The sequence below is a fragment of the Streptomyces aureus genome (assembly GCF_000725495.1).
Lineage (GTDB): Bacteria > Actinomycetota > Actinomycetes > Streptomycetales > Streptomycetaceae > Streptomyces > Streptomyces aureus_B.
The window spans coordinates 287,078-344,748 of the sequence record NZ_JNZD01000013.1; the positions used below are offsets into that span (position 1 = coordinate 287,078).

The 57,671-nt window shown below is 72.0% G+C and carries 43 protein-coding genes and 1 pseudogene (1 of these 44 cut by a window edge); 26 read left to right on the plus strand and 18 right to left on the minus strand.

Translation table 11 applies throughout. The features are described from left to right. Positions 1–506: the 3' portion of a response regulator gene (locus IO36_RS19755; RefSeq protein WP_037621606.1), read on the plus strand. It extends 127 nt beyond the left edge of the window; only the last 506 of its 633 coding nucleotides appear in the window; its start codon lies beyond the left edge, outside the window; the stop codon is at positions 504–506. Positions 507–1,002: 496 nt separating this feature from the next. Here IO36_RS19755 and IO36_RS19760 read toward each other — a convergent pair whose 3' ends face one another. Further along, the gene (locus tag IO36_RS19760) at positions 1,003–1,326 is read right to left on the minus strand and encodes a DUF5955 family protein (protein ID WP_063764883.1); all 324 of its coding nucleotides are present in this window, start codon (positions 1,324–1,326) and stop codon (positions 1,003–1,005) included. A 211-nt stretch (positions 1,327–1,537) separates the two neighbouring features. On the opposite strand from IO36_RS19760, the gene IO36_RS19765 reads away from it, so the two are divergent. Then, on the plus strand, positions 1,538–2,143 hold the full coding sequence (locus IO36_RS19765) for a nucleotidyltransferase family protein (RefSeq protein ID WP_037621609.1): 606 nt from the start codon (positions 1,538–1,540) through the stop codon (positions 2,141–2,143). 300 nt (positions 2,144–2,443) lie between these two features. Then, on the plus strand, positions 2,444–4,078 hold the full coding sequence (gene aceB, locus IO36_RS19770) for a malate synthase A (protein WP_037621611.1): 1,635 nt from the start codon (positions 2,444–2,446) through the stop codon (positions 4,076–4,078). Positions 4,079–4,120: 42 nt separating this feature from the next. Here the strand turns inward: aceB and IO36_RS19775 are convergent, their stop codons facing one another. The 3 genes from IO36_RS19775 to IO36_RS19785 are packed head-to-tail and all read right to left on the minus strand — an operon-like array spanning position 4,121 to position 6,917. Further along, a complete protein-coding gene (locus IO36_RS19775) occupies positions 4,121–4,435 on the minus strand; it encodes an Rdx family protein (RefSeq protein WP_037621612.1) in 315 nt (104 codons plus the stop codon). Next, complete coding sequence (locus IO36_RS19780; protein WP_037621614.1) at positions 4,432–5,346, minus strand: HipA family kinase; 915 nt, start codon at positions 5,344–5,346, stop codon at positions 4,432–4,434. The genes IO36_RS19775 and IO36_RS19780 overlap by 4 nt, the downstream gene beginning before the upstream one ends. 41 nt (positions 5,347–5,387) lie before the next feature. After that, on the minus strand, positions 5,388–6,917 hold the full coding sequence (locus IO36_RS19785) for an IucA/IucC family protein (RefSeq protein ID WP_037621616.1): 1,530 nt from the start codon (positions 6,915–6,917) through the stop codon (positions 5,388–5,390). 93 nt (positions 6,918–7,010) lie between these two features. Here IO36_RS19785 and IO36_RS19790 point away from each other — a divergent pair, with 93 nt between their 5' ends. Genes IO36_RS19790 through IO36_RS19800 form a run of 3 tightly spaced genes read left to right on the plus strand, consistent with a single transcriptional unit; the run spans position 7,011 to position 10,693 of the window. Then, a complete protein-coding gene (locus tag IO36_RS19790; protein ID WP_037621618.1) occupies positions 7,011–8,522 on the plus strand; it encodes an IucA/IucC family protein in 1,512 nt (503 codons plus the stop codon). A 54-nt stretch (positions 8,523–8,576) separates the two neighbouring features. After that, positions 8,577–9,839 carry a VWA domain-containing protein gene (locus tag IO36_RS19795; RefSeq protein WP_037621620.1) on the plus strand — a complete coding sequence of 421 codons (1,263 nt, stop codon included), beginning with the start codon at positions 8,577–8,579 and terminating at the stop codon, positions 9,837–9,839. Continuing rightward, positions 9,839–10,693, plus strand: coding sequence for a hypothetical protein (locus IO36_RS19800; protein ID WP_037621622.1), 855 nt, complete (start codon positions 9,839–9,841; stop codon positions 10,691–10,693). The genes IO36_RS19795 and IO36_RS19800 overlap by 1 nt, the downstream gene beginning before the upstream one ends. A gap of 254 nt (positions 10,694–10,947) precedes the next feature. Here IO36_RS19800 and IO36_RS19805 read toward each other — a convergent pair whose 3' ends face one another. Further along, positions 10,948–11,589, minus strand: a complete 642-nt coding sequence (locus IO36_RS19805; protein ID WP_037621624.1) for a winged helix-turn-helix transcriptional regulator — start codon at positions 11,587–11,589, stop codon at positions 10,948–10,950. Between the two features lie 84 nt (positions 11,590–11,673). Between IO36_RS19805 and IO36_RS19810 the strand changes: the two genes are divergently transcribed. From IO36_RS19810 to IO36_RS19825, 4 genes are all read left to right on the plus strand, one after another. Next, positions 11,674–12,885, plus strand: coding sequence for a pyridoxal phosphate-dependent aminotransferase (locus IO36_RS19810; RefSeq protein ID WP_037621626.1), 1,212 nt, complete (start codon positions 11,674–11,676; stop codon positions 12,883–12,885). A gap of 186 nt (positions 12,886–13,071) precedes the next feature. Then, positions 13,072–13,722 carry a histidine phosphatase family protein gene (locus IO36_RS19815; RefSeq protein ID WP_051900683.1) on the plus strand — a complete coding sequence of 217 codons (651 nt, stop codon included), beginning with the start codon at positions 13,072–13,074 and terminating at the stop codon, positions 13,720–13,722. A 54-nt stretch (positions 13,723–13,776) separates the two neighbouring features. Next, entirely contained in the window at positions 13,777–14,466 is a 690-nt protein-coding gene (locus IO36_RS19820) for a hypothetical protein (RefSeq protein WP_037621628.1), read from the plus strand. Positions 14,467–14,635: 169 nt separating this feature from the next. Further along, positions 14,636–15,058 (plus strand): acyl-CoA thioesterase, encoded by a 423-nt coding sequence (locus tag IO36_RS19825; protein ID WP_037621631.1) that lies wholly within the window; start codon positions 14,636–14,638, stop codon positions 15,056–15,058. Between the two features lie 103 nt (positions 15,059–15,161). Here IO36_RS19825 and IO36_RS19830 read toward each other — a convergent pair whose 3' ends face one another. Then, on the minus strand, positions 15,162–15,563 hold the full coding sequence (locus tag IO36_RS19830) for a winged helix-turn-helix transcriptional regulator (RefSeq protein ID WP_037621633.1): 402 nt from the start codon (positions 15,561–15,563) through the stop codon (positions 15,162–15,164). A 122-nt stretch (positions 15,564–15,685) separates the two neighbouring features. Between IO36_RS19830 and IO36_RS19835 the strand changes: the two genes are divergently transcribed. Both IO36_RS19835 and IO36_RS19840 read left to right on the plus strand, forming a co-directional pair. Next, positions 15,686–17,248, plus strand: a complete 1,563-nt coding sequence (locus IO36_RS19835; protein ID WP_078943335.1) for an MFS transporter — start codon at positions 15,686–15,688, stop codon at positions 17,246–17,248. Positions 17,249–17,444: 196 nt separating this feature from the next. Next, positions 17,445–18,260, plus strand: coding sequence for a chitosanase (locus IO36_RS19840; protein WP_051900686.1), 816 nt, complete (start codon positions 17,445–17,447; stop codon positions 18,258–18,260). Positions 18,261–18,436: 176 nt separating this feature from the next. Here IO36_RS19840 and IO36_RS19845 read toward each other — a convergent pair whose 3' ends face one another. From IO36_RS19845 to uraD, 5 genes are all read right to left on the minus strand, one after another. Further along, positions 18,437–19,771: a nucleobase:cation symporter-2 family protein gene (locus IO36_RS19845; protein ID WP_051900742.1), complete on the minus strand. Its 1,335-nt coding sequence runs from the start codon at positions 19,769–19,771 to the stop codon at positions 18,437–18,439. 604 nt (positions 19,772–20,375) lie between these two features. Beyond that, positions 20,376–21,752 (minus strand): 8-oxoguanine deaminase, encoded by a 1,377-nt coding sequence (locus IO36_RS19850; protein WP_037621638.1) that lies wholly within the window; start codon positions 21,750–21,752, stop codon positions 20,376–20,378. A gap of 179 nt (positions 21,753–21,931) precedes the next feature. Beyond that, positions 21,932–22,879: a factor-independent urate hydroxylase gene (gene pucL / locus IO36_RS19855; RefSeq protein ID WP_037621640.1), complete on the minus strand. Its 948-nt coding sequence runs from the start codon at positions 22,877–22,879 to the stop codon at positions 21,932–21,934. A gap of 5 nt (positions 22,880–22,884) precedes the next feature. Next, positions 22,885–23,292 (minus strand): hydroxyisourate hydrolase, encoded by a 408-nt coding sequence (uraH, locus tag IO36_RS19860; protein WP_037621642.1) that lies wholly within the window; start codon positions 23,290–23,292, stop codon positions 22,885–22,887. A gap of 52 nt (positions 23,293–23,344) precedes the next feature. Next, on the minus strand, positions 23,345–23,875 hold the full coding sequence (gene uraD, locus IO36_RS19865) for a 2-oxo-4-hydroxy-4-carboxy-5-ureidoimidazoline decarboxylase (RefSeq protein ID WP_037621644.1): 531 nt from the start codon (positions 23,873–23,875) through the stop codon (positions 23,345–23,347). Between the two features lie 535 nt (positions 23,876–24,410). On the opposite strand from uraD, the gene IO36_RS19870 reads away from it, so the two are divergent. From IO36_RS19870 to IO36_RS43175, 4 genes are all read left to right on the plus strand, one after another. Next, entirely contained in the window at positions 24,411–24,971 is a 561-nt protein-coding gene (locus IO36_RS19870) for a type 1 periplasmic-binding domain-containing protein (RefSeq protein ID WP_158997408.1), read from the plus strand. 248 nt (positions 24,972–25,219) lie between these two features. Next, complete coding sequence (locus IO36_RS19875; protein ID WP_051900690.1) at positions 25,220–35,410, plus strand: LamG-like jellyroll fold domain-containing protein; 10,191 nt, start codon at positions 25,220–25,222, stop codon at positions 35,408–35,410. 14 nt (positions 35,411–35,424) lie between these two features. After that, positions 35,425–35,910: a hypothetical protein gene (locus IO36_RS19880; protein ID WP_158997410.1), complete on the plus strand. Its 486-nt coding sequence runs from the start codon at positions 35,425–35,427 to the stop codon at positions 35,908–35,910. A gap of 113 nt (positions 35,911–36,023) precedes the next feature. After that, positions 36,024–36,650 (plus strand): hypothetical protein, encoded by a 627-nt coding sequence (locus IO36_RS43175; RefSeq protein ID WP_051900693.1) that lies wholly within the window; start codon positions 36,024–36,026, stop codon positions 36,648–36,650. A gap of 135 nt (positions 36,651–36,785) precedes the next feature. Here IO36_RS43175 and IO36_RS19890 read toward each other — a convergent pair whose 3' ends face one another. Then, entirely contained in the window at positions 36,786–37,187 is a 402-nt protein-coding gene (locus IO36_RS19890; RefSeq protein WP_037621648.1) for a helix-turn-helix domain-containing protein, read from the minus strand. Then, positions 37,184–37,444 carry a YkoF family thiamine-binding protein gene (locus tag IO36_RS19895; RefSeq protein WP_078943307.1) on the minus strand — a complete coding sequence of 87 codons (261 nt, stop codon included), beginning with the start codon at positions 37,442–37,444 and terminating at the stop codon, positions 37,184–37,186. Before IO36_RS19895 ends, IO36_RS19890 begins: the two co-directional genes overlap by 4 nt. A gap of 226 nt (positions 37,445–37,670) precedes the next feature. Here IO36_RS19895 and IO36_RS19900 point away from each other — a divergent pair, with 226 nt between their 5' ends. The 4 genes from IO36_RS19900 (at position 37,671) to IO36_RS19915 (ending at position 41,164) form a co-directional block, all read left to right on the plus strand. After that, positions 37,671–38,510, plus strand: coding sequence for a TIM barrel protein (locus tag IO36_RS19900; protein WP_037621652.1), 840 nt, complete (start codon positions 37,671–37,673; stop codon positions 38,508–38,510). Positions 38,511–38,563: 53 nt separating this feature from the next. Next, positions 38,564–39,490 carry a 2-hydroxy-3-oxopropionate reductase gene (locus IO36_RS19905; protein WP_051900694.1) on the plus strand — a complete coding sequence of 309 codons (927 nt, stop codon included), beginning with the start codon at positions 38,564–38,566 and terminating at the stop codon, positions 39,488–39,490. 573 nt (positions 39,491–40,063) lie between these two features. After that, on the plus strand, positions 40,064–40,294 hold the full coding sequence (locus IO36_RS19910; RefSeq protein ID WP_245173354.1) for a hypothetical protein: 231 nt from the start codon (positions 40,064–40,066) through the stop codon (positions 40,292–40,294). A gap of 285 nt (positions 40,295–40,579) precedes the next feature. Continuing rightward, positions 40,580–41,164 carry a TIGR04222 domain-containing membrane protein gene (locus IO36_RS19915; protein ID WP_037621656.1) on the plus strand — a complete coding sequence of 195 codons (585 nt, stop codon included), beginning with the start codon at positions 40,580–40,582 and terminating at the stop codon, positions 41,162–41,164. Here IO36_RS19915 and IO36_RS19920 read toward each other — a convergent pair. Continuing rightward, positions 41,133–42,041, minus strand: coding sequence for an alpha/beta fold hydrolase (locus tag IO36_RS19920; protein ID WP_037621658.1), 909 nt, complete (start codon positions 42,039–42,041; stop codon positions 41,133–41,135). The genes IO36_RS19915 and IO36_RS19920 overlap by 32 nt on opposite strands. A 97-nt stretch (positions 42,042–42,138) precedes the next feature. Then, complete coding sequence (gcl, locus tag IO36_RS19925) at positions 42,139–43,923, minus strand: glyoxylate carboligase (RefSeq protein ID WP_037621660.1); 1,785 nt, start codon at positions 43,921–43,923, stop codon at positions 42,139–42,141. 998 nt (positions 43,924–44,921) lie between these two features. Here gcl and IO36_RS19935 point away from each other — a divergent pair. Beyond that, positions 44,922–45,302: pseudogene (locus tag IO36_RS19935) on the plus strand (hypothetical protein); the annotation flags it as partial. A gap of 60 nt (positions 45,303–45,362) precedes the next feature. Here the strand turns inward: IO36_RS19935 and IO36_RS19940 are convergent. Both IO36_RS19940 and IO36_RS19945 read right to left on the minus strand, forming a co-directional pair. Beyond that, positions 45,363–46,970 (minus strand): AMP-binding protein, encoded by a 1,608-nt coding sequence (locus IO36_RS19940; RefSeq protein WP_037621662.1) that lies wholly within the window; start codon positions 46,968–46,970, stop codon positions 45,363–45,365. Continuing rightward, on the minus strand, positions 46,967–48,646 hold the full coding sequence (locus IO36_RS19945) for an AMP-binding protein (protein WP_037621663.1): 1,680 nt from the start codon (positions 48,644–48,646) through the stop codon (positions 46,967–46,969). The genes IO36_RS19940 and IO36_RS19945 overlap by 4 nt, the downstream gene beginning before the upstream one ends. A 102-nt stretch (positions 48,647–48,748) precedes the next feature. Between IO36_RS19945 and IO36_RS19950 the strand changes: the two genes are divergently transcribed. From IO36_RS19950 to IO36_RS19960, 3 genes are all read left to right on the plus strand, one after another. Beyond that, the gene (locus IO36_RS19950) at positions 48,749–49,600 is read left to right on the plus strand and encodes a helix-turn-helix transcriptional regulator (RefSeq protein ID WP_037621665.1); all 852 of its coding nucleotides are present in this window, start codon (positions 48,749–48,751) and stop codon (positions 49,598–49,600) included. A 151-nt stretch (positions 49,601–49,751) separates the two neighbouring features. Then, positions 49,752–52,592, plus strand: coding sequence for a helix-turn-helix transcriptional regulator (locus tag IO36_RS19955; RefSeq protein WP_209441231.1), 2,841 nt, complete (start codon positions 49,752–49,754; stop codon positions 52,590–52,592). Between the two features lie 437 nt (positions 52,593–53,029). Further along, complete coding sequence (locus IO36_RS19960; protein ID WP_037621667.1) at positions 53,030–53,821, plus strand: S1 family peptidase; 792 nt, start codon at positions 53,030–53,032, stop codon at positions 53,819–53,821. A 154-nt stretch (positions 53,822–53,975) separates the two neighbouring features. Here IO36_RS19960 and IO36_RS19965 read toward each other — a convergent pair whose 3' ends face one another. Then, positions 53,976–55,082, minus strand: coding sequence for a winged helix DNA-binding domain-containing protein (locus IO36_RS19965; RefSeq protein WP_037621669.1), 1,107 nt, complete (start codon positions 55,080–55,082; stop codon positions 53,976–53,978). Positions 55,083–55,228: 146 nt separating this feature from the next. Here IO36_RS19965 and IO36_RS19970 point away from each other — a divergent pair, with 146 nt between their 5' ends. Continuing rightward, positions 55,229–56,386, plus strand: a complete 1,158-nt coding sequence (locus IO36_RS19970; protein ID WP_037621671.1) for a magnesium and cobalt transport protein CorA — start codon at positions 55,229–55,231, stop codon at positions 56,384–56,386. A gap of 68 nt (positions 56,387–56,454) precedes the next feature. Then, positions 56,455–56,874: a contact-dependent growth inhibition system immunity protein gene (locus IO36_RS19975; RefSeq protein ID WP_037621673.1), complete on the plus strand. Its 420-nt coding sequence runs from the start codon at positions 56,455–56,457 to the stop codon at positions 56,872–56,874. Positions 56,875–57,671 lie beyond the last annotated feature (797 nt).

The window sequence follows — 57,671 nt, forward strand, 5'->3', positions numbered from 1 at the left end:
GGGCCGGGGCCGGCGACGTGGACGTCGTCCTCATGGACCTCCAGTTCGGCGCCGGGATGCACGGATCGGACGCCACCGCGGCCATCGCGGCCCGCCCGAAAGCGCCGCGGGTCCTGGTCCTGACGACGTACGACACCGACGCGGACATCCTCGCCGCGGTCGAGGCGGGCGCCTGCGGCTACCTCCTCAAGGACGCCCCGCCCGAGGAGCTCTCCGCGGCCGTGCGGACGGCCGCGTCGGGCCACTCGGCGCTCGCCCCGAAGGTCGCCGACCGGCTCATGGACCGGATGCGGACGCCGGCCGCGGCCCTGAGCCGCCGGGAGCTGGAGGTTTTGGAACTGGTCAGGGACGGACTCTCCAACCAGCAGATCAGCAAGAAGCTGTTCCTGAGCCAGGCGACCGTGAAGTCCCATCTGGTGCACATCTACGCGAAGCTGGGCGTGGACTCCCGCACCTCGGCGGTGGCGGCAGCCACCGAGCGGGGCGTCATCCGCAGGGGACGCTGAGCGGCGACGCCGGCCGGGCGGGCGTCACAGGTGGCGGCAACACGGGCCGGGACGCTGAGCCGGCGCGGGCCGGGACGGTGAATGTCAGTTCGAGCCGGGCGTGCCTCGCAGGAGACGCCGAGCGGCGGCGCCGGGCGTCACCGGTGGCCGTGGTGGGGGCCGGGACGCTGAGCCGCGGCGCGGGCCGGGACGGTGAGCGTCAACACGGGCCGGGCGGGCGTCGCGGGAGTCGCTGAGCGGCGGCGCGGGGCGTCACGGGTGGCGGCGACACGGGCCGGGACGCTGAGCCGGCGCGGGCCGGGACGGTGAACGTCAGCACGAGCCGGGCGGGCGTCGCGGGAGTCGCTGAGCGGCGGCGCGGGGCGTCACGGGTGGCGGCGACACGGGCCGGGACGCTGGGCGACGGCGCGAGCCGGGCGTCACGGGTGGCCGTGGTGCGGGCCGAGACGCTGAGCCGGCGCGGGCCGGGACGGTGAGCGTCAGCGCCGGCCCAGCGTCACGGATGCCGGTAGTGCGGGGGCTCCCCGAACAGTTCGACCGCGCTGCGGACATCCGCGAGACGGCCCGCGAGAGAGCTCACCGAGCCGATCGCGCCCGCGACCAGGAGGAGCGAGCGGCGCAGCCGGGGAATCTCCGGGGTGCCGGCGGCGGCCATCGCGGCGAGTGACGCCAGTTCGTCCTCGGCGATGCCCCGGTCGGGGAACTCGACCGGATGCACGGCGAGTTCACGGCGCAGCCGGGCGACGGCGGTCCGCAGTTCCGCCACCCTCGGGTCCTCGTCCCTGCCCGTCACCGGTCTCTGCCCCAAGCTCCGCAGCACAGCTCTCCCCCTCGCGCGCCGACGTGCGTCAGTCCCGCTCATGTCAACTCCGGCTCCCCTTGGCGGTGGTCGGGCGCCGGGGGATGCGGGTCAGTAAACGCCACGCGGTGCGCCGGGCGCCACTGCGCGGACCGAAATTTCAGCGGCGGGACACCGCGGTGTCGGCCCGGGTTCCGGAGCGGGCTCCGATCCGGTCGGGTATGCAGGGGACATGACGGAACACGGGGACGGGGACGAGGTCGTGGGGCTGGTGCTGGCGGCCGGAGGCGGACGGCGGCTCGGGGGCCGCCCCAAGGCACTGCTGCCGCACCGGGGGCGCCCGCTGGTCGAGCACGCGGTGGGGGTGCTGCGCGCCGGCGGCTGCGCCCGCGTCCATGTCGTCCTCGGGGCGGGGGCCGACGCCGTACGGGAGCGGGCGTCGCTGCCCGGGTGCGTCCTCGTGGACAACCCCGGCTGGGAGGAGGGCATGGGCTCCTCGCTGCGGGCCGGGCTCGGCTCGCTGGCGGGTTCGGGGGCGCGGGCCGCGCTGGTGTCGCTGGTGGACCAGCCGGGGATCGGCCCGGAGGCCGTGGCCCGGGTGCTGGCCGCGTACGCCTCCCCGTCGACGCTCGCCGCGGCGGCCTACGCCGGTGAGCGCGGCCATCCGGTGCTCTTCGGGGCCGCTCACTGGGCGGGGATCACGGCGAGCGCCACCGGCGACCGGGGTGCGCGCGCCTATCTGAAGGCCCATGCGGACGCCGTCGCGCTCGTCGAGTGCGGGGACGTGGCGCGGGCCTACGACATCGACACGGAGGCCGATCTGGTCCACCTCGAATGACCGGGCCGGCACCGATGGCACCGCGCGCCACCTTCCGCCGACGCAGGAACCTCGACATCAACAAACCATTGAACTTCCACCATGAGGAAATTAGTATCCACTGATCAGAAGCGCCTCGCCGGACCGGAGCGCGCCGAAGACGCCCGCCGCCCTCCCCGTGTGCCGCGGCACCGGGTGCCAGGCGCGGTGACGCCGACCGTGGTTCGCTCGTTCGACCGGCAGGGGGCTCGCCCTCAGGGCCTCCGCCGCTCGTACCCAGCAGATCGCCCGCACGCAGCCCGCTGAAGGAAGTGACAGCTCATGTCCGCACCAGCGCCGTCCCCGCTGGCCATCGTCGACGCCGAGCCCCTGCCCCGGCAGGAGGAGGTCCTCACCGAGGGGGCCCTCGCCTTCGTGGGCGAGCTGCACCGGCTGTTCACGCCCCGCCGTGACGAGCTCCTCGCCCGGCGCGCGGAGCGGCGCGCCGAGATCGCCCGCACCTCCACCCTGGACTTTCTCCCCGGGACCGCCGCGATCCGCGCGGACGACTCCTGGAGGGTGGCCCCCGCCCCGGCCGCGCTCGACGACCGCCGGGTCGAGATCACCGGCCCGACCGACCGCAAGATGACGATCAACGCCCTCAACTCCGGCGCCCGGGTCTGGCTCGCGGACTTCGAGGACGCCTCGGCTCCCACCTGGGAGAACGTCGTCACCGGCCAGCTGAACCTGATCGACGCGTACACCCGGAACATCGACTTCACCGACCCGGGCTCGGGCAAGTCGTACGCCCTGCGGCCCGATGCCGAGCTCGCGACCGTCGTGATGCGGCCGCGGGGCTGGCATCTGGCCGAGCGTCACCTCGTCGCCGCCGACGGGACGCCCGTGCCCGGCGCGCTGGTCGACTTCGGTCTGTACTTCTTCCACAACGCGCGGCGGCTGCTGGACCTCGGCAAGGGCCCCTACTTCTACCTGCCCAAGACCGAGTCGCACCTCGAGGCCCGCCTGTGGAACGACGTGTTCGTCTTCGCGCAGGACCAACTCGGCATCCCGCAGGGGACGGTGCGCGCCACCGTCCTGATCGAGACGATCACCGCGGCCTACGAGATGGAGGAGATCCTCTACGAACTCCGCGACCACGCCTCCGGGTTGAACGCGGGCCGCTGGGACTACCTCTTCTCCATCGTCAAGAACTTCCGTGACGGCGGCAGCAAGTTCGTCCTGCCGGACCGCAACGCGGTCACGATGACCGCCCCGTTCATGCGGGCGTACACCGAACTCCTCGTCCGCACCTGCCACAAGCGGGGTGCCCACGCGATCGGCGGCATGGCCGCGTTCATCCCCTCGCGGCGCGACGAGGAGGTCAACAAGGTCGCCTTCGAGAAGGTCAAGGCGGACAAGGACCGTGAGGCGGCCGACGGTTTCGACGGCTCCTGGGTGGCCCACCCCGACCTCGTCCCGATCGCGATGGCCTCCTTCGACGCCGTCCTCGGCGACCGGCCGAACCAGAAGGAGCGGCTGCGCGAGGACGTGTCGGTCGCGGCCGGCGACCTCATCGCGGTCGACTCGCTGGACGCGCGGCCGACGTACGACGGACTGGTCAACGCCGTGCAGGTGGGCATCCGTTACATCGAGGCCTGGCTGCGCGGGCTGGGCGCGGTCGCCATCTTCAACCTCATGGAGGACGCGGCCACCGCCGAGATCTCGCGCTCGCAGATCTGGCAGTGGATCAACGCGGGTGTCGTCTTCGAGCACGACGGCCGGACCGTGGCGGCCACCCCGGAGCTGACCCGTGAGATCGCCGCGCGCGAACTCGCCGACATCCGCGCCGGGATCGGCGAGGAGGCCTTCGCGGCCGGGCGCTGGCAGCAGGCGCACGACCTGCTCCTGCAGGTCGCGCTGGACGAGCACTACGTGGACTTCCTGACCCTGCCCGCGTACGAGCAGCTGAGGGGCTGAAGATCTGGGGGCTGACCGGCCTGAGGAGGCCGACCGGCCGACCTACTCCTGCTCCTGCTCCTGCTCCTGCTCCTGCTCCGCCGTACGGTCCGAGTGGCCCAGGGATCTCCCCGGGGCCACTCGGTCGCGGACCAGCCGCTTGACCTCGGTCGGCTCGGGGAAGCCCTGCTCACGGCGGTCCCAGACCACCTCGTCGTCGACCCGGACGACGAAGACGCCGCCGGTGCCGGGCTTCAGGGACAGTTCGTCGAGCTCCGCCTCGAAGGTGGTGAGCAGTTCCTGGGCCAGCCAGGCCGCGCGGGGCAGCCAGCGGCACCGGGTGCAGTACTCGATCTGGACCCGATGGGCGTCCGTCATCCCAGATGCACCGACCAATCCTGTTCCGCCGCCGGTTTGCCGTGCAGGTCGGGGACGCGTTTGAGCCAGTCCGGGCGGCCCCGCTGGGTCCGCTCGGCACGGTCGGCGTCCTCGGCCGCGAGCTGCTCGCGGCTGGGGAAGTCCGTGGGGAGCCAGGCCGCCGAGGCCTGGACGCGGGCCAGCAGATAGGCGACGTACGCCTCGCGGACCGCGTCCGGGCCGGCGAAGCCGGGTTCCTCCGCGAGCCAGGCGTCGGGCACCTGGGCCAGGACCGAGCGCAGGAGTTCCTCGGTGACCCGGGGAGCCAGTTCGGCGTCGGCCGCGCGGGTGTCGGGGCCGTGGCCGCCGAGCGCATGGTTCCTGAAGTCGTACGCCTTCTCCGGGGCCGAGGCGTCCCAGCGGTGGTGGAAGACGAGGGCGGCGCCGTGGTCGATCAGCCACAGGCGCGGCGGCGCGATCCCGAGGGTGGGCCAGACCATCAGGTTCGAGCTGTGCACCGTACGGTCCACGTTGACGGTGAGGGCGTCCAGCCACACCACCTTGCCCGCCTCCAGCGGGTCGACCGGGAACGTCCGCGCGATCTCGGGGGTGAAGTCCCTGGCGCCCGGCAGATAGTCCATGCCGAGGTTGAGCCCGGCGCTGGCCCGCAGCAGGTCCTGGACCTCCTGATGGGGCTCGTGCCCGCCGACGGCCGGGTCGAAGTGGACGAGGACCAGCTCGGGGAAACGCAGCCCGAGGGCGCGGGCCAGCTCCCCGACGATGATCTCGGCGACCAGCGCCTTGTGCCCCTGGGCGGACCCCGTGAACTTCACGACATAGGTCCCCAGGTCGTCGGCCTCGACGACTCCGGGCACGGAGCCGCCCGCCGTCAGCGGGGTCACGTATCGAACTGCGGTCACGTCGCGGAGCACAGGTCACACTGTAGGACAGCCGGTCCGCCGGCTCATCGGCGTCATGTCCCGGCCAACGGGTTCGGCAGGGGTACGTAGCGGGCGTCGGCGCCGTCGGCGTCGGTCCAGCGGAGCAGCAGGTTGGTCTTGCCCGGGAGCGTGGGCGAGGAGAGCAGCGCGGCGGCCTCGGGGAGGCCGAGCTCCTCGCCCGTGCGGCGCAGCTCCCCTCGTACGGCGGGCCAGGGGTCCGTCCCGGGGAAGCGTTCGGCGAGGAGGGCCGCCAGCTCGGACAGGTGGTTGACCACCAGGCAGTAGACGAGCCGTTCCCAGCCGGCCGCGCGGGTCACCCCCGGCAGGAGCTTCACGCCCTCCGCGTCCCGGAAGAGGGCCTGGACCGGGGTGCCGTCGGCGTCCACGGCCACCAGTGTGTTCTGCAGATGGGCCTCGACGACGACCCCGTGGCGGGCGAACGCCTCCAGCACCGGCGGCACCACCTGGCGCAGGTAGGCGGCCCACCAGTCGGCCGGGTCGGTGAGCCGGTCGAGCGGACTGCCGTCGAAGCCCTCGACGAGGGCGGCGGCGAGCAGCGGGGTGGCGCCGGGGACGAGATGGCCGCGCAGTCCGTCGCGGACCAGGACGGCGAGCTCCTCGAAGGCGAAGCCGGCGGTGCGGTAGCCGCGGTCGCTGAGCCAGGCGGCGGGCCCGTCCTGCGCGGCGAACGCGGCGGCGGTGGCCGCGTCGGTGGCCACCGCCTTCAGCAGGTCGTGCCGCCACAGCCGGCGGATGTCGTTGGTGATGCGGACGTCGAGGCTGAACTTGAGGAAGAGGTCGTCCTCGGGGGCGTACAGGGTGCGGACGGCGGCCGTCGGCCACAGGGGGCGGCCGGTGGAGCCGAGGCGCAGGAGGCGGCCGTCCGCGAAGGCGTCCCGGATCGCCTCGCTCGTGGCGGTGAGGGCCAGCTGCCAGGGGTGCGCGGGCAGCAGCCGGTATCCGGCGGGGGCCCGGCCCAGGGCGTCGAGCGCCCGGGTGTCGCCCTCCTCGACGACGGCGTCCTCGCGCACGGCGAGCAGTTCCAGCGGGAAGCGGGTGTACGCCTCGGGGGCGTAGGGCAGCCATGCGGCGGCCGGGCCGCCGCCGCGGGTCTTGGGCGCGGGGTGGTACGGGTGTCCCATGATCAGCGACTGCTCGGAGCGCAGATAGGGGTCCTCGGGGGGTGCCGTGCCGGCGCGGACGCGCAGCAGCGCCGCGACGACGTCCCGGCTGTCGGTCATCTCACGGGGCAGCCGGGTGTTGTCCACGCCGGTGGAGCGGCGCAGCTCGTCCGCGGCGAGGGCGACCAGTTCCGGATGCGTGAGCCGATGCCAGGCCCCGTCGGCGTACACCTCGGGCGCGTAGGGGCGCCGGGTCCCGTGTGTGCGCAGCTCACGGCCGCTCGCGCGCAGCCGGTGGACGTCCGGTCGCCCCGTCGGCTCCGCCAGTTCGCGAAGGAGACAATTGAGCAACGGCGCGGCGGCGTACGCGTCGGCGGCCTCGTCCATGTCGCCCGTGGTGAGCTGGGGGAACACGGTCGGCTTGAAGTCCACGCGATCCATCCGGTCCAGTCGATTCATACGGTGCACTGGTGATCAGTATCTCCGCCGCGGCGGAGGATCACGACGCAGTCCCCGTACGCAAGGAGCCCGCCCGTGTCCCGTCCCTCAACGCCCGACGCCGAGGCCGTGTTCGCCGAGGAGCTGAGCGTCGTACGCCCCGGGCTGTCGGCGCCGTACGCGCGGGCGCTGCCCGGTGCCCGGGCCGCCGTGCTGACCCGGCTGTGGCGTGCGCTGGCGTACGAGCCGCTGCCGTGGATCGCGGGGCGCGAGGCGGACCGGGAGGGGCTCACGGTCCGTCTGGCGGACGGCCGCCGGCTGCACGGGCCGCGCCCCGACCCGTACGTCACCTCGGACCACGTCACCGAACTGCGCCTCGGTGAGCGGGTGTACGAGCGTCCCGAGGCGCTCGTCGGCGCGCTCGACGTGCCGCACGGTGATGCGTTCTCGGCCGAACTCGGCGACAGTGTGGCCTCGTTGGCGCTGTCGCGGGCGGACCGGACGTCGGCCGCCGTTCCGGGACCGTCCGCGGCGAGCTGGGCGTGGGAGCAGCGGATCGTCGACGGGCATCCGTATCACCCCAACTGCCGGGCGCGGCCGGGGTTCTCGGTGGCCGAGCAGCTGGCGTACGGGCCGGAGCACCGGACGTCGGTGCGGCTGGACCTGGTGGCGGTGGACGACGCCCTGGTCACCGGGGAGTGGCCGAAGTGGCTGCGCGACGGGGAGCGGGTGCTGGTCCCGGTGCACCCCTGGCAGGTCGCCCATGTGCTGGACACGCCGGTCCAGGAGGGCTTCGCCGGGCGGCCGTTGATGTCGCTGCGTACGCTGGCGGTGCCGGACGGGCCGCATGTGAAGACGGCGCTGAGCGCCCGGCTGACCTCGTCGGTGCGGGACATCTCGGTGTACTCGGTGCGGACGGCGGACACGGTCTCGGCGTTCATGGAGGCGATGACGTCGCGTCTGGACGCGCCGCTGCACATCACCCGCACCCTCGGGGCGGCCGGCGCCGGGTTCCCCGATCTCGCGGCGGTGGTGCGGGAGTCGCCGGACGGGTACGCGGGCGAGGGCGAGCGGTGCGTCCCGGTGGCCGCCCTTCCGCTGACCGGACTGCCCGAAAAGGCCTCCTGGCTGGCCGAGTTCACCCGGCTCGTACTCACCGTCGGGCTGCGGCTGCTGGAGCTGGGGGTGGCGCTGGAGGCGCACGGACAGAACCTGCTCGTGATCCTCGACCGGGCGGGCTCCCCGGTGCGGCTCGTCTACCGCGATCTGGCCGACATCCGGGTGAGCCCGGCGCGGCTGGCCCGCCACGGGGTCCCGGTCCCGGAGCTGTCCGGGCGGATCGTGACCGACGACGAGAGGGCCCTGCGCCGCAAGCTGTTCGGCTCGCTCGTCGGCGGCACGCTGGGGGCGACGGCGGGTTCGGCGGCGGCGCTCGGCGAGGCCCTGGAGCGGGTCGCTCCGGATCTCCCGCGCACGGCGGACCTCCCCGCGCTCCTCGGCGATCCGCTCCCCGTCAAAGCGCTGACGCTGATGCGGCTTTCGCCCGAGACCCCCGGTGACCTGTGGACACTGCTTCCGCGGCTGCTCGGCGGACCCGGCTCGTCCTGACACGGGACACCTCTCGTTTTTACGATCGGCACCTTTGATCAATAGGATCCGCCGATGATCACAAGACAACGGCTGGCGGCGGGCCTCTGCGCCCTGCTCGCCGCCCTGGCCGCCGGGCTCGCCTTCCCGGCCGGGGCGGTCGCCGACGAAACCACGGCGACCGCGCCCAAGGTCGAACTGCTGCTGGACGTCAGCGGATCGATGCGGGCCCGGGACATCGACGGCGAGTCGCGGATGGCCGCGGCGAAGCAGGCGTTCAACGAAGTGCTCGATGCGACGCCGCAGGAGGTGCAGCTCGGCATCCGCACCCTCGGCGCCAACTACGCGGGGGACGACCGCAAGACGGGCTGCAAGGACACGGCCCAGCTGTACCCCGTGGGGACGCTGGACCGCACCGAGGCCAAGACGGCCGTCGCGACCCTGAACCCGACCGGCTGGACCCCGATAGGCCCCGCGCTGCTCAAGGCGGCCGACGACCTCCAGGGCGGTGAGGGCACCCGTCGCATCGTGCTGATCAGCGACGGCGAGGACACCTGCCAGCCGCTGGACCCGTGCCAGGTGGCCCGCGAACTCGCGGCCAAGGGCATCGACCTGACCATCGACACCCTGGGTCTGGTCCCCAACGTCAAGGTGAGCAGGCAGCTGAGCTGCATCGCCGAGGCCACGGGCGGCACGTACACCTCGGTGGAGCACAAGGAGCAGCTCAGCGACCGCGTCAACCAGTTGGTGGACCGGGCGGCCGATCCGGTCGTGAAGCCGGTGGCCGTGAAGGGCGCCGACTCGTGCTCCGCGGCCCCGGTCGTCAAGTCGGGCTTCTACACCGACCGCGAGGAGTTCTCCCAGCACCGCTACTACCGGGTGGAGGTCGCGCCCGGCAAGGAGCTGCGCGCCTCGGTGAGCATCGCGGCGGACCGTCAGGTCAACCCGGACTACGGGGTGCTGATGCGCGCCGTGACCGTGCACGGCCGGGAGATCGTGCGCGGTGAGTCGGCCGGCAACGGCCGCACCGACGTCGTCTCGACCGGTCTGCGCTACCCGAAGGCCGAGAGCGACGACGACAACGCCCCGGCCGAGGTCGTGTGTCTCCAGGTGTCCAACTCCTTCTCGGCCGCCTCCGGCGTGAAGACCACGCCCGGGCTGCCGCTGGAGCTGACGGTCGACGTCGTCGACGGCCCCGACCAGGCGAGCGACGTGGCCTCCTTCGGTCTCGGACGCGGCTGGTGGCTGCTCGGCGCCCTGGTGCTGACCGGCTTCCTCGCGGGTCTGCTGTGGGGCTGGATCTCTCGCTGGCGGTTCTCGGTCTGGAGGACCAACTGATGCGTATCCGACGTGTACTGAGCACGGCCGCCCTCCTCGCGGGTGCCGTCGTGGCGCCCGCGCTGCTCGGTGCGACCGCCTCCCCCGCCCTCGCCGACGCCTCGCCGTCCGCGAGCCCCTCGGGGGACGACTCCGCTCCCACCGAGGCCGGTACGTCGTTCCGCACGGCGACCGAGGTCGACCAGGGCGTCCAGGCCACCGCCGGCGCCTCCGCCGGTGACTACCTGTACTGGCAGTTCGCCGCGGACGCGGGCCAGCGGCCCACCGTGAAGGCGACGGTGAAGCTGCCGGAGGCCTCCAAGCGCTCCTCCGCCGAGACCTGGCAGATCGACGTCTACGACGGGCTGCGGCGCCGTCAGGCCTGCCAGTACGGGGCGCAGACCCGCACGGCGGCGACGGACGCGTCCTCCGTGGAGCTGTCCTGCACCCTGCGCACGGTCCGCGCCTGGTCGGAGACCTGGGCCAACGACCCGCTGCCGGGCACCTATTACGTCCGGCTGACCGCGACCGGTCTCGGCGCGGCCGACCTGGGCCTGCCCATGAGCGCGCAGCTCCAGGTGGACTCCAAGGACATCGGCGGTTCGGCGGCGGTCGACGGCTCGCTCGCCAAGCCGCTGGTCCCCGGCATCGCCGTGACCTCGGAGCAGTCCGACGACGCCTCCGACGAGGGTTCCGACGGTTCGGAGTCCAAGACGGCGACGCTGTCCTCGCTCCGGCCCGACACCTCCGCCTGGTGGTCCGACCGCTGGGTGTGGACGGCGATCGGCGGTGTCCTCGCGGCGCTCGCCGGCATCTGGGGCTACTCGCTGACGCGGGGCAGGGGCCGTCCGTCCCGGATCCCGCCGGGCGCCTGATCCCCAGCCGTACACCGGGGCCCGCGCCGCTCTCCGTCAGGGAGCGTCGCGGGCCTCTCGTGTTCCGAGGGACGGGCCCGCGGGCGGGCGGAGTCCAGGGCGTCCGCGCCGGGCTCGGTCAGGCCTCGCGGAGCGCCCTGGCGAGCGGCCCGTTCCCCGTCACCGTGACGTCCGCGCCGGGCTCGGTCAGGCCTCGCGAAGCGCCCTGGCGAGCGGCCCGTTCCTCGTCACCGCGATGTCCGAGCCGTGACCCGTCAGACCTCGCGGAGCGCCTTGGCGAGCGGTCCCTCGCCCGTCACCGCGACGCGTCCCTCCCGCAGTTCCTCCAGCAGCGTCGACGTGCCCCGGTTCAGGGCCCCGGACGTCCGCGCGTCCGGCGCGAGGCGGGCGTCCGGCTCGCGCGGGGCGGGCCCGTCGCCGTAGAGCGGCCCTTCCTCGGCGCCGCCCAGCCAGACATGGAACAGGCCCTCCTCCAGGCGGACTTCGACCAGTCCTTCGCCGGCCCCGACCGCCTCCAGGCTCCGCAGCAGCGGCAGCGCGAACCAGTGGGCCCGTACGGCGTCGGTGGGCCGCAGCTCGCCGAGGGCGGGAGCGCCCCACTCGCCGAGCGCGTGCAGGACGGGCAGCAGCTCCCGTCCGCGGGCGGTGAGTTCGTACACGTAGGCCGCGCCCGGAGGCGGCAGACGGCGCCGGGTGCTCAGTCCGTCGCGCTCCATGTCCTTCAGCCGGGAGGCGAGGACGTCGGTGCTGACCCCGGGCAGGTCGGCGTGCAGATCGGTGTAACGGCGCGGTCCGCCCAGCAGTTCACGGACGATCAGGAGGGTCCACCGGTCCCCGACGGCGTCCAGGGCACGGGCTGCGGAACAGTACTGGTCGTAGCTTCGGCGCGGTGACATGCGACGCAGTCTAGCTATCTTGTTGGACTTTCCAAGCTCCTACTTGGTAAAACCAAGCAACACCACAACCGGAGGGCGCAGCGCATGGAGTTCCGGCAGTCGAGCAAGCTCAGCGAGGTCTGTTACGAGATCCGAGGCCCGGTGATCGAGCACGCCGACGCACTGGAGGCGGCGGGCCACAGCGTGCTGCGGCTGAACACGGGCAACCCCGCGCTCTTCGGCTTCGAGGCGCCGGAGGAGATCCTCCAGGACATGATCCGGATGCTCCCCCAGGCGCACGGCTACACCGACTCGCGCGGCATCCTGTCGGCCCGCCGCGCCGTGGCCCAGCGCTACCAGGACCGGGGCCTGGACGTCGGCGTGGACGACGTCTTCCTCGGCAACGGCGTCTCGGAGCTGGTCTCCATGGCCGTACAGGCGCTCGTCGAGGACGGCGACGAAGTCCTCATCCCGGCACCGGACTTCCCGCTCTGGACGGCGGTGACCACCCTCGCCGGCGGCAAGGCCGTGCACTACCTGTGCGACGAGCAGTCGGACTGGTACCCGGACCTGGAGGACATGGCGGCGAAGATCACCGACCGGACCCGGGCCGTCGTCATCATCAACCCCAACAACCCGACGGGCGCGGTCTATCCGAAGGAGATCGTCGAGGGCATCCTCGATCTCGCCCGCCGGCACGGCCTGATGGTGTTCGCCGACGAGATCTACGACCAGATCCTCTACGACGACGCGGTGCACCACTCCGCCGCGGCCCTCGCCCCCGACCTGGTGGTCCTCACCTTCTGCGGGCTGTCCAAGACCTACCGCGTGGCCGGCTTCCGTTCCGGCTGGCTGGTCGTCACCGGCCCCCGGCAGCACGCGCGCAGCTATCTGGAGGGGCTGACGATGCTGGCCTCGATGCGGCTGTGCGCCAACGCCCCGGCCCAGTACGCCATCCAGGCCGCGCTCGGCGGCCGTCAGTCGATCCATGAACTGACCGCGCCCGGTGGCAGGCTGCGGGAACAGCGCGACCGCGCCTGGGAGAAGCTCAACGAGATCCCCGGTGTCTCCTGCGTCAAGCCCAAGGGCGCGCTGTACGCGTTCCCCCGCATCGACCCCACCGTGCATCCCATCCACGACGACGAGCGGTTCGTGCTGGACCTGCTGCGGCGCGAGAAGATCCAGGTCGTCCAGGGCACCGGTTTCAACTGGCCGCGCCCCGACCACTTCCGCATCCTGACGCTCCCGCACGCCGACGACCTGGACGCGGCGATCAGCCGGATCGGGCGGTTCCTGAGCGGGTACCGGCAGGAGTAGGGCAAGCGGGAGCGGGTCCGCGGTCGGGCGGGGCGGGTCCGGGACCGGCGGGAGCGAGGCCGGGTCCGGCGGGAGCGGGCCGCGGTTGCCGGGTGGGCCGTCCGGAGGATCCGGTGCTGCGGCCGCGCCCACCGGGTGACACCGTACGAGGGACGGAAGCGGACGGGGGACGGAAAGGGCGCGGCGATGGGTGACCTGCTCCTCGTACGGCACGGTGAGACGGAATGGTCGATGTCGGGCCGGCACACGGGGTCGACCGACGTCCCGCTGACCGACAACGGCCGGGAGCAGGCGCGGCGGCTGCGGCCGCTGATCGCCCGGCACCACATCGCGGCGGCCTTCGTCAGCCCGATGCACCGGGCCCGGGAGACGGCGGAGCTCGCCGGGATCGGGCATGCCCGCGTCGACGCGGACCTGCGCGAGTGGGACTACGGCGGGTACGAGGGCGTCACGACCGTGGAGATCCACCGGGAGCGGCCCGACTGGTTCCTGTTCACCGACGGCGTCGCGCCCGGGCCGCCCGAGCACCCCGGTGAGAGCCCGGAGGAGGTCGGGGTGCGGGCGGAGCGGGCGCTGGCCCGGATCGACGCGGCCCTCGCCGAGTCGGAGGGCAGCGTGGTGGTCGTCTCGCACGGGCACTTCCTACGGGTGCTGACCGCGCGGCGGCTCGGTCTGGACGCTCGGTCCGGCGCCATCTTCCAGCTCGGCACCGGGACGATGAGCCGGCTGAGCACGGAGCACCGCCGGCATGTGGTGGCCGGCTGGAATGTCAGACCCGACGCGTACTGTTCCCATGACCCCCTTCCCCTGCCGGGAGAGGGGCCGCAGGAACACTGAGCCGCGGCCGGTCCGGAGCGCCGCGGCACCGCCGGACGGTGGAGGGAGCGCGCCGTGACACGACCGCCGACCGCCGCGCAGCGGCGCATCCTGGACGCGGCCGACCCCGTGACCGGGCGGCTCAGCGGTACCGAGGCCCAGCTCGCCGCGCTGGTGCGGCAGGGGCTCGCGTTCCGTCATCCGCGGCCGCCGCGCGAGCACTTCCTGACGCCCGCCGGGCACCGGCTGCGCGAGGAACCCGGGCTCCCCGGGGCGAGCGGACCGGGCGAGGCGGGAGATCCGAGAGGTCCTGCCCGGGATGCGAAGGCGCCGGCGCCGACAGCGACTCCGGCACCGGCGGTGTCCGGGGTGTTCGCGGCGCGCGTCGGCGGCGAGGAGGGGGCCGAGGCGGGGCCCGCGCGCCGCAGAGAGGTGCACAGCGCCTGGCAGGGGCTCCTGGAGCTGCGCCGCATGACCCGTCCGGACGGCGCGACCGACCTTCCCTGCGCCTGGGAACGGACGCATCTGGTGCAGGCCGCCGCGCTCGCCCTGGAGGCGGCGGGTCACCGGCCGGCCGCCGCGGAGGGCGGCGGATATCGGGTACGGACGACACCGCAGCCGGAGGCCGTCGCCGTGCACGAACCGGATCCCGAGGCGCTGGGGGCCTGTGCGGCCACCCTGGAGGGGGCGGGCTGGCAGGCCGGCGAGTACACCGAGCCGCGCACCGGGGTCCGGTTCGTTCTCGCCTCGCCCCGGCGGGCATGATCCCGGGAGTGCCGGGCGTCGCGGCCGTCGGTCCCGGCCTCCCCGGCGGGAACGGGTCGGCCGTCGCACCGTCAGCCGTCAGCCGTCAGCCGTCAGCCGTCAGCCGTCAGCCGTCAGCCGTCAGCCGTCACAGCCTCGCGCAGTCGGAGTCGTCGTCGAAGGGAAAGCCGTGGCAGAGCCGTTCTTCGTCCCCGTGACCGTTCGCGGATACGAGACCGATGTTCAGGGCCATCTCAACCAGAGCGTCTACCTCCAGTACGCCGAGCACGCCCGCTGGTCGATGCTCCGGGCGGCCGGGATCACCCAGGCGGAGCTGATGGCCCGCAAGGTCGGCCCGGTCGCGCTGGAGACGACCATCCGCTATCTGCGCGAGCTGCGGGCCGGCGACGAGGTCGAGGTGACCTGCGCCTTCCTCTGGGGCGAGGGCAAGAGCTTCCGCATCGAGCAGACCATCAGGAAGACCGACGGCACGGTGGCCGCCGAGATCACCGCGGTCGGCGGGCTGATGGACCTCACCGAACGCCGGCTGCTGCCCGGCGCCCGGGACGCCTTCAAGTCCCTGGCCACCGACCCGGGTCCGCTGGGGCTGTGACCCGGCGGGGCCGTCCGTCGGCCCGCCGCACGGCGCAGGGCGCCTCCGCACGGTTCCGCCCTCCCGGCGGCGTCCCCCTCTGCCCGGCGACGCGCGGCACGGCCTACGCGTCGACCAGCTCCGGCCGGTGCTCGGCGTCGTAGGCCGCGCGGGATTCGGCGATCGTGACCCGGTGCCGCTCCGCCCAGTCGGTCAGGGAGAGCAGCGTCGCATGCAACTCGCGGGCCACCGGCGTCAGTTCGTACTCGACCTTGGGCGGCACCGTCGGATGCACGGTGCGCGTCACCAGTCCGTCGCGCTCCAGGTTGCGCAGGGTCAGGGTCAGCATGCGGCGGCTGATCCCCTCGATGCTGCGCTCCAGTTCGGTGAAACGGATCGGGCCGTGCGCGGCGGCCACGATGATCAGCACGCTCCACTTCCCGGCGACCCTGTCAAGAACCTCGCGGACCGGGCACGCCTGCGCGAGCACTGCCTGCGACGTAACACCGGTGTTCCCCTGGGACATCGAAGTGCCTCCTTATGCCGGTCTCCCATGGTCACTCACGATGAACCCCGTTACAAGTCGTGCACCAAGGGAGAACGCCCGTGGAACCGCAGCGGTCCACGGAGGACACGGAGGTCACCGTCATGCTGTCCCGGACCGGACCGGCGAGGCCGTCGGCACCACGAACGTACTCCCGGTGGGCCTCGCTGGCCGTGCTCTGCGCGGGGACCCTGATGACGATCCTGGACGGGAACATCGTCACCGTGGCCATGCCCGCCGTCCAGCGCGACCTCGGCTTCTCCGCCGCCGGTCTCGCCTGGGTCGTCAACGCCTATCTGATCCCGTTCGGGGGGCTGTTGCTGCTCGCGGGCAGGCTCGGCGACCTGCTGGGCCGCCGGCGGATGTTCACGGCCGGGCTCGCCGTGTTCACCGCCGCGTCCGTGCTGTGCGGGGTCGCCGACGGACCGGGCGCGCTGGTCGCGGCCCGCGCCCTGCAGGGCGTCGGCGGGGCGATGACCTCGGCCGTGGTCCTCGGGATGCTGGTGGCCCTGTTCCCCGAACCCCGTGAACAGGGGCGCGCCATCGCGGTGTTCAGCGCGGTGGGCGCCGCGGGCGGGGCCCTCGGCACCTTCCTGGGGGGCGCGCTGACACAGACGCTCGGCTGGCACTCGATCTTCCTGATCAATCTGCCGATCGGCGTCCTGGCCCTGGTCGCGGCGCTGCGGATCCTCGCCCCGGACCGGGGTGCCGGACTCGGCGCGGGTGCGGACTACCCCGGCTCGGTGCTCGTCACCGGCGCCCTGATGCTGACGGTGTACGCGATCGTCGGGGCCGGGGAGCGCGCCCTCGGCGGCACGCTCGCCCTCGGGGCGCTCGCACTGGCCCTGTTCGCCGGTTTCACGCTGCGCCAGACCCGCACCGCCCGCCCGCTGCTGCGGCTCCGGCTCTTCCGTTCACGGGCCCTGACGAGCGCGAACGGCGTGCAGATCCTGATGATCGCCGGGATGTACGGCTTCCAGTACATCGGCGCGCTCTACCTGCAACGCGTCCTCGGCTTCAGCGAGTTGCGCACCGGAACGGCGTTCCTGCCGGCGCCGGTCACCATCGGCGTGCTGATGCTGACCCTGTCGGCGCGCACGGTCGCCCGCTTCGGCCCGTACCGCGTGCTGCTCGCGGGACTGGCCCTCGTCACGGCGGGCCTGGCCCTGCTCGGCCGCGTCCCGGCCGAGGGGACGTACCTCACCGACGTGCTGCCCGCGCTCCTGCTGCTCTCCATCGGTTTCGCGGCGGCGATGCCCGCGGTCACGGGCCTGGCCATGTCGGGGGCGCGGGCGGAGGACGCCGGTCTGGCCTCGGGACTGTTCAACACCACGCAGGTGGTGGGCGGTTCGCTCGGGCTCGCGGTGCTGACGACTCTGGCGGCGAGCCGCACGGAGCGGCTGACCGGGGTGGGCGCGGATGCCGTCGCGGCGACGGCGGACGGATACCGGCTGGCGTTCACGGTGGCCACGGCCGTCGTGGCCACGGCCCTGGTCCTGGCCGCCGCGCTGCTGCGGCCGGGGCGCGAACTCCCGCTGCCAGTGCGGGAGTCCGCACCGGGGGACACGTCCGAAGCCGTGATGGAGGCGGGGGCCGGGGCGGGGGCCGGGGCGGGGGCCGGGCAAGAGCGTGAAGCTGAGCCCAGCGGCAGCCCCGCTGACCGCTGACCGCTGACCGCCGACCGCTGACCGCTGACCGCTGACCGCTGACCGCAGGGACATCCCACACCTCTCCGGTCGGAACAGACACCGGATCGTCGAAGCGTCAACTCCCTTTACCGCAACGGGTGTACGTCGCCTTCGAACTCTGGTAGGAAACTTTCCTAACAGTACGCGGCAACACCGCTCCCCCATCGGAGGTACCGTGCACACCCCCCACATACGCACCACACGTCGCACCCTGCTCACCCTGATCGGCGCCTCACTGGTGGCAGGGCCCCTGATCGCCTCCCAGACCGCCACCGCCTCGGCGGTCGGTCTGGACGACCCGGCGAAGAAGGAGATCGCCATGAAGCTCGTCTCCAGCGCGGAGAACTCCTCGCTGGACTGGAAGGCGCAGTACAAGTACATCGAGGACATCGGCGACGGGCGCGGCTACACCGCCGGGATCATCGGTTTCTGTTCCGGCACCGGTGACATGCTCGACCTCGTCGAGCTCTACAACCGGCGCAAGCCCGGCAACGTCCTGGCCAAGTACCTGCCGGCGCTGCGCCGGGTGAACGGCGGCGACTCGCACGAGGGCCTGGACCCGGGCTTCCCGGCCGACTGGCGCCGGGCCGCCCAGGACACCGCGTTCCAGCAGGCCCAGAACGATGAGCGGGACCGCGTCTACTTCAACCCCGCCGTCCAGCAGGGCAAGTCGGACGGCATCGGCACCCTCGGGCAGTTCACGTACTACGACGCCATCGTGATGCACGGCAACGGTGACGACAGCACCAGCTTCGGCAGCATCAGGAAGCGGGCCCTGGCCAAGGCCAAGCCGCCGGCCCAGGGCGGCGACGAGGTGACGTACCTGAACGCGTTCCTCGACGCCCGGGTGTGGGCCATGAAGCAGGAGGAGGCCCACTCCGACACCAGCAGGGTCGACACCGCGCAGCGGGTCTTCGTCCGCAAGCGGAACCTGAACCTGGACACCCCGCTGGACTGGAAGGTCTACGGCGACAGCTACCACATCGGCTGACACGCGCGGCACGGGGCGGGGCGCGGCGGGTTCCTCCCGCCGCGCCCCGTGTGCGTCGCTCCCCCGTGTGCGTCGCTCCCCCGTGTGCGTCGCTCCCCCGTGTGTGTCGCGCCCCGCGTACGTCGCACCCCGTGCGGGTCGCGCACCTTGCGGGTGGCTCCCCGGTCCGGCCGGTGTCAGCGGGTGGGAGCCGCCGTGAGGTCCTCTCCCGCCTCCATGGGGTGGGTCACCTCTCCCGTGTCCTCGCGTCCTCCGCCCAGGTGGTTGAAGAGGAGGTTGAGGACGACGGCCGTGACACAGCCGGTCGAGATGCCGGAGTCGAGGACGATCCGGGCCGTCTGCGGGAACGCGTGGTAGAAGTCCGGCGCGGTGATCGGGATGATGCCGACCGCGAGGGAGACGGCGACGATCAGGACGTTGTTGTCCTTGTCCAGGCCGGCCCTGACGAGCGTCTGGATGCCGCTGGCGGCGACCGATCCGAACAGGACGACTCCGGCCCCGCCGAGCACCGGGCGCGGTACGACGGCGATCAGCGAGGCGGCCGCCGGGCACAGGCCCATCAGCACCAGGAATCCGCCACCGGTGGCGACGACGTACCGGCTGCGGATGCGGGTCATCGCGACGAGCCCGATGTTCTGGGCGAAGGCACTGCACATGAAGCCGTTGAACAGCGGGCTGAGCGCGGAGCCGAGGGTGTCGGCGCGCAGTCCGGCCGCGATGGTGCGCTCGTCGGCGGGACGCTCCACGATCTCGCCCAGCGCCAGCATGTCCGCGGTGGACTCGGTCATCGAGACGACCATGACGACGCAGAGCGAGAGGATCGCGGCGAGCCGGAACTGCGGTGCTCCGAAGTGGAACGGCGACGGGAAGCCGACCAGGTCCGCGGCGGCCACCGGGGAGAAGTCGGTCAGGCCGAAGGGGATCGCCACGAGCGTGCCGACGACGAGGCCGAGCAGCACCGCGATCTGTTTGACGAAGCCCCGGGTGAAGCGGCGCAGCAGCAGGACCACGACGAGGGTGGCCGCCGCGAGTCCCAGGCTGGTGCCCGAGCCGTAGTCGGCGGCCGAGGGGTCCGGGCCCTGTGCCCAGCCGAAGGCGACGGGGAGCAGGGACACGCCGATGAGCGTGATCACGCTGCCGGTGACCACGGGCGGGAAGAAGCGGACGGCCTTGCCGAAGTAGGGGGCGGCGAGGAAGCCGAGGATTCCGGCGACGAAGACCGCTCCGAAGATGACCGGGAGGGCGTCCCGCTTGTCGTGGACGGAGGCGACGACCGCGGTCATGGGGGCGACACCGGCGAAGGTGACGCCGTTGACGAAGGGCAGCCGGGCGCCGATCTTCCAGACGCCGAGGGTCTGCAGGAAGGTGGCGAGACCCGCGGTGAACAGGCAGGCGCCGGTGAGGAAGGTGAGTTCGGCGGCGGACAGACCGATCGCGGCGCCGACGATGAGGGGCGGGGCGACGACTCCGGCGTACATGGCGGCCACGTGCTGAAGGCCGGCGGCGGCCATCTCCAGGGCGGGCAGGCGCTCGTCCACCGGGTGGACGGACGGTTCCGCGGGCCGGGACGGGCCGGCCTCGGCGGCGGCCGGCGCCGGCCCGGGAACCCGGGGTGATCCGGGGACTTGGGGTGATCCGGCGGCCCCCGCGGGTCCGGGGACCCGGGTTGATCCGGCGGTCTGCGCCGGTCCGTCGGCCTCGGACGGACCGGGGACCTGGAGTGCTCCCGGTATCTGAGGTGATCCGGGGGTTCGTGCATCGGTGCTGGGCTCGGGCTGGGCGGCCACGGCGGCTCCTCCGGTCGGGTACACGTCGCCGTCGACGTGGGTGTCAGGGAGGTGATGCGCGGTCGTGCGGGACCGGGACGAAGCCGTCGCGCGGACGAGGTCCGCGCGGCGGGGACCGGGCCGGGGCGCGCACGTCCATGCGCGCCCCGGCGGCGGCCGCCGCGGACCCCGCTCGGGTCCACGGCCACCGGCCGAGGGCCGTCCCCCTCGGCCGGAGTTCTGCGGCGCCCGGGCCCGCCCGGAGATCCGGGGCGGGGCGGGCTGTCGTGCGGCGGCGGTCGCGCCCCTCCGGCGAACGGGGCGCGGCCTGGCCGGGGCGGTGCGGCGGTCAGTCCTGTCCGGCGATCCCGGCCAGGCGGCGGGCCTCGTCCCGGGTGGAACGGGCGATCGCGTCCTCGTCCACGTGCAGCAGGTGGCCGTCCTCGACGACCGGGCGGCCGTTGACGAGCGAGAGGGTGACCGGGGCGGCGGCGCCGAAGACCAGCGCCGTCACCGGGTCGGCGATCGAGGCGTGGGCCAGGGTGTCCAGCCGCCACAGCACGAGGTCGGCGAGCTTGCCGGCTTCGAGCGAGCCGATCTGGCTCGCCCGGCCGAGGACCTGGGCGCCTCCGTACGTGCCCAGGCGCAGCGCCTGACGGGCGTTCAGGGCCGCCTCGCGGTGGGCGCCGAGCCGGTTGATGAGCAGGGCGTTGCGCAGTTCGGTGTGGAGCTCACCGGACTCGTTGGAGGCGGTGCCGTCGACGCCGAGGCCGACCGGGACGCCGGCCGCGAGCATGTCCGGGACCCGGGCGATGCCCGCGGCGAGCCGGGCGTTGGAGGACGGGCAGTGCGCCACCCCGGTCCGGGTGCGGGCGAAGGCGGCGATGTCGGAGTCGTTCATGTGGACGCAGTGGGCCATCCACACGTCCTCGCCGAGCCAGCCGGTCGACTCGAAGTAGTCGGTCGGGCCCATGCCGAACAGTTCCTTGCAGAACTGCTCCTCCTCGACGGTCTCCGAACCGTGCGTGTGCAGCCGTACCCCCTTGCGGCGGGCCAGCTCGGCGCCCTGCCGCATGAGTTCGGTGGAGACGGAGAAGGGCGAGCAGGGCGCGACGGCGATCTGGGTCATGCTGGCGAAGGAGGCGTCGTGGTGCTCGTCGACGGTCGCCTCGGTGGCGGCCAGTGCCCCGTCGAGGGTCTCGACGGCGAAGTCCGGCGGCAGTCCGCCGTCCTTCTTGCTGCGGTCCATGGATCCGCGGGCGAGGGTGAAGCGGACTCCGGTCTCGTGCGCGGCCCGGATGATCGCGCCGGACAGGTCGCCCGCGCCCTCGGGGTAGACGTAGTGGTGGTCCATGGCGGTGGTGACGCCGCCGCGGGCCAGCATGGCGAGGGAGCCCTGGGCGGCCGCGTAGGCCATCCGCTCGTCGATGCGCGCCCAGGTCGGGTACAGGGCGACGAGCCAGTTGAAGAGATTGTGGTCCGTGGCGAGGCCGCGGGTGATCCACTGGTAGAAGTGGTGATGGGTGTTCACCAGGCCGGGCGTGGCCAGGTGTCCGGCGGCGTCGACGCGGCGGACCACGTTCTCCAGGTTCTCCGGGGCTTTTCCGGGACCCACGGACTCGATCAGATGATCGGCGACGACGATGTGGCCCGAGGCGTACTCGGTGTCGTCCCCGTCCACGGTCGCGATGGCGCAGTTCTCGATGACGATGCGCTGGACTGCCACTGCGGTTCCTCGTTCTTCCGTCGGCGGACGGACCCGGGGGCGAGCGGGGTGACGACCGGGTCCGTGGTGCTGTGGTGCGCAGATGCCCCCGCTCTCCCCTGGAACATGACGCCGGCGCCCGCGTCGGGGTACAGCGGCAGTACCGCGGGGGCGGTCCCGAGGGACCGCCGGGTGCGGTTCTACAGGTTGGTGAGGTCGACAGGGATACGCGGCTCGCAGCCGTCGCGCAGGACGGTGGCCTCGATGAGCCCGTACGGCCGATCGGCGGCGAAGTAGACCTCGTTGTCGTTCTCGAGGCCGAACGGTGTCAGGTCGACCAGGAAGTGGTGCTTGTTCGGGAGCGAGAAGCGGACCTCGTCGATCTCGTCGCGGTGGTCGATGATCCGCGCGCCCATCTGGTAGAGCGTCTGCTGGAGCGAGAGGGAGTAGGTGTCCGCGAAGGCCTGGAGCATGTGCTTCCTGACCTGTTCGTAGGACGTGTCCCAGGCGGGCATCGGCTGGTCGTCGCCGGTCCAGTTGAAGCGCCAGCGGCTGGAGACCTGGGTCGCGAGGATGCGGTCGTGGGCCTCGGGGAGCGTCGTGTACCGGTCCTTGACGTAGCCCCAGAACTCGGAGTCCGTCGAGTTCATCACGACGAGGTCCTTCAGGCCCGAGACGACCTCCCACGCCTCGCCGTCGTAGGTGATCTGGGTGACCCGGGTCTCCTGGCCCTTGCGGACGAAGGAGTGCCGCGGCTCGTCCTCGCCGGGGGCGCGGGCCCCGGCGTCCGGGACCTCGATGCGTTCCCAGGCGTACTCCTCGATGCGGATGCGGGCCCGCTCGATCGGCTCCTGGCTGGTCACGAAGTGCCGGGCGAGGTGGACGCCGAACTGCTCGGCGGACTCGATGCCGTGTTCCTTGGCGAAGGCGTACACCGTGTTCTTGGTGGTGTCGGTCGGCAGGACGTTGGCGTTGGAGCCGGAGAGGTGGACCTCCTCCATGTCGCCGCTCAGCGCGACGGACACGTTCAGGTCCTTGATGTGGTGGGTGGCGCCGTCGCGGGTGATCCTGACGACGCGGTTCTCGGCCTTGCCGTACTGGTTCTGGCCCAGGAGCACCGGGCGGCCCTTGCGGGAGGGGTCGGTCATGTCTGCTAGCTCCCTCGGTAAACGGAGTAGCCGAACGGGTTGAGCAGCAGCGGTACGTGGTAGTGCTCGCCCGGCCTGACGGCGAAGGTGACGGTCACCTCGGGGAAGAACGTCTCGCTGTCCCGATTCGCGGGGGCGTCCTGCTGCGCATCGGCTCGCTGTGGCGTTGTCGCCGGGTCCTGCTCGAAGTACCGCTCGACCTCGAAGTCGAGCCGTACGTGGGTCGTGCCCTCCGGCAGCGCCGGAAGGTCCTTGCACCGGCCGTCCGCGTCGGTCGCGGATCCGCCGAGTGCCTGCCAGTCGCCGTCGCGTCCCGCGCGGGCGGCGAGCCGGACGGCGACGCCTCGGGCGGGGCTGCCCACGCTGGTGTCCAGGATGTGGGTGGACACGGAGGCCGTGGTGTCGGTGCTCATGCCTCTTCTTCCTGTACGGGGCGGCCGGCGGTCACGTCCTGCGCGGTGACCGTCAGCCTCCTTCGGTGCCGGGCGGCTCGTCCCGTACGAGGGTGGCGAGCCGGATGCGGTTGATCTTCCCCAGTTCGACGCGGACGATCGCGCGCTCCCGCTCGGCGGTGTGGCCGAGCCGCTCCCTGACCGCGTCGCGCATCTGCTCGCCGGTCCGGCCGGTGGCGCAGATGAGGAAGACATGGCCGAACCGCTCCTGGTAGGCCAGGTTCAGTTCGAGCATCTCCTCCTTGAGCTCCGCGGAGGCGCCGGCCATCCCGCGCTGTTCGCGGGAGGAGGTCGGGTCCCCGGGCTTCGGCCGTCCGATGGGCGGGTGCCCCGCCATCGCCTCCGTCAGGTCGGCGGTGGTGAGGTCCGCCATGGCGGCGTCGCTCTCGGCGTACAGGTCGTCGGCGCCGGCGTAGGGGCGGGCGGCGAGCAGCCGCTCGCCCCAGGCACGGGAGGCGCACACGTCGTGGAGGACGGCACGGGCCGCGCCCTCCTCCAGGGCGTTGAAGCGGGCGAGGCCGCCGGATGCCGTGCTCGACGTCATGGGGAGCCTCCGTGGCCTTGTGCTGGACGGGCTGCGCACAGCTAACGCCCCCGGCGGCAACCGCGTCAACACTTTGTTGAAAACTTCGGGTTACGAGAGGTGACGGAAACGGCTGCGCGGTCATTCCGGATGGGGGGGGACGGGTGACGACGCGGACGACGGACGGTGGGCGGCGGGCGGCGGGCGACGGGCGGCGGGCGGCGGGCGGCGCCGGACGGAACCCCGTATCCCCAGGCTCACCCGCGCGGCACGGGAGTCGCCTTCGCGATGCGGGCGGTGCTGGACCGAGACCATCATGTCCCCGCCGCACGACAGCAGCACCCCGGGCACCGGCCGCCAGGTCGGGCACCCCCACGGCCGAGAGGTCGGGCGTACCGGCGTCCACCCGTCACCGACCCAAGTCGGCTGGTCACGCGCCCGACGGACGAACCCGTCCACCTGAGCCCTCTCGAAGATCACGCACCCGCGACGCTGCCCTATGCTCGCCTCTTTGCGGGGCGGTGGCCGCCCCGCCGGTCTTCGGAGGGGTGCGGACATGCAGGGGTTGTCCCGGTGGTTCAGGCTGAGATGGTCGGCGTTGCCCGGAGTGCTGCGCACACGCCGGGCCGCTCTCGGCGCGGGACTGATGGGCCTGACCGTCGTGGGAGTCGCGGGATTCTGCCTGTGGCCGTCCGACGACGGAGGCGAGTTGCCCACGGCGCGGGTGTACCGGGACGTGGACGCCTGCCTGCTCACCGACAGCCACGGAGTCACGCCGGGCGTCGCGGCGGCACCGGTGTGGGCCGGCATGCAGGACGCCTCCCGGGCGACCAAGGTGCGGGTCAGCTTCCTGTCGGCGACGGGGCCGGAGACCCGGGCGAACGTCGAGCCGTTCGTCAACTCCCTGGTGCAGGAACACTGTTCGGTGGTGGTGGCCGTCGGCGCGACACAGGTGCAGGCGGTGCGGGCGGTGGCACCGCACCAGAAGGACGTGCGCTTCGTCGTCGTGGGGGGCGGGTCGGGAGCGGCCAACGTCTCGGTGGTGAAGGAGGGCAGCCGACCGGAGGTACGGGACCGTGTCCGCGGGCTTCTGACCTCTCTGTCCGGGGAGTCCTGACAGACCCTCAGCAGTGGCTTTTTCACAGGTTTCTGACTGACTGTCCGGAAAGTGACGAGCATCCGCCTGCTCGCAACATAAGGAACAGGTAAGAAGATCCAATGACTATGGTCAGAGCATGATCGCCTGAGGAACTATCGACTCGCTTCATGATCGATAAGTTTTCTCAAAGGATTTTCATGTTTCCCGCCCTACGTCGCCGCTCAACTCAGCCGCCGCCCCGGTCCTCGCGCCGCAGGGCGGCGCGCGTGCTCGTGCTGGTGGTCTGTTTCCTCCTGTCGTTCGTGCCCACCGCCGAGGAGGCGGTGGCGCAAGGGATGACACTGCCGGCGCTGAGCATGCCGAAGCTGTCGGTGTCGGGGCTCTGGGACTGGGTACGGTCCCCGCATCTGAAACTGCCCCGGCAGCAGGGCGGTTCGGCGAGCGGGCTCAAGCACACCGCCTCGGCCGCCCGCACCCGGGCGAAGGGCGGGCGCGGGCACAAGGCGGGCAGGGGCAAGGGCGAACTGCCCGAGTACACCCGGCACGGACATGGCAAGAAGCGGGTGACCACCGGCGCGGCCGACGGCCGTGACGGGTTCAAGGCGTCGACGAGCAAGCGTGTCGCGGCCAAGTCGTCCGCGACGACGGACGTGTTCCGCAACGCGAACGGCACGACGACCAAGCGCGTGTACTTCTCCCGCCACAACTACCGTGCGGCCGACGGCTCCTGGAAGCCGATCGACACCACGCCGGTGAAGTCCGGCGGGCGTTGGCGGGAGAAGGCCAACGACGTGGCGGTGAACCTCGCCGACGGCGCGGGGGACGATCGGCTGGCGTCGGTGGAGTCCAGGTCCGGGCACCAGGTGGCGTACGCGCTGGACGGCGCGAAGGACGTTCCGGGCGTCACCGGCGCGGACGGCACCGTGACCTACGCCGGTGTGCTGCCGGACACGGACCTGAAGCTCGTACCGCTGGCGGACGGTGTCAAGGAGAAGATCGTCCTGTCCTCGGCGAAGGCGCCGACGTCGTGGGCCTTCAAGCTCGACGCCAAGGGTCTGAAGCCGCGGCTCGCCGACGAGGGGTCGGTCGAGTTCACCGACGCCTCTGGTGCCGTGGTGGAGCGGATTCCGCACGCGTTCATGCAGGACTCGCACCTGAACCGCAGGTCCGGGGAGCCGGCCAGGTCGCAGGCGGTGGGGTACGCACTCTCCCGGTCCGGCGACGACTGGATCCTGACCATGACGGCCGACCGGTCGTGGCTGGGCTCCGAGAAGCGGGTCTGGCCGGTCACGGTGGACCCGACGCTGGCCGTGAGCGACAGCACGTACGCCGAGAGCGGCCTCGCGGGCGACCACTCCACCGAGGACGTGCTGAAGGTCGGGTCGTACGACTCCGGCACGCACAGCGCGAACTCGTTCCTGCACCTGACGGGCCTGACCGGCATGATCAGCGGTCAGAGCGTGTCGGCGGCGAGCCTGCACCTCTTCGACATCTGGGCCGCGACCTGTACCGCCGAGCCGTTCTCCGTCGCGCCGATCAGCGCCTCGTGGTCGGGATCCTCGGTCACCGCCTTCCCGGGCCCGGCGTGGGACAGCACCGCGCTCGGATCGCTGACCGCCAACCCGGGCGCGGCGTGCTCGAACTCCGGCGGTTCACGGTCCACCGGTACGTGGATGAACGTGCCGCTGAGCACCGCCTGGTTCAACGGCGTCGCCGGCGGAACGGTGAGCAACCACGGCCTCGCGCTGTACTCGACGAACAGCGACGCCCTGCACTGGAAGCAGTTCGACTCGGTCAACGCCCCCACCAGCTACCGGCCCTACCTGGACCTGACGCTGAACGGGAACGTGGCCCCGCAGATCGACGCCTCGTACCCGCCGGACAACTACAACACCCAGACGCTGAAGCCGGAACTGGTCGCGTACGGCTACGACTCGGACAACTACCCGGGTTCTGCGCTGAAGTACCAGTTCCAGCTCCTGGACGCCTCCACCGGCTCGGTGATCTCCGACTCGGGTCTGATCAGCGGCGGTGACTGGACCGTCCCCGCGGGGAAGATGACCTGGGGCGGCACCTATCTGTGGCAGGTGCGCACCTACGACAGCCTGCTCTACTCGCCGTGGACGCAGAGCGAGCTCACGGCCACGGTGCCGCAGCCCGTGGTGACCTCGGGCCTGTCGCAGAACACCGACGGCCACGACTTCGACCCGGCCGTCGGCAACTACACCACCTCCGACACCGACGCCGACGTGCAGACGGTGGGCCCGTCGCTGTCGGTCGAGCGGGACTACAACTCCCTGGACCCGCGGGTGGACGGCGCGTTCGGCGCGGGCTGGTCGACGGTCGCGGACATGGAGGCCACCGAGGTCAAGGACTCCTCGGGCGCGGTGGCGAGCGTGAACATCACCTACCCCGACGGCTCCCAGGTCGGCTTCGGCAAGAACGCGGACGGCTCCTTCACCCCGCCGCCGGGACGCTGGGCGTCGCTGTCCGCGACCACCGCACCGGCCGGCTACAAGCTGGTGGACAAGGACGACACCGCCTATCTCTTCCAGCAGGCCGTCACCGGCAGGACCGGCACGTACGCGATCACCTCGATCACGGACTACGCGGGCCGCGCGGAGACCTTCGCCTACACCTCGGGTCAGCTCACCACGATCACCTCGCAGGTCTCGGGCCGGAAGCTGAACCTCACCTGGCTCACGCCCTCGGGCGCGACCGCCCCGCACGTGTCGACGGTGGCGACCGACGCCGCCAAGACCGGGGACTCGAGCACGATCGCGACCTGGAACTACAGCTACACCGGTGACAGCCTGACGAAGGTCTGCCCGCCGGAGGACCCCACCCACTGCACCAACTACGGCTACGCGAACGGCAACCACTACCGCACCACGGTGCTGGACGCGGACCCGTTCGCCTACTGGCGCATGGGTGAGACGTCCGGCACGACGGCCGCCGACGGCGTGGACACCAACGAGGGCAACCTCAACGGCGGTTACCACAACGTCACCCTGGGCTCGGCCGGACCGCTGGCGAGCAGCCACGCCGCGTCGTTCAACGGCACCAGCTCGTACGTGTCGATACCGTCCACGCCGGGCGCGACGCGCACGTACGCGTCCGTGTCGCTCTGGTTCAAGACGTCGCAGGCCGGCGGGGTGCTGTTCTACTACGGTGACAAGCCGCTGACCGACTCCGACCCGGTCGCCAACACGAAGTACAACACCCCCGCGCTCTACATCGGGACCAACGGCAAGCTGCACGGCTGCTTCGCGATGGCCGCGGGCTGCAACACCCCGCTCCAGTCGGCGGGCACGGTCAACAACAACGCCTGGCACCAGGTGGTGCTCACCTCCGCGGGCAACACCCAGTCGATGTACCTCGACGGCGCGCTGACCGGCACCATGGCCGGCAGCCTGTGGTCGTGGAACCAGCCGTACGTCACCTTCGGCGCGGGCGTGGACACCCACGGCTGGCCCGACATGCCCACCGACACGCTCGGGCACTACAACGGTCTGATGGCCGAGGCGGCGATCTTCAACCAGCCGCTGAACGCGTCGACGATCGCCGGCCAGTACGCGGCCGCCAAGGCGTCCTCGAAGGTGCTGCAGACCATCACGCTGCCCTCGGGCAAGACCCAGAACACCGTGCAGTACAACGCGGTCGACGACACCATCTCCCAGGAGACGGACAACAACGGCGGCGTCTGGAAGCTGGTCCCGCCCACGGTCACCGGCTCCTCGCAGGTCTACCGCTCGGCGGTGATGGGCGGCAGACCCTCCGGCTACTGGCGGCTGAACGACACCTCCGGTGCCGCCGCGGCCAACGAGGTCAACACCGGCCACGCCACCTACAACAACGTCACCCTCGGCGACACCGGCCCGTTCGGATCCGCCGACGTGAAGGCGGCGTCGTTCGCGAACGCCTCCAGCTCCTACGCGAGCCCCGGCACCCAGGAGGTCGACACCTCCAAGAGCTTCAGCGTCTCGGCCTGGGTGAACCTCGGCTCGACCGCCCGCAACTACACGGCCGTCAGCCAGGACGGCACGTACCACGCCGGGTTCTACCTCGGGTACGAGCACAGTCAGAACAAGTGGGCCCTTCGGGTGCCGACGGCCGACTCCTCCAGCGGCAACCTGACCACGCAGGCCGTCTACTCGACCGCCATCGCGGCGACCGGCCAGTGGACCCACCTCGCGGCCGGTTACGACGCCACGAGCGGGCAGCTCTCGCTCTACGTCAACGGGGCGCTCCAGGGCACGGTCGCGCGGCCGAACGTCTGGTCCGCCACCGGCGCCCTGCAGATCGGACGCGGCCTGTACGCAGGGTCCGAGACCGACTACTGGAACGGATCGCTCGCCGAGGTCGCGGTCTACCGCTCGGCCCTGAGCGCCGCTCAGGTGTCGCAGCAGTGGACGGCGTACAAGTCCTCCTCCGGCGTCGCGCCGGTGCGGACGGTGCAGATCCAGGTGCCGACCCCCGACGGGTCGACGAAGTACATCAGCTACGGCTACGACGTCGACAACGGTGACCGGGTCCTCTCCCAGACCGACGCCCTGGGCAACCGCACCACGTACGGCTACGACACCTCCGGTTTCGTCTACACCACGACCGACCCGGACGGGAACACGACCACGACCGGGCACGACGTGCGCGGCAACGTGGTGTCGAAGTCGACGTGCCAGAACCAGGCGCAGAACCTGTGCGAGACGGACTACTACACCTACTATCCCGACGACACGACCGCGAACCCGGCGCCGGACCCGCGCAACGACCTGCTGCTGACCGAGCGGGACGGGCGTTCCTCGGGCCCGACGGACAACACGTATCTGACGACCTACGGCTACGACGCGTACGGCAACCAGACGACGGTGACCACCCCGCCGGTGCCGGGTTTCCCCGGCGGCCGTACCACCACCACGACGTACACCACGTCGACCACGCCCGCGGCGGACAGCGGGAACGCTCCGGCGTACCTGGAGGCGTCGACGGTCACGCCGGGCGGCGCGACCACCACGTACACCTACAACCACAACGGTGACCTGGCGAAGCAGACCGACGCCAACGGCGCGTCGGTGGCGTACGGCTACGACAACATCGGCCGCCGGACGAGCAGCACCGAGAAGTCGGACAGCTATCCGTCGGGTCTGACCACGTCGTACGCCTACGACAAGGACGACCAGGTCGTCTCCGACACCGCTCCGCCGGTCACCGACCGGGTCACCGGCGCCACGCACACCGCGCAGACGACCACGGTCTACGACGCCGACGGCAACGCCACCTCCGAGACGGTCAAGGACCTGACCGGCGGTGACGGTCCGCGGCGCACGGAGTGGACGTACGACTCGGGCAACCGGAAGAACGGCGAGTCCCAGGTGTCGGCGTTCAACGCCGACGGCACGGACAAGACGCTCCAGACGACGTCGTACACCTACGACGTCTACGGAAACGTGATCACCGAGGTCGACGCGTCGGGGAACGAGACGGACTACACCTTCGACGCCGACAACCGTCAGATCACCGCCACGCAGCCCGGCTACACCGGCGACCCGGACCACCCCTCGGCGGCCCGGACGCTGACGCTGGACTCGCGGGCCTACGACCCGGCCGGACGACTGGCCTCGGTCACGGACTCGATGGGCTTCACCACGTCCTACACCTACACGGACAACGGGCTGCCGTCGACGATCACCCGCACGGACGCGGTGACGGACCCGAACAACCCGAAGTCGTTCGTGCAGCAGGCCAACACCTATGACGCGGCCGGCAACCTGACCAAGGAGATATCCAACGACGGAACGACCACAACCACCTACGCGGTGGACGCGGCGTCCCGCACCACGAAGACCACCCTGGACCCCTCGGGGGTGAACCGCAGCGACACGGTGTCGTACGACCCGGACGACCACGTGGTCACCTCCACGCACACCGGTGCCTCCGGCAACCCGGAGACCACCTCGTACGCGTACGACGCGCTCGGCAACACCACGTCGGCCACCGTGCACGACGGCACCACCGCACCGGTCGGACGCTGGAAGCTCAACGAGACCTCGGGCACCAACGCGGCCGACTCCTCCGGTGCGAACAACGCCGCGACCCTCACCAGCGGGGTGACGCGGTCCACCGACCACGGCGGCAGCGCCGTGTTCAACGGCACCTCCACGTCGTACGCCGAGACCACGAGTCCCGTCGTCGACACCGCCACCGGATACACCGTGTCGGCGTGGGTCAAGCTCGGCTCCACGGCGGCCAACTCCACCTTCGTCTCCCAGAACGGAAACTCCACCAGCGCCTTCCAGCTGTACTACTCCTCCGGGGCCAACAACTGGGCCTTCGGCGGCCACTCCGGCGACACCACGGACGCCACCTGGACCGCCGCCTACGGCGGCACCCCCGTCGTGGGCCAGTGGACCCACCTGACCGGTGTCTACGACCCGGCGGCCGGCCAGTTCAGCCTCTACGTCAACGGCACCCTGGCCGCCACCAAGGCGTTCACCACTCCTTGGAACGGCAACGGCACCTTCGACATCGGCCGCAAGATGTCCTCGGGCACCTGGGGCGAGTACGCCAACGGCTCCGTCGCGGACGTCCAGGCCTACTCCGACGCCCTGTCCGCCGGACAGGTCTCCAGCCTGTACGGCGGAACGCTCCCCGCGGCGAACTCGACGGTGCACACCACCCGGGCGCACCTGGACGACCGGGGGCTCCCGACCTGGGCGGCGGACGCGAACGGAAACGTCACGTCCTACTCCTACGACGAGGCCGGGAACGCGGCGGTCACCACGGCGCCGACGGCGAACGCGGAGACCGTCGACCCCTCGACGGGCACCTCCAGCGTCGCCGCCTCGCACCCCGTGGCGTACACCGGTTACAACACCTTCGGCGAGGTCGCGGAGACCAAGGACCCGAACGGCAACGTCGTCACGACCGGCTACGACCCGCTGGGCCAGGAGGTCTCCCAGACCCTCCCGTCGTACACACCGCCGGGCTCCTCGACGGCGATCACCCCGGTGACCTCCACGCAGTACAACGCCGCCGGTCAGATCACCTCCGAGACCGACGCGCTGGGCAAGGTCACCTCGTACACGTACGACCAGCTCGGCGACCAGGTCAACGAGACCCTGCCGGGCGGACGCACCTCGCACTCCACGTACGACACCAACGGCGACCTGCTGTCGGTGACCGACCCGACCGGCGCGGTGACCCAGGCGACCTACGACTACCTGGGCCGCCAGCTCACCTCGACCGACGTCGAGCGCCGGCCCTCGCAGGCCGCGTACACCACCGTCAACCACTACGACGCGCCCGGCGGTCTGCTGTCCTCGTCGGTGTCGCCGAACGGCGTCACCACCGCGTTCACCTACAACGCGGCCGGTGAGCAGACCAAGGTCGTGGACGGCGCGAACAACACCACCCAGTACGCCTACGACCTCGACGGCAGGGTCTCCAAGGTCACCAACCCGGACAACACCTACGCGACGACCGCCTACGACGCCTTCGGCAACACGGTGGGCACCGCGGAGTACGACTCCACCGCGATGCTGCGCCGCACCACCTCCGCGCAGTACGACCCGGAGGGGAACCTGACCTCCAGCACGGACGGCAACGGTCACACCACCACCTTCGCGTTCGACGCGACGGGCATGGTGACCAAGGAGGTGCAACCGGTCGCGGCCGGGAAGTCGATCACCACGTCGTTCGGGTACGACGCGGTCGGCAACCTCACCCGGTTCACCGACGGCAACGGCTACGACGCCTCGGGCAACCCCGTGGCCGGACACGACTGGCTGACCACGTACAACAAGTGGGGTCTGCCGGAGTCGCAGATCGAACCGTCCACGCCGACCTATCCGGCGGTCGCGGACCGCACCTACACCACCGTCTACGACGGCGCGGGACGGGTGTCGAAGCAGCTGTCCCCCGGCGGCGTGTCCGTCGTCGACTCCTACGACCAGACCACCGGTGACCTGACCAGGCAGACCGGCAGCGGCGCCGAGGCGACGACCGCGGACCACACCTACTCCTACGACTCCGACGGACGCGTCACCTCCGCCGCCGCTCCGGGCACGGACGACACGTTCACCTACGACGACCGCGGCGACCTGCTGACCACGGCCGGACCGTCGGGCACCTCGTCCTTCGCCTACGGCGGCGACGGGCAGATGACCTCGCGCACCGACGCGGCGGGCACGTCCACCTACGGCTACGACACGGCCGGCCGTCTGAAGACGGTCAACGACGCGGCCACCGGGTCCACCGCCACCATCGGCTACAACACGATGTCGCTGCCGTCGAGCATCTCGTACGGCACCGGCAAGGCCGGGCGCAGCTTCGGGTACGACTGGGCGCACCGGCTCACCAGTGACACGCTCACCAAACCGGCGGGCGGCACCGAGGCGTCGATCGCCTACGACTACGACCTGAACGACAACGAGACCTCCAAGACGACCACCGGGTTCACGGGGGCGGCCACCAACACCTACACCTACGACTGGGCCGACCGGCTCGCCTCCTGGAACAACGGCACCACCACGGCCACCTACGGCTACGACAACGCCGGCAACCGCACCCGCGTCGGCGCGGACACCTACACCTACAACGCCCGCAACGAGCTGACCTCGGACGGGAAGAGCAGCTACAGCTACACGGCCCGCGGCACCCTGAGCTCGACCACCAGCGGGGGCCAGACCGCCACCACCGCCGCCGACGCCTTCAACCGGGTCATCACCTCCGGCACGAAGACGTACGGCTACGACGGCCTGGACCGCATGGTCACCGCCGGCCTCGGAGGGTCCAACCAGACCTTCTCCTACACCGGCATGGGCAACGACCTGGCCTCCGACGGCGGCACGACCTACGGCCGTGATCCCGGCGGCGCGCTGGTCGGCATCAACGCCTCCGGCACCAAGGTGCTGGCGATGACCGACGCCCACGACGACGTGGTCGGCCAGTTCACCGACTCCGGCACCGCACTGACCGGTTCGACCACCTACGACCCGTTCGGCAAGTCCCTGTCCACGCTGGGCATGGTCGGGTCCCTGGGCTACCAGTCGGAGTGGACCGACCCGGACACCAACCAGGTCGACATGGCCGCCCGTTGGTACAACCCCGACACCGGCCAGTTCGCCTCACGCGACACCGTCGGCCTCAGCCCCGTCCCCGACTCGGTCAACGCCGACCGCTTCGCCTACGGCAGCGACAACCCGCTGACCATGACCGACCCCAGCGGTCACTGGTCGATCATGGGTGCCATCAAGTCCGTGGGGCACAAGCTCAAGAAGAAGGCCTCCTCGGCCTGGCACCACTCCAGCGTGCGCCGCGCGATCAGCTCCGGCATCAAGCACGTCAAGAACGTCGTCCACCAGATCAAGAAGCACGGCATCCGCGGCGCGGCCAAGCACTACGCCCGCAAGGCCGCCCACTACGTCCGCGACCACTATCCCGCCGTCTACCACTACGTCAAGCACAAGTACCAACGCGCCCGGCAGATCGTGCACCATGCGATCAAGAGAGCGAAGAGCTACTACCACCGCAGCGTCAAGGCGGTCACGCACGCGGCCAAGGCGGTCAGCAAGAAGCTGAAGCAGGCCAAGAGGGCCGCGGACAAGTTCATCAAGAAGCACAAGACCGCGATCGTCGCGACGCTCGTCACCCTGGCGGTGGTCGGTGCGGCCGTCTGTGTCGTCGCCACCGCCGGTGCCTGCATCGGAGCCATCGGCGGAGCCATGCTGGAAGGCGCCGCGATGGGCGGCGTCGAAGGCGCGGTCGCCGGCGGCATCACGGCCGCGATAGCCGAGGGCGGATCAGCCCTCGTCGGAGCGGGAGTCGCCGCCACGGCGGGCGGCGGAGCGGTAGCGGTCGAAGCCTCGGCGGGCGAGGAGGCGGCAGCGGGTTCCTCCGCCGCCAAGTCGGTCAGCTCGGCGGCACCGAAGGCCCGCGAGGGCGAGGGGGCCTCCGCAGGAGCGAACGAGTCGCGGCCCATGAGGCCCACGGCGCGCGGCGCCGGATCCAGGAAGAACCCGGCTCGTGTGGAGACCCATGCGGCTACGGGCGATTGGACGGTCGAAGGCCGCCTCGCACAGGCCGATCAAATGGTTCAGGATTTCGCGCTGAAGGGCGCGCGCGGCGGAGCCGGCATGGGGCGCACATACGTCGGTACGGTCAGCACGCATGACGGTACTATCGTGCTCTCTTCGTCTGGATCTCTGCCGTTGGAGCCGCCGGGCGCACAGGGTCCGATCCGTGGTATGTGCGCCGAGGGCAACGGGGCGTGTTCTCTGCCCGGACGTGTCGAAGACATGCGTTTCACCAAGGCGTACGAGGTGTTCCGCGGCGACGACGGCGGGCTGGCCGTACGCATGAAGCCCGTTTGCAAGGGTTGTCAGCGCGACTACCCTGACAGGGGCATTTTCCCCCATGATGCGGTGGGCCAGCCGGGTGGCGATTGGAACGACAAGTAGGCATGGAGAATCAGATGATCCTCGTCGACAACGAGATCGGCCTAGTTCGATGGGCAGATCTGAGCTGCGGTTGCGGTGCGAACGCCGCCCACCTTCCGGCTGATCTCCGTCGGTTCTTCGAGGCGCGCACTCGCGACGAGGCCATGAATACAGGTGTCGCTGAACACGTGCTCATTCAGTCCTTTCCACAGGAGCCGGCAGTCGCTGTGACGGGCGTTCTCATGGCCGGCCTGGCAAGTGATCTCCCACTGGCGGCACGAGTGGAGGCTCTTGATCTGCTCCTCAGGCTCGTTTTCAACGACGATGACGACGCTTCTGAAGCATGCCAAGACATCGCCAGGAACGGCGCCTGGGTGCTTTATTCGGACCTTGTCGCGAATCGCTCCCCGGCTCTCACGGCATACGCGTTCCAGATCCTTCAGGTGATCGACCCCGGCGAGCGGCTCGAAGCCCTGAAGTCGTCGGGACAGATCTCCCTTCCATCGGATCTCGTGGGCTGAAAATTCAACGCAGGCAAATGGGCTTGACGCCGGGGCATACAGCCCCGGCGTCAAGCCGTTTCCATACATCGCTCACATTCGACATGCCTGCGATCTCCCAAAGGAAAGGAACGATGACGACCGACTTTCCTCGGGAGCTCGAGGACAAGCTCTCCCTCGCCGGATTCTCATTCCTGGAAGTCGTCGAGCCTCGTGACGATCTCGTTCCGTGTCTCGTCGCTCGGTATGTGACGTACTTGCAGCTCGATGACGGGCGCTGGGACGTCGCCGTCAAGCATGAAGGGCCGGACCTTGGGGGCAGGTTCAATGCGGAGTGGGAGCGGGCCGCGCGGGAGCGTGGGCTGTTCTCGACTGCGCGGGACGGCCGGCGGGAGTTTTTGCTCGGGTTGGACATCCGCGCCGATGTGGCGAACCAGGAGGGAGAGGACGAGGCGCCTCCCGTCTATCGATGGGTGCGCGTCCAGGTCCTTGATGCGTGGGACATCGCCGGCGTCGGCTGTGCGACGGGTGTCTTCGGGGCGGGTGCCAACAATCCGACCTTCGGCGCCGCGTCGTTGAGTGGTGACGTGGTGATGGCCGCCTCCTACTGGCAGGCCGGCATCGGGTTCACCGGCGCCTCGCACCCGGAACGCATCGCGACCCTGCGGGAGCATGCACAGCGCATCGCGTCCTACGACCACGTCGAACTGGCGCAGCGGCAGTGGGCCGAGCGCTGGCTCGCCTGGAGCCAAGGTCGATGAGGCGAAAAACTGCGCGGCCCTGTCGAGAATCCTCGGCAGGGCCGCGCAGTTTCGGTCCCGGGGTCGACAAACGGCCCGCTGCTCGTCGACCCCGGAAGCGGACCGATCACGCCCGTCCCAAGGAGGCTTCGAGGGCTACGCCTTGGGGTCGGCATCGCGGCCTCGGGCGCGCTTTTCCTCCTGGGCGTTGATGTAGTTGTAGACGGTGAACCGGCTGACGCCCAGCGCGCTCGCCACCGTTTCCACCCCGTGCCGCACCGAGAACGCCCCGCGGGCCTCCAGGATGCGCACGATCTCCTGCTTGGCCTTGCGGTCCAGTTCCGCGAGCGGCACGCCCCGTTTGCGCTCCAGGGCGGCGAGGATGTGGTCGAGCGAGTCGGCGAGCTGGGGCAGGCGCACGGCCACGACGTCCGCACCCTCCCAGGACAGCACGACGTCGTCCACGCCGGCCTCCCCGGGCGGGAGCATCTCGCCGCCCATGGCGTCGACGAGCGGCTTGACCGCCGCGACGAACGGGTCGTCCGCGATGCCGGTCACTTATCGCCCTCCCCCGTCTCGCCCAGCACGTTCACCTGGAGCGAGACACGGGTGGCGCCCGCCTCCAGGACCTTGCGCAGGAGCACGTCGACGGCGGTGAGCACGGCGTCCGCGCCGCCCTCCGCCGTGTTGCCGAACGGGCCGACGTCCACCGCGTCCAGCTCGGCCGTCTCGATGACCTCGCGGGCGACCAGGGCATGCCGCGGCGCCTCGTCGAGGTCGAAGGGCTCGGTCGTGAACTCCACTCTCAATCGCACGCGCTCAACCTACTGCGCACCGTGGACGGCGCGGCAAGCCCCCTGCGGCCCGAGGTGGGCACGGTCACCCCTTTCCGCCGGGACCCCCTTGACAAGCCGCTCACCCCGGCGGCAATCTTCCATTGGGCAGAAAACAACTTCCACAATGCGGAATAGTAGAGAGTAGTCCTCCATCGCCGAGCCGGCCGACAACACGGCCGCCACCACGGAAGGGAGCGCCGACCTCATGGGCTTCGCGGACCAGCGCTTCAGCGTCAACCTGTCGATCCTCTTCACGGAACTCCCGCTCCTGGAGCGTCCGGCGGCCGCCGCCGCGGCGGGCTTCACGGCGGTCGAGCTGTGGTGGCCCTGGCCCGACGCGCCCACCCCGGAGGCGTCCGAACTCGACGCCCTGAGGACGGCGATCGAGACCGCCGGCGTCCGGCTGACCGGGCTGAACTTCTACGCCGGACAGCTGCCCGGACCCGACCGGGGCGCCCTGTCCCTGCCCGGGGAGGAGTCCGCCCGGTTCCGGGCCAACATCGACGTGGCCGCCGACTTCGCCGCCTCGCTCGGCTGCACGGCGCTCAACGCCCTGTACGGCAACCGTGTCGCCGGCGTGGACCCGGACGAGCAGGACGCGCTCGCGCTGGAGAACCTGGTCCTCGCGGCGCGGGCCGCGGACCGGATCGGCGCGGTCCTGCTCGTCGAGACCCTGAACGAGCGGGAGTCCCCTGACTATCCGCTGGTCAGCGCCCCCGCCGGTGTCGCCGTCGTCGACAAGGTCAACGCGGCGACCGGTCTCGGCAACGCCCGGTTCCTCATGGACCTCTACCACCTGGCCATGAACGGCGAGGACCTGCCGCGGGTGATCGCCGACCACGCCGACCGGACCGGTCACGTGCAGATCGCCGACTGCCCGGGCCGGGCCGCGCCGGGCACCGGAACGCTCCCCCTGGAGGAGCTGCTCGACCGGCTGGCCGCAGCCGGCTACGCGGGCTGGATCGGCCTGGAGTACAAGCCGGGCGACGGGCCGAGCGCCGACGCCTTCGGCTGGCTGCCCGCGACCGCCCGCGCCGCCCGCTGAGCAGCAGCGGGAGCGACAGCGACAGCGGCAGCAACAGGAGCGGCAGCACCCCGATGACGCACCACGCATCCCAGAGAGGCACCCTCGTGAGCGACAACCTCCCCAAGGTGGCATGGATCGGCCTCGGCATCATGGGCTCGCCCATGTCGGAGAACCTGATCAAGGCCGGGTACGACGTCACCGGCTACACGCTGGAACAGGACAAGCTGGAACGCCTGACCGCCGCCGGCGGCACCGCCGCGGCCTCGATCGCCGAGGCCGTGCGGGACGCCGACGTGGTGATCACGATGGTGCCCGCCTCCCCGCAGGTCGAGGCCGTCGCGTACGGCCCCGACGGCGTCCTGGAGAACGTGCGGCCCGGCACCCTGCTGATCGACATGTCCTCGATCACCCCGCAGACCTCGGTGGACCTCGCCCGGGCCGGCGCCGAGAAGGGCGTACGGGTGCTCGACGCCCCGGTGTCGGGGGGCGAGGCCGGAGCCGTCGAGGCCGTTCTGTCGATCATGGTCGGCGGTGACCAGGAGGCCTTCGACGAGGCGGAGCCGCTCTTCGAGGCACTCGGCAGGACCATCGTGCTGTGCGGTCCGCACGGCTCGGGCCAGACCGTGAAGGCGGCGAACCAGCTGATCGTCGCCGTGAACATCCAGGCGTGCGCGGAGGCGGTCGTCTTCCTGGAGCGGTCCGGCGTGGACCTCAAGGCCGCGCTCGACGTCCTCGGCGGCGGCCTCGCGGGCTCCACCGTGCTCGCGCGCAAGAAGGACAACTTCCTGAACCGCGACTTCAAGCCGGGGTTCCGCGTCGACCTGCACCACAAGGACATGGGCATCGTGACGGACGCCGCCCGGAACGTGGGCGCCGCGCTGCCGGTCGGCGCGGTGGTCGCCCAGCTCGTCGCCGGTCTGCGCGCGCAGGGCGACGGCGGCCTCGACCACTCCGCGCTGCTGCGCGGGGTCGAACGCCTCTCCGGCACCCGGGTCTGAGGCAGGGCCGGGCTCCGCCCGGCCGTCCGAGACGTCCGGGTCGCGGTGGCGCCGACAAGTCCTGTCGCGCCCAGGTGCCGCCGCGGCCCGGATCCACTTCCCCGAACCACTTCGGGAGAGATGAGCTCCCGCACCATGTCGTCGAACGGCCCGAATGAGGGGTGGCCGTCGCGCGCCACGGTGCGGGCGGGGTGAGGACCGCGGTGGCGAGCGAGCCAGTGCGGTGGTCAAGGATCCGGTGCGCCTTCCCGACCTGAGGGAAGGGCGCTCCGGTCCGTCGCCGCCACCGCGGTCCCCACGCCACGCGGGGCAGGTCGCGTACGGCCTGGCTCCGACCCTCCCCGCACAGGGCAGCTCGCGTACGACCTCGGCCGGGGCCCGCCCCACACAGGGCTCCAGCCCCCGACCTCACCCCCCAAGACCCCGTCCGGCGGCGCGAACGTACCGTCGCGCCCGGCCTCGCGCCGTCGGACGGCAGCCCTGCCTGCGTCCGGAAAGGACCGGCGCCGGACACCTGCTCCGGGTGCGGATTCCGGCGGCGCCCAGCAGCCTTGGACCATGGAGGCTGACGGCATGGAATTCCCCAGGATCGTGGTGCACACACCGGGGCTGGACGGGTCGCGCCGGGTCACCGAGGGCGACCGGGTGCTCGGCATCGCGTACCACCTCGACGACGTGGTCGAGATCCTGCGCCAGGCGGACGTCGACCTCGACGCGATCGAGGTCGAGGAGAGCGACATCATCGAGTGGCAGGGCGGCGGCCCGGACGACTGGCCCGGCCTCTCCGAACACCCGGACCGCTGAACGGACCCGAGCCGGGAACGAGCGACTGAACGGACCCGAGCCGGGAACGAACCGCCGAACGGACCCGTGCCGGAAACGGGCAGCTGAACCGACCCGCGCCGAAACGGGCGGCAAACGGACTCCGTCCCTACACAAGCGGGCGTAGAACGCGTACGGAACCCTCAAATCAACCTCTGAACACGGGCCCGGGGGCTTCACCTCCCGCCGGATGAGGCACATTCTCCTCACACGGGGCCCGCCGGCACGGGGGCGGCGGGTCCCGAACGGGGGTACGGGGGTAGCACCATGAGCGGGAGCGCGGCGGTCGGGCCTGGGCCTCAGACCGTCGCGCTGCTGCGTGGCGGGCCGCGGGCGGCCGTGAAGGTCGCCGTGCTCGCCCTGCATCTGCGGGGCAGCGTGGCCGCCGGCCCGACGGGCTCGATGCGGACCTCGGCCCCGTCCCCTGGCACCTCCTCCACGTCGGGAATCGCGCTGGAGAGGGCCGTCTACTCCTCGCTCCATCTCCCGTCCACGATGCCGGAGTTGATGGTGCGGCCGCGCGTACGGCGCGCACTGGCGGAGCTGCGGAGCGAGGCCGTGGCGGCCGGGCTGCTGCGCCGGCTGCCGCCGCGCCGGACCCGCGCCGCGCGGCGCCTCCTGCGGGACCTGCGCGCCTCGGCTCCCGCGCCCGCCGGACCGGAGGGGCTGTCCCCGGCGGAGATCCTGCTCGCGGTCGCGCTGTACGGCGACACCTCCCTGAAGGTGCTGGTGCCGCACTTCACCCGGAACGCGGGACTGGCGGGCCACGTACGACGGGAGCCCGGACCGGCCTGGGACCGCGGCGGAGGCGGCAGCGACTTCAGCGGATGCGCGGGCGGCTGGGGGGCCTGAGCCGGCGGGCGGCGACCGCCCGCGGGTTCTCCAGGAACGGCAGGACGTGCCGGAGGAAGAGACCCGGGCGTTCGTTGTAGGGCTCGTGGGCCGTGGGCAGCCGGACGCTCAGCGTCCCCGCGGGGAGCTGCCGCCGGGCCCGTCGGCCGTCGAGGAACGCGGGCACGACGGGGTCGCGGCTGCCCCACAGGAGCAGGATCGGCAGGTCGAGGGCGGCGGGGTCCGCGAGACCGAAGTCCGGGTCGGCGAGCCCGCGCCAGAGCGCGCAGTGCACCGCGAGCCTCGTCTCGTCGTGCGGCAGGGCGCGCACCCGGGCGTACGTCTCCCGCGCGCTCGGTGTGCCGAGGCGCCCGAGGTAGGCGCGGGCCAGCGGCACGACGAGCCGGCGGGCCCTGGCCGGGCGGCCCATCACCTCCCGGCAGAACCAGCGGGTGAGCGCGGTCTGCCGGGTGAAGCCGGCCGGGTCGACCAGGACGAGCGAGGTGACCGAGGCGGCACGGGGGCCCTCCGCGAGCCGGCAGGCGACATAGCCGCCGACGCTGTTGCCGAGGACGGCGACCTCCCGTACGCCGTGCTCCTCGGCGAGCGCGTCGAGGACCCGCTCGGCCACCTCCACCAGCCCTTCGGGACTGACCCTCCCGGGTTCCGGGGCGGTCGAGCCGCCGTATCCGGGCCAGTCGACCACGAAGGTGCGGTACCGGTCGGCGAGCGCGGGCAGCACGGCGTCGAAGTCACGGCCGTCCCCGGGGTTGGCGTGCAGGAGCAGCAGGGCGGGCGCGCCGGACGGGCCCGGGGCTCCTTCCCGCCGGGCGCCGGCGAAGGGGGACAGACAGCGTACGGCGATGTCGCCGAGGTGGGTGGGGACGGTCATCCGCATGGGGCGAGCATGCCGGACGGGCCCGCTCCTGGGAACAACGCGCCCGGCCGGCCCGCCTCTTGGGACGGGCCGGCCGGGGCGGGAGCGAGCGCGCGCGTCAGACCTTCAGTGTCCTGATCGCGGTCGGCGCGTGGCCCGGCTCGGTCGCGGTCTCCTCGAACTCGACGACGTTGCCGATGTCGTTGGTCCTGCTCATCGCGATGTTGGTGACGCGCTCCAGGATCACCTCGACGACGACGGGGACCTGGAACTCGGCGGCGAGCTTCCCCGCCCGTTCGAAGGCGGCGCCGAGTTCGCCCGGGTCGGTGACCCGGATCGCCTTGCAGCCGAGGCCCTCGACGACCTTGACATGGTCGACGCCGTAGACGCCGAGCTCCGGGGAGTTGACGTTCTCGAATTCGAGGTTGACCTGGAAGTCGATGTCGAATCCGATCTGAGCCTGCCGGATCAGGCCCAGGTAGGCGTTGTTCACGAGGACATGGACGTACGGGATCCGGTGCTGGGCTCCGACGGCCAGTTCCTCGATCATGAACTGGAAGTCGTAGTCGCCGGAGAGGGCGACGACCTGCGCTCCGGGGTCGGCCTTGGCGACGCCGAGGGCGGCCGGGATCGTCCAGCCGAGCGGGCCCGCCTGGCCGCAGTTGATCCAGTGCCGCGGCCGGTAGACGTGGAGCAGCTGGGCGCCGGCGATCTGCGAGAGCCCGATGGTGGTCACGTACCGGGTGTCCGGGCCGAAGGCCTTGTTCATCTCCTCGTAGACGCGCTGCGGCTTGATCGGGATGTCGTCGAAGTGCGTCCGGCGCTGGAGGGTCGCCCGCTTCTCCTGCGTCGCGGCGGCCCAGGCGGAGCGGTCGGGCAGCCGGCCCTGCGCCTTCAGCTCCTTGGCCGCCTCGACGAACAGTTCCAGCGCGGCCCCGGCGTCGGAGGCGATGCCGAGGTCGGGGGCGAAGATCCGCCCGAGCTGGGTGGGTTCGATGTCGACGTGCACGAAGGTCCGGCCCGCCGTGTAGACGTCCAGGTCGCCGGTGTGCCGGTTGGCCCAGCGGTTGCCGATGCCGAGGACGAAGTCGGATTCCAGGAAGGTGGCGTTGCCGTAGCGGTGGGAGGTCTGCAGGCCGACCATGCCCGCGTTGAGCTCGTGGTCGTCGGGCAGCACGCCCCAGCCCATGAGCGTCGGGACGACCGGGGTGCCCGTCAACTCGGCCAACTCGACGAGGAGTTCGGCGGCGTCGGCGTTGATCACTCCGCCGCCGGCCACGATCAGCGGGCGCTCGGCGGCGTTCAGCAGCCCCATCGCCTTCTCGATCTGGGCCCGGGTGGCGGCGGGTTTGTACGCCGGCAGCGGTGCGTACGTCTCGGGGTCGAACTCGATCTCGGTGAGCTGGACGTCGATGGGCAGGTCGACGAGGACGGGGCCGGGGCGCCCGGAGCGCATCAGGTGGAAGGCCTGCTGGAGCACGCCGGGGACCTGGGCGGCCTCCAGCACGGTGACGGCCGCCTTGGTCACGGGACGCGCGATCGCGGCGATGTCGACGGCCTGGAAGTCCTCCTTGTGGATCACCGCGGTCGGCGCCTGTCCGGTGATGCACAGGATCGGGATCGAGTCCCCGCTCGCGGAGTAGAGGCCGGTGATCATGTCGGTGCCGGCGGGGCCCGAGGTGCCCACGCAGACACCGATGTTGCCCGGGTGGGCCCGGGTGTAGCCCTCCGCCATGTGCGAGGCGCCTTCGACGTGCCGGGCGAGGGTGTGGCTGATCCCGCCGGACGCCTTCAGGGCCGCGTAGAAGGGGTTGATCGCCGCACCCGGAACGCCGAAGGCGTCGGTCACGCCCTCGCGCTTCAGGATCTCGACTGCCGCGCGGGCAGCGGTCATACGAGGCATGGAGTACTCCTGCTTCGGCTGTCGGATCCGCACTCCCGTCGCGCCCCGCGGAGAGTCGGAATTCCGTATCACGGAAACTAACTTCTGCTATCTGGAAGCAATGTAGGGGGCGGGCCAGGGGGCGTCAAGGGAACGCGGTGCGCCCGGCGGCCCCTGCGGGTCGGGGCGTTTCGCTGCCGGGCGCGTCCGGCAGGAGGACGATGGACGCGCTGACCCGACGTGAGTTTCTGGAGTGGGCCATGGCCGAGAGCGTGCCGGTGCGGTGTCCGGCCTGCCGTCGCGAGCATCTGTACGCGGCTCCGTCCTACCCCTGCGTGTGCGGATCGCCGGTGACGGCCCCGCTCGACCCGCTCGCGGAGCCGACCCCGGTCACCCGCCGCGCCTGGGACGACGAGTGGACGGCGGTCCGCTGCGGCGCCTGCGGCCGCGCGACCCAGTGGCCCCACCCGGAACTGGGCTGCCCGTGCGGCGCGATGCTCCGCATCCCCTTGCGGACGACCCCGGAGGACCGGACACCCGCTCCTCGGACCGACGCCACGGCCCCCGGGCCGGGTGCCATCCCCCAGGGCGGCCATCCGGCCTCAGCACCCGACACCCGGGACGACGGCGACCGCACAGGAGCCCTGGACCGGGAGGACGACACCCGCCGAGACGACACCATCGGCGCGGACCCCATGGCCGAACACCGCTGCCCGCAGGCCGACTTGGACTCCACCGCCACCGCTCCCGGCGCCCGCGCGGCGGAGCCGGACCCGGCGGGGGACGGCGGCCGGCGCGGGGCCCGGGAAGCCGAAGAGGGCGCGGCCCGGGACGGGCACGCGGCCGCCGACCCGGATGGCGAGGACCGCGCCCCGGACGACCGGGCGACCGCGGCCGACGCACCCCGGGACGGGCAGGGAAATGCCGGAGCAGGGCACCCCGACCCGGAGGTCGTCGACGGGCCGGGGGCGGGAAGCGGGCAGGGCGAGGGAAGCGGGCCGGGCGAGGGAAAGGGGCGGAGGAGTGTGTTCCGGCCCGTCGCCATCCGGACCGCGAGGGACGCCGTCACCGCCGCCGCGCTGTACCTGGGCTGGCTCGGCTATCGCGACATCCGGCGCGCGGACCAGCGGCCCACGACCGGGATCGGGCTCGCCGCGCGCGGCATCCTGGCCCAGGTGGACCCCACCGTCAGGCCCGCCTCGCTGCGCGACGTGGAGTGTCTGTGGCTGACCGCCATGACGGAGTCCTCGGACTGCGTCTTCTTCTCCCTGGCCGGCTACGCCGAGGACGCCCGCGCCCGCGCCGACTCCCTCGGCGTCCCCCTCTTCGTCCTGGACCTGACGGGCACGCCGCAGCCGGTGAACAGCCCGGCCGACGAACTCATCGCCGTCACGGACTGACCACCGGCCGCGGGCACGCGCACGCCGGGCGACCCCTCCAAGGACGGGCGCGCCGGCCGCCTACTCCGCGTACGTCTCCCGCAGTTCGATCTTCCGCACCTTGCCCGAGACCGTCATCGGGAAGGTCTCCAGGATGCGCAGCCGGCTCGGGATCTTGTAGTGCGCCAGCCTGCCGTCGCAGAACGCGCGCAGCTCGTCCAGGGTGAGGGGGTCGGCCGGGTCGCGCGGGATGACACAGGCGAGCACCTCCTCGCCGTAGCGCTCGTGCGGAACGCCGACCACCTGGACGTCGGCGATCTTCGGATGGGCGTAGAGGAACTCCTCGATCTCGCGCGGATAGATGTTCTCGCCGCCCCGGATGATCATGTCCTTGATGCGGCCGACGATCTCGACGTAGCCGTCCTCGCGCATGACCGCGAGGTCCCCCGTGTGCATCCAGCGCCCCGCGTCGACGGCCTCGGCGGTCTTGTCGGGCTCGTTCCAGTAGCCGAGCATCACGCTGTAGCCGCGGGTGCACAGCTCCCCCGCGCTGCCGCGCGGCAGGGTCACCCCGTCCACCGGGTCGACGACCTTGACCTCCAGGTGCGGCAGGACCCGGCCCACCGTGCCGGTGCGGTGTTCGAGGTCGTCGTCGCGGCGGGTCTGGAGCGAGACGGGCGAGGTCTCCGTCATGCCGTAACAGATGGAGACCTCCTCCATGTGCATCTCGGCGACGACCCGTTTCATCACCTCGACCGGGCAGGGCGAGCCCGCCATGATGCCGGTGCGCAGGGTGGACAGGTCGTACGTCGCGAAGTCGGGGAGGTTCAGCTCCGCGATGAACATGGTGGGCACGCCGTACAGCGAGGTGCACCGCTCCTGCTGCACGGCCACGAGCGTCGCCGCCGGGTCGAACGACGGGGCCGGGATCACCATGCACGCGCCGTGCGAGGTGGCGGCCAGGTTCCCCATCACCATGCCGAAGCAGTGGTAGAAGGGCACGGGGATGCAGACCCGGTCCTGTTCGGAGTAGGCGATCAACTCGCCCACGAAATAGCCGTTGTTGAGGATGTTGTGGTGGGAGAGGGTCGCTCCCTTCGGGAACCCGGTCGTGCCGGATGTGTACTGGATGTTGATCGGGTCGTCGCAGGACAACTCGGCCTCGCGCGCCCGCAGTTCTCCGTCCAGGTCCGGAGTTCCCCGACGGACCAGTGCCTCCCAGCCGGGATCCCCGATGTAGACGGTCTCCCTCAACTCGGGGCACCTGCCCCGCACTTCCTCGACCATCGCCCGGTAGTCGCTGCTCTTGTGGCTCAGCGACGCGAACAGCATCGAGATCCCGGCCTGGTTGAGGACGTACTCGACCTCGTGGGTGCGGTAGGCCGGGTTGATGTTCACCATGACCGCGCCGATCCGGGCGGTGGCGTACTGGACGAGCACCCACTCGGGGCAGTTGACCGCCCAGATGCCCACCCGGTCGCCCTTGGCTACGCCGGAGGCGAGCAGCGCGCGGGCCAGCTCGTCGACGTCCGCGCCGAACCGCGCGTACGTCCAGCGCCGCCCCGAGGGCACGTCGACCAGCGCCTCCCGCTCCGGCCAGGCGGCGACGGCCCGGTCCAGGTTCGCGCCGATGGTGTCGCCGAGCAGCGACGTGCCGCCCGTGCCGTGTGCGTACGACGGTTCGCTCACCGGAAGTCCTCCTCGCGGTACTCGGCGTCCGAGCCGGCGGCCGTGGCCTCGCGCAGCTCGATCCGGCGGATCTTGCCGGAGACGGTCTTGGGCAGCTCGCCGAACTCCAGGCGGCGGATGCGCTTGTACGGGGAGAGCACCGTGCGCGCGTGCTCGAAGAGGAGCTTGGCGGTGTCGGGGCCCGGTTCGTACCCGGCGGCGAGGACGACGTACGCCTTCGGGACGGCGAGGCGCAGGGCGTCGGGGGCCGGGACCACGGCGGCCTCGGCGACGGCCTCGTGCTCCAGGAGCGCGCTCTCCAGCTCGAAGGGCGAGATCTTGTAGTCGGACGCCTTGAAGACGTCATCGGCGCGGCCGACGTAGGTGATGTAGCCGTCGGCGTCGCGCGAGCCGATGTCGCCGGTGCGGTAGTAGCCGCCCGCCATCGCCTCGGCCGTGCGGTCGGGGTCGCCGTGGTAGCCGGTCATCAGGCCCACCGGGCGTTCCGACAGGTCGAGGCAGATCTCGCCCTCCGTGGCGCCGGGCGCGCCCGTGACCGGGTCGAGCAGTTCGACGCGGAAGCCGGGGCTGGGGCGGCCCATGGAGCCGGTCTTGAGCCGCTGGCCGGGGCTGTTGGACACCTGGACGGCGGTCTCGGTCTGCCCGAAGCCGTCCCGGATGGTGACGCCCCAGGCGCGCCTGACCTGCTCGATGACCTCGGGGTTCAGCGGCTCGCCCGCGGCGACGACCTCGCGCGGCGGGGTCCGCAGCTGTCCCAGGTCGGCCTGGATGAGCATGCGCCACACGGTGGGCGGGGCGCAGAAGGTGGTGACCCCGGCCCGGTCCATCTCCGCCATCAGCCGGCCCGCGTCGAAGCGCGTGTAGTTGTACAGGAAGACGGTCGCCTCCGCGTTCCACGGGGCGAAGAGGTTCGACCAGGCGTGCTTGGCCCAGCCGGGTGAGGAGATGTTCAGATGGACGTCCCCGGGCTTCAGGCCGATCCAGTACATCGTGGCCAGGTGCCCGATCGGGTACGAGACGTGGGTGTGCTCCACCAGCTTGGGGCGGGCGGTGGTGCCCGAGGTGAAGTAGAGCATCAGGGGGTCGTCGGCGTGGGTGGGTCCGTCGGGCTCGAAGGCGGCGTCGGCGCCGGCCGTCTCCTCGTAGGCGTGCCAGCCGGGGCGGGTGCCGCCGACGGCGATCCGGGTGTAGTCCCCCGGCACCGCGTCGAACTTCCCGGCGTCCTCGGCCCGCACCACGACGTGCCGCACCCGGCCGCGCTCGACCCGGTCTTCCAGGTCGGCGGGGCCCAGCAGCGGGGTGGCCGGGATGACGACGGCGCGCAGTTTCATCGCGGCCAGCGCCGTCTCCCACAGCTCGGTCTGGTTGCCGAGCATGACGAGGACGCGGTCCTCGGCGCCCACGCCCCGCTCGCGCAGCCAGTTGGCCACCCGGTTCGACCGCTCGGACATCTCGGCGAAGGAGACCTCGACACGTCCGCCGTCCTCCTCCACGATGTGCAGGGCGGTGCGGTCGTTGTCGCGCGCGATGACGTCGAACCAGTCGAGGGCCCAGTTGAAGTGTTCCGGGCGGGGCCAGCGGAAGCCCTCGTAGGCCCCGGCATAGTCCGCACGGTGCTCCAGCAGGAAGTCCCGTGCGGCACGGAACGCGTCCGCCCTGCCCGTCGTCGCCGTCATGTGTCCTCCTCGTTGCCGGACCGCCGCCTACCATCGTGTATTCCGTGATGCAGGTCTCACCACCCCCGAACGGGGGGTGCGCCGCGACGAAGGGGAGAGCAGGTGGCAGCAGACACGGCCGAGTCGGTGGAGGTGCGCGCCGCGCTGGTACGGCTGCGGCGTGCCACCGGGCTGCCGGTGGCCTTCGGCGGGCTGGTCGACCCCGGCGCCCGGCTGGTGCGCATCAGCGAGCTGAGCGGGACGGCGACGCCCGCGCTGCGCTCTCTCGCGGTCTCCTCCGGCAACGGTCTGGGCGGCAAGGCGGTGGCCCTCGCCCGGCCCTGCGCGGTCAGCGACTACCCGGCCTCGCGGCAGATCAGCCACGAGTACGACGTGGCGGTGGCGACGGAGGGGCTGTGTTCCGTGCTCGCGGTGCCCGTCGTCGTACGGCGCCGGGTGCGCGGTGTGCTGTACGGAGCCCTGCGGACGGCCCGGCCGCTGGGCGACCGGGCGCTGGGCGAGGCCGTCGCGGCGGCCCGGGACGTGGAGCAGGCGCTGGTCGTCCGGGACGCGGCCCACGAGGCGCTCGGCGTCGTGCGCGAGGCCGGTCCTGCGGCGGGCGCCCGGGCGGACGGGGCCTGGGAGGAGGTGCGTGAGGCGCACGGGACGCTGCGCGCGCTGGCGCCGCGGATCGCCGATCCGGGTCTGCGGGCCGAACTGCTCTCCGTGTGCGGCCGGCTGGCCGGCGCGGTGGCTCCGTCGGCGGGTGCGGCGCACGAGGTGGGACTGTCACCGCGCGAGGTGGACGTCCTCGCCTGCGTCGCGGCCGGGGCGACGAACGCGGCCGCCGCCGAGCGGCTCGGGCTGCGTCCGGAGACCGTGAAGGGGTATCTGCGTTCGGCGATGCGCCGGCTCGGGGCGCACACCCGTCTGGAGGCCGTCGTCGCGGCGCGCAGAGCCGGGGTGCTGCCTTAGCGCACCGACCGCGGCGGCACCCTTCATTCAATCGTCCCGACCGTGAAATGACATATGCCAGGCATCTGTTATTTCCCTCACCACCCGGACTGTCCGAAATTCAAAGAGACCTTGCCTAATATTGGCCAGGACACGACACACGAGGGGAGCGGTGACCGTGCGAGGGGACTTCAGGGAACCTGCCCGATCGCGCCCCGACCTGGTCATCGGCCGGGAGGAACTCTTCGCGGGGGCACGCGAGCAGCTCTCCGGCGGCGGCAGTGTCCTCGTGCACGGGCCGGCGGGAATAGGAAAGTCGACCGTCCTGCGGGCGCTGGCCGCCGAATGCGCCGAATCGTCGCGGACCGTCTTGCGCTGCTCGGCCACCGAGTCCGAATCGCATCTTCCCTTCCTCGCGCTGGCGGACCTCCTCGGTCTGGTGATCGACGGGATAGCCGACCGGCTGCCCGCGCCGCAGCGCACCGCGCTGGAGTCCGCCCTCACCGGCCGCGGCGAGTCGACCCTCCAGCGCGACGGACTGGCCCTGCGGCTCGCGGTGCTCTCGGCGTTCCGTGCCCTGGCCGCCCGGGGCCCGGTCCTGATCGTCGCGGACGACCTGCAGTGGCTTGACCCGGCCAGCGCCGAACTCCTCGGCTTCGCCGCCCGCAGGCTCGGCGGCACCCCGGTCCGCATGCTGTGCGCGGTCCGTACGGAGACCGAGCCGGGCGCCCAGGACCACGACCGCTTCCTGCGCGCGTCCGTGCCGGAGACCCTGGCCCTGCGGCTGGCCCCGCTGGCCCGCGCCCAGGTGGCCGACCTCCTCGCCCAGCGCGGCTACACCGGTCTGCCCCGCTCCACCGTGCGCGACATCCACCGCACCAGCGGCGGCAACCCGCTCTTCGCGCTGGAGCTGGGCCGCGCGCTCGCCGAGTCGCCGACCCGGCCCAGCCCCGGCGAGCCGCTCCCCGTGCCCACCTCGCTGCGCGCCCTCGTCCTCAGCCGCCTGGACATGCTGTCCGCCGAGGCCCGCCGCACCCTGCTGGTGGCCAGCGCGGGAGCCCGCCCGACGCTGGCCCTGCTGCACGCGGCGGGCCGGGAGAACGCCGAGGCCGAGACCGCCTCGGCCGCCGCGCTCGGGCTCCTCGCCACCGAACGCGACACCCCCGGCATCCGGTTCGCCCACCCCCTGGTCTCGGCCGCCCTGTACGCGGAGGCCGACGCCCAGGAGCGGCGCGCCGCGCACGCCGCCCTGTCCCGCGCGGCCTCCGACCCCATCGAGCGGGCCCGCCACCTCGCGCTGGCCACCACCGGCACCGACCCCGCGGTCGCCGCCCGGCTCGGCGAGGCCGCGGCCGTCGCCCGCGACCGCGGCGCCCCCTCCGTCGCCGTCGGGCTCGGACTGCTCGCGGCCCGGCACACCCCGCCCGACGCCGTGCCCGGCCCGGACGAACGGCGGCTCCAGGCCGCGGAGGACGCGCTGACCGCGGGCGAGACGGACCTCGCCCGGGACATCGCTCGCCAGGTGCTGTCACGAGCCACCACCGCCGCCGAACGGGTCCGGGCCTGGATGGTCGTCGTCGACTCCGCCGGACAGGCCATGGCCGAGATCGACGCCGTCTTCCCACAGGCGCTGGCCGACGCGGGCGACGACCCGGGCCTGGTCGCCCTCGTGCGCTACCAGCTCGGCTGGCGGGCCCTGCTGATGGACGGCGAGATGACCAAGGCCCGCGAGGAGGCCGCCCGGTCCGCGCGGCTCGCGGCCCGCGCCGGGGACCGGCGCACCGAACTCCTCGCGCTCGGCTTCCAGGCGCAGATGGAGACCCTGATGGGGCACCCGGACGCGCCCGCGACGATCCAGCGGGCGATGCGCGAGCCGCAGGACCCCCGGGTGGCCTGCGACCACAACGGCGCGGGCGCCGCCCGCTTCCGCTGGCTCATCATGAGTGACCGGCTCGCCGAGGCCCGTACCGCCATCACCGCGCTGCTGCGGGAGGTGCAGCGGCGGGGCATGGTCGAGAGCGAACTGCACTTCCTGCGCGGCCTCGCCGAGACCGAACTGCGCTCCGGCCACTGCGGCCGCGCGCTCGACCTGGCCCGGGAGAGTCTGCGGCTGGCCCGCGACACCGGCATCGGGGAAGCGGCCACCGCCATGTTCACCTCGCTGGCCGAGGCCGCCGGCGGTGACGTGGACCGGGCGCTCGCGCTGGCCCACGAGGCCGTGGACCGCGCCGAGGAGGACGGCGACATGGTCTACCTCTCGCGCGCGCTTGGCGCCCTCGGGCACGCCCAGCTCGTCGCCGGGGACGCGCCGTCCGCGGTCCGCTCGCTGCGCCGGGTCCGGGAGCTGGAGGAGGCGCTCGGCGTCATCGACCCCGCCCGGGGCCGCTGGCACGGGGACCTCGCCGAGGCGCTGGTCAGGATCGGCGAGACCGCGGAGGCGCAGGACGTCATCGACGTGACCCGGCGGCGCGCGCTCAGGCTGGAGCGCGAGAGCGTCCTCGCCGTGCTCGACCGCGCCGAGGCGCTGGTACGGGCCGCGCGCGGGGAACAGGGACCCGCGGAGCGCCAGTTGGCCTCCGCGCAGGACCGCCTCGGCAAACTGGGCTACGGCCTGGAGGAGGCCCGCGCCGCGTACGCCCTCGCCGGGCTGCGCACCCTGCCGGGGACTCCCCGGGCCGGCGGAACCCCCGTACCGGGACCCACCTCCTACGACGAGGCGGCCCGGCTGTTCCGCCGGTGCCGTGCGCTGCCCTGGCTCCGGCAGGTCGAGTCGGCGTCCGCGCTCCCGCCTGCCCCGCCGCCGCTGGCCCCGGCCGCGCTCGACTCGCTCGCGGCGACGGAGCGTCAGGTCGCCGCCCTGGTCATGGAGGGCGCCACCAACCGCGAGATCGCAGGGCGCCTGTTCATCAGCGTCAAGACCGTGGAGGCCACCCTCACCCGGGTCTACCGGAAGCTGGGGATACGGTCCCGGGTCGACATCGTCCGGCTGGCGGCGGAACGCAGGCCGGACTGAGGCTGCTGCCTGGGAGTGCCGGGGGTGAGGGCGTGCGGCAAGCGTGCGGGCCGAAACGGTGACGCGGGATGCGCGGGAGACGGCCGGACCGGTGAGACTGCGGGCCGGATCGGTGACGCTCGGGTCCGTGGCGGTAGAGCTCCGGGCCGGAGCGGTATGGCTGCTGGGTGACTCCTTCGGGTGAACGTGCGCCGGACGGGCGCGGCCCCCGGGCCGGGACCAACCGGACGGCGCCCGCGTCAAACACGGCCCGTGCCGTGCGAGGGTTTTCCCTCCCCCGCCCCCACTAGGGGGTTCCCCCATTGGGAGAGAGCGGTCACACCCCCTAGCGTGTGGGCGTGCCGCTCGCTCGGGCCTGCGACTCCCCATCCAGAGGTGTCGCGACTCCCCCCACACACACCCGCGCGTCCCCCCACCGGCAACTTTCAAGGAGACCGATGTTCGGGCTCAACCGCGTCACGAAGAGCGCCGCCGTCTGTGCGGCGACCGCCGCAGCCGCCGCGACCACGCTGCTCGGCGCCCCGTCCGCCGCAGCCGTTCCCCAGCCCATCGTCGGCGGCACGACGACCACGACGACCGCGTACCCGTTCATGATGCAGATCACCGACGCCCGGCAGAACCAGTTCTGCGGCGGCACCCTGGTCGCCGCCGACAAGGTGGTGACCGCCGCCCACTGCATGTCGGGCGAGACCACCAGCAGCATCCGCGTGGTGGGCGGAAGGACCTACCTCAACGGCACGGACGGCACCGTCAGCACGGTCGGCAAGATCTGGATCAACCCCGACTACACGGACGCCACCGACGGCGACGACGTGGCCGTGCTGACCCTGTCCACCCCGATGCCGTACAACCCGGCGCCCTACGTCACCGGCTCGGACACCGGCGTGTACGCGGCCGGCACCACGGCCCGCATCGTCGGCTGGGGCACCACCTCGGAGAACGGCACCTCCTCCAACCAGCTGCGGACCGCGACCGTCCCGATCGTGTCCGACTCCAGCTGTGCGAGCTCGTACGGCTCCCACTACGTGGCCTCCGACATGGTCTGCGCCGGGTACGACGCCGGGGGCGTGGACACCTGCCAGGGCGACAGCGGCGGCCCGCTGCTCATCGGCGGTGTGCTGGCCGGCATCACCTCCTGGGGCGAGGGCTGTGCCGAGGCCGGCTACCCGGGTGTCTACACCCGCCTGTCGACGTTCTCCAGCCTGGTGACCGAGCAGGTCAACTCCTAGGGAACGAAAAGCTCCTGAGTACCCCTCAGGTAAGAGCCGAGGGGCGTTGCGGGCCTCCACGAGCGGCCCGCAACGCCCCTCATCCAATGGATGGGCCCTGCGTACCTGCCGGCGGACGACATCTTCCCCGCGTGCTCCGCCGTCCGCCGGCATCTCAGGGCTGCGCGACCGTGCCGAACCGGACGTCGGGGGCCTCGCCGGGGTGCATGACCGTGAGCATCCGCTCCCCCTCCGCGGTGACCTCGTCCCGCTGAGCCCTGGTGAGCCGGGCGAAGGGTTCGACGGTCAGCGCGCCCTCCTCCAGCTTCCACAGCCCCGCGACGAATCCGTCGACGAGCAGGGTGCGGTAGGCCTGATTGCCCCGCCAGGTACGCCCTTTGAGGTCCGCGGGCACGACCCGGGAGCGGTCGGCGTGGGAGAGCAGCAGATTGTCGAACTCGGGCAGGAAGCGCGGCGGGGCGGGGGTGTCCGCGTCGGGCCGGGGCGCGTCGGGAAGATCGAACAGCTCGGTCCCGTTCTCGTCGCGGAACACGGTCAGCCGGGGCCGGAGCCGTTCGAAGACCTCGCGGAGCCGGGTCAGCCCGGCCCAGGTCTGCATGTCCTTGACCGAGGCGGGGCCGAAGGCTGCGAGATAGCGCAGCACGGTCGCGTCGGGCGCGGGGGCGGGTTCGGCGGGCCGGCCCAGCCAGTGCTCGGCGGTGGTGAGGGCGACCTGGCCGCTGCGGCCCCACAGTCCGCGCGGGGTGACCTGGACGAGCGGCAGGGTGCAGCGGGCGGCGACCGAGAGGGCGAACGGGTCGGCGTCCGGCCACTCGGTGAGCAGGGCCTCGCGGAGCTGCTTCATCGTGCGCGGCTCCTCCTCCACCAGCTCCCGGCTGATCGCGGCGAGCCGGTCCAGGTCGACGCCGGTCAAGCCCTTGCGGAACTGGCCCAGTTCCCGGTCTCGGGCGGCCTGCACCAGGGGGCGCAGGGTGAGGGCGTCCTCGGCGGTGTGGGTGTGGATGGTGGAGCGCAGGGTGACGATCCGGACGACGTCGCGCGCCTCCATCGCCGTCGAGAGCAGCTCGGGCCGGAAGCCGTCGAGGCGGGCGGCGAGGGCGTAGTACGGCGGCTTCACGTTCTGCGCCTGGAGGCCGAGCAGATGCTCGACGGCGGCCGTCGCGGACAACGGGGAGCGGCGCAGCAGGAGCTGACGGCCGAGGGTCGCGCGGTTGAGGGCGCGGGTGCCGAGCACGGGGGCCGTCGCGGTCGTCTTCGTCATACCCGGCACGCTAGCCCCGCTCGCGGACAGATCCTGTCCGCAACTCTCACCCGATCCCCTCCGCGACCGCGGCCCCCGGACCGTTTGCCCCGTATATCCTGCTCGAAGATCGCGCAGACGTTCGTTCGACCCTGGAGGCAGCCGCGATGGCCGAGCGACGCGCCCGCCCCGCTTCGGAGAACCGCAGGCCGCTGTGGCGGCGCGCGCTGACTCCGCCGTCCGCGCCACCCCCGCGGAAGACGCCCCCGCCGGACGTGCCGCCCGCGGCCGAGCCCTCCGAGGTCGTCAGCGTCGTCCAGTCCGCGCTGTACCGCGACGGGCTGCGGGTGGCGGCGCCCGGGTCGCTGGCCGAGACCTTCCGGGCACTGCGCGAGCAGCCGGACGGCATGGCCTGGATCGGCCTCGCCCGTCCGACGGCGGCCGAACTCCACTCCCTGGCGGCCGAGTTCGATCTGCACCCGCTGGCCGTCGAGGACGCGATGGAGGCACATCAGCGGCCGAAGCTGGAGCGGTACGGCGACACGCTCTTCGTGGTCCTGAGCGCCGCCCGGTATCTGGACGCGGCCGAGGAGGTGGACTTCGGCGAGCTGCACGTGTTCGTGGGACCCGACTTCGTGATCACGGTCCGGCACGGCGCGGCGCCGGACCTCTCGGCGGTGCGCCGCCGCATGGAGGACAGCCCCGAACTGCTGCGGCTGGGACCTGAGGCCGTCCTGTACGCGATCCTGGACTCCGTCGTCGACGGCTACGTCCCGGTGGTGGCCGGGGTCCAGAACGACATCGACGAGATCGAGACCGAGGTCTTCCGCGGCGACCCCGCGGTCTCCCGCCGCATCTACGAACTCTCCCGCGAGATGGTCGAGTTCCAGCGCGCGACCCGTCCGCTGGTCGGCATGCTGCACAGCCTGATGGCCGGTTTCGCCAAGTACCGCACGGACGAGGAGCTCCAGCGCTACCTCCGCGACGTCGCCGACCACGTCACGCACACCAGCGAGCGGGTCGACGGTTTCCGGCAGGCCCTGACCGACATCCTCACCGTCAACGCCACCCTGGTCACCCAGCAGCAGAACGCCGAGATGCGGGCGCTGGCGGAGGCGGGCTTCGAACAGAACGAGGAGATCAAGAAGATCTCGTCCTGGGCCGCCATCCTCTTCGCGCCGACCCTGGTCGGCACGATCTACGGCATGAACTTCAGCAACATGCCGGAGTTGCACTGGTCGTTCGGCTACCCGTTCGCGATCGTCCTGATGGCAGCGGTCTGCACGACCCTCTACTTCGTCTTCAAACGCAAGGACTGGCTCTGAGACGGAGTCCCGGACGCGGCCGCGGTGACCGGCCGCGCCGCAGCCGCGGAGCACGAGAGGACCGGACGATGCCCGAGACCTTCGACCGCCGCAGCTCCCTCGAGGAGTTGGAAGGATTTCGCTGGCCGGCTCCTCCCGCGGACTCCACCCCCATGGTTCGGAACGTGCACGAGCTGCGGCGTCGTCCGGTCACGAGCCTGGAGCCGCACGAACTGGCCCGGCTGATCGGGCAGGACGTGGGACTGCGCTGGCTCCTGCCCCCGGCCGTGGAGATCCTGCGGGAGACCGCGCCGCGGCAGGCCGAGGGCGGCTGGTTCGACGACGACCTGCTGTACGCGGTCGTCACCAGAAAGCCGGCCGTCTGGGCCGCCGCCCCGGACCTCGCTCACGAACTCGGGGAAATCATCGCCTCCTTGAGCGGGCTCTCACGCTCCCTGCGCCGGGAGACCGACGCGTTCCTCTCCGCCCTGCCCGCGGACGATGTCTGACTCCGAGACTCCGAGACTCCGCGCGCCGGGCGCCCGGCCGGCTCCCGTGCACCGTCATGTGACGGGGCGCGGCGTCACCGGACTGTCCGATGGACCGGATCCGGCCGGGGCGTTCGGCCCCTGCGAGGGTGACGCGGGCCTTCGGGGCCGGCTTTCGTCATTTGGAGGCGATGAAAAGGTCATGAAGGAGAGAAGGACGAGGGGTGTCGGTGGCGACCGGAGGGGGCCGGACCGGGTCGGATGGTCCAGGTTTTGACAACACCCCACCAGGCACTGCCAGATGCACCCGCAACGGTTCCGCTTTCGTGCAACTTGGCTCTACAGACGGCGAGTTGAGACTCTCCGGTCGCTGGTGTGTATGAAGTCGGTCCGCGTTGGGGAGAGTTGCCGGAGCGTTCGATGGCGTCGGAGTGTCCGGAAGGGGGCGCGGATCGGTGGAAGCGGCCTCAAATCTTGAGCACAAATTCCACACATCCCCCTCTCCATAGCGGCCCTGATGGTCTAGATTGACCGTGCTTCAGCTGTTCGGACACGAGGCGACCGGTAATGATCTATAGGTCCGGCGCCGCGGATGCCAGCATGGGCGTCCTCGGCACCAGACCTGGGGGGATCGACTCCAGGAGTCCGCGAGGGGGCTCGGGTGCGGGGAGCACCCGGGAATTCGACGGGTTCCCGGACATCTCGGGCTTCGGCGGGACGTTCACGTCCCTGCCGCCGGGGTGGGCCGTCCTCGCGGGTCCGGGCAGCGGGGTGTCATGCGGGAGGCCTTGCCTCCCGGGGGGACGAACGGCGCGGCG

Excerpts from the sequence above, each read along its gene's own strand:
- IO36_RS19765 (WP_037621609.1), top strand. The coding sequence starts at position 1,538 with ATGACGGAACACGGGGACGGGGACGAGGTCGTGGGGCTGGTGCTGGCG.
- aceB (WP_037621611.1), top strand. The coding sequence starts at position 2,444 with ATGTCCGCACCAGCGCCGTCCCCGCTGGCCATCGTCGACGCCGAGCCC.
- IO36_RS19775 (WP_037621612.1), bottom strand. The coding sequence starts at position 4,435 with ATGACGGACGCCCATCGGGTCCAGATCGAGTACTGCACCCGGTGCCGC.
- IO36_RS19785 (WP_037621616.1), bottom strand. The coding sequence starts at position 6,917 with ATGGATCGCGTGGACTTCAAGCCGACCGTGTTCCCCCAGCTCACCACG.
- IO36_RS19795 (WP_037621620.1), top strand. The coding sequence starts at position 8,577 with ATGATCACAAGACAACGGCTGGCGGCGGGCCTCTGCGCCCTGCTCGCC.
- IO36_RS19800 (WP_037621622.1), top strand. The coding sequence starts at position 9,839 with ATGCGTATCCGACGTGTACTGAGCACGGCCGCCCTCCTCGCGGGTGCC.
- IO36_RS19805 (WP_037621624.1), bottom strand. The coding sequence starts at position 11,589 with ATGTCACCGCGCCGAAGCTACGACCAGTACTGTTCCGCAGCCCGTGCC.
- IO36_RS19810 (WP_037621626.1), top strand. The coding sequence starts at position 11,674 with ATGGAGTTCCGGCAGTCGAGCAAGCTCAGCGAGGTCTGTTACGAGATC.
- IO36_RS19815 (WP_051900683.1), top strand. The coding sequence starts at position 13,072 with ATGGGTGACCTGCTCCTCGTACGGCACGGTGAGACGGAATGGTCGATG.
- IO36_RS19830 (WP_037621633.1), bottom strand. The coding sequence starts at position 15,563 with ATGTCCCAGGGGAACACCGGTGTTACGTCGCAGGCAGTGCTCGCGCAG.
- IO36_RS19835 (WP_078943335.1), top strand. The coding sequence starts at position 15,686 with ATGCTGTCCCGGACCGGACCGGCGAGGCCGTCGGCACCACGAACGTAC.
- IO36_RS19845 (WP_051900742.1), bottom strand. The coding sequence starts at position 19,771 with ATGGCCGCCGCCGGCCTTCAGCACGTGGCCGCCATGTACGCCGGAGTC.
- pucL (WP_037621640.1), bottom strand. The coding sequence starts at position 22,879 with ATGACCGACCCCTCCCGCAAGGGCCGCCCGGTGCTCCTGGGCCAGAAC.
- uraH (WP_037621642.1), bottom strand. The coding sequence starts at position 23,292 with ATGAGCACCGACACCACGGCCTCCGTGTCCACCCACATCCTGGACACC.
- uraD (WP_037621644.1), bottom strand. The coding sequence starts at position 23,875 with ATGACGTCGAGCACGGCATCCGGCGGCCTCGCCCGCTTCAACGCCCTG.
- IO36_RS19870 (WP_158997408.1), top strand. The coding sequence starts at position 24,411 with ATGCAGGGGTTGTCCCGGTGGTTCAGGCTGAGATGGTCGGCGTTGCCC.
- IO36_RS19880 (WP_158997410.1), top strand. The coding sequence starts at position 35,425 with ATGATCCTCGTCGACAACGAGATCGGCCTAGTTCGATGGGCAGATCTG.
- IO36_RS43175 (WP_051900693.1), top strand. The coding sequence starts at position 36,024 with ATGACGACCGACTTTCCTCGGGAGCTCGAGGACAAGCTCTCCCTCGCC.
- IO36_RS19900 (WP_037621652.1), top strand. The coding sequence starts at position 37,671 with ATGGGCTTCGCGGACCAGCGCTTCAGCGTCAACCTGTCGATCCTCTTC.
- IO36_RS19905 (WP_051900694.1), top strand. The coding sequence starts at position 38,564 with ATGACGCACCACGCATCCCAGAGAGGCACCCTCGTGAGCGACAACCTC.
- IO36_RS19910 (WP_245173354.1), top strand. The coding sequence starts at position 40,064 with ATGGAATTCCCCAGGATCGTGGTGCACACACCGGGGCTGGACGGGTCG.
- IO36_RS19915 (WP_037621656.1), top strand. The coding sequence starts at position 40,580 with ATGAGCGGGAGCGCGGCGGTCGGGCCTGGGCCTCAGACCGTCGCGCTG.
- IO36_RS19920 (WP_037621658.1), bottom strand. The coding sequence starts at position 42,041 with ATGCGGATGACCGTCCCCACCCACCTCGGCGACATCGCCGTACGCTGT.
- gcl (WP_037621660.1), bottom strand. The coding sequence starts at position 43,923 with ATGCCTCGTATGACCGCTGCCCGCGCGGCAGTCGAGATCCTGAAGCGC.
- IO36_RS19945 (WP_037621663.1), bottom strand. The coding sequence starts at position 48,646 with ATGACGGCGACGACGGGCAGGGCGGACGCGTTCCGTGCCGCACGGGAC.
- IO36_RS19960 (WP_037621667.1), top strand. The coding sequence starts at position 53,030 with ATGTTCGGGCTCAACCGCGTCACGAAGAGCGCCGCCGTCTGTGCGGCG.
- IO36_RS19965 (WP_037621669.1), bottom strand. The coding sequence starts at position 55,082 with ATGACGAAGACGACCGCGACGGCCCCCGTGCTCGGCACCCGCGCCCTC.
- IO36_RS19970 (WP_037621671.1), top strand. The coding sequence starts at position 55,229 with ATGGCCGAGCGACGCGCCCGCCCCGCTTCGGAGAACCGCAGGCCGCTG.
- IO36_RS19975 (WP_037621673.1), top strand. The coding sequence starts at position 56,455 with ATGCCCGAGACCTTCGACCGCCGCAGCTCCCTCGAGGAGTTGGAAGGA.